Source organism: Nonomuraea ceibae, assembly GCF_019396325.1.
Lineage (GTDB): Bacteria > Actinomycetota > Actinomycetes > Streptosporangiales > Streptosporangiaceae > Nonomuraea > Nonomuraea ceibae.
The window spans coordinates 1-45,948 of record NZ_JAHKRO010000078.1 but is presented as its reverse complement, the minus strand read 5'-3'; the positions used below and the strand labels follow the sequence as shown (position 1 = coordinate 45,948).

Here is a 45,948-nt window from a genome sequence, read left to right as displayed (position 1 = left end):
GCGCTGACGTTGCGGCACAAGCGGTTCGATCACCGCCCACAGTTCGTCGCTGACCTCCCACGGCTTCAGCCTGGCCACCGTGCTCCTCTCGCTCGGCTACAGCGAGAGATCAAAGCACAACAACGATCATTCTGTTAGGCGCTCTAAGCCCTCAGCGGGAGGAGACGACCACCGAACTGTTGTGTCACCTTCTCGCAGCGAGTCCAGCCGGCGAGCCAACTCCGTCCGGGAGAATTCCTTTGCCCCTGCTGTACGGATATAGGGGCTGAGGCCGTTAAGTTCGCGGACGGCGATCAGGAGATTCAGGCCGGGCCAATCACGGATATCCCAGCCGTAGGCATCCGTGAACTCGTCGAGTTGATCTCTGGACACGCGGCTGAACCGCCTGTGCATGTAGTGGATCTGCATGAGATCCCATTCACGCGGCCCAACCGCGACATGATCCCAATCTCCCAAGACCACCCTGCCTGAGGACTCCCGCATCAGGTTGTTCGGATGCGCGTCGCCATGAATCAGGCCGAGCGGGTGCGGGAATGCCACCTCCTTCCATGCCAGGCGCAGCTCGGCAATCCGGTTCCTAAGCCAGTCACGGTGCATTGGGGACACCCCCTCGCGAACGGTCTCAATGGCCAGAGCGACACTGCCCAACGGATCCACGAACTGATCGACACCCACCGGAGCCGGCTGCAAATGAAGGCGGCACAAGATCTCACCCAGGTCCCCCATACTTGGAGCCGGTGTGGCCACTACGTCCACATAACGCCAGAAGGACACGACGCGTCCGCGAATCACGAACGGCTGGCCGTTGACCTCAGCCGGGACCACACACGGAAAGCCCAGTTCCGCAAGCCAACGCGTCACTCCCACGGATGACGCGATTTGGTTCAACGCATCTGGATTGGTCGCAATACGGACCAGAAGACCCTTACTAGGAAGCACGAAAAGAGCATTGCTATGCAGACGTAGTAGTTCAGCACGCACCATCGGCATACGAAGACGCTCGCCAACCTCATCGAGGATCGCCCTCATCTCCCCATACAGGTCGCCATCAGCCATGGCCACCATCCTGCGGCTGGAACCCAGCAGCCTCAAAAACATCCCGCACAGCGGATACCCTTCGATAGGGCGACAAAGCCGTCAGCGCTTCACCTAGCCGAATATTCACACGCCGAGAATCCAGTTGCGCAGCCGCACCGATCAGCTCATGACCAAGTGCGCAGGCCCGATCAATATCAACGCTTTTCGCCTGGGTGAGTCCGATGATTTGAACGCCGAGGGAGAACGCATGTGGGCGTATATCGCGGCGTAGCTGCAATGACTCTTCGACCGCTTGAACGGCTTGATCACCCATCCCCAGGTGGTAATAACACCGAGCCGCCTCATGCCGCAGGTGCCCCCAGTCGTACGCCTCCATCCACTCCGGCTCATCTCGGCCACCCGCCTGCTCAGAGGCAGCCGAGATCACACCCAGAGCATCCAGGGCTGCTGCACGATCCCCCTTGAGGGAGGAGCTCAATGCCTGCTTGGTGAGGATGAAGGCTCGCGCCATCGGCGGAGCGTTGACGGCCATGGCAGCTGCACCGCTGGTGTAGGCGATGGCCTGATCGAGATGCGCCCGAAAGGCGTGGTTGCCTCCACGATGACGGGCAAGCATCGCCTCGTAGATCTCCTGCTCGCCTCGGCGAGCCAAAACCCACGCTGCAAGCGTCACATCATCGCTCTCCTGCGCAATAGCGAAGGCCATGCCGAGCAAGTTCTTGGAGATGTCCGGGTGGCCGGCGTCCAGATGCATGGCAGCCACACGCAAGCCGAACTCGGTGGCGACGCTGAACAGCGCCCGCCGGACGGGAGAGGGCGTCGAGTTCTGCAGACGGGCCTGGATGACGTTGTGCAGATAGTCGGCCGCATAGGCGCGGGCATGACTACCGCCGAACTGGCGATCGCTCGCGATCAAGGCACGTAGCATATCCCTGATGACCGTGACATCAGTCTCCTGCACAGGCGGGATGCGCAGCTCCACCGAACCGGGTGCTCGAAACTCGTCATGGCGTCCAGCTGCCTCTGTGCGCGTACGACGCCGTGCGGCCGTACGATCCGGCACCAGATCAAGGAGCGCGCCGTCCGCGCCCAACGCCTTTTCCAGACACTCCGCCAGCGGCCGAGATGGGATCTTGAGGTCATTAGCCACCCGAGACAGATACCCCACGTCATAGTGAGTGAGCTTGGTTAGCCCTCGCAACGAAATGTCGCATTCAACCATAGACGCCAGCGTCTTCTCACCAAAGGTTGTCATCGCGCGCCCACGTCTCGAATGGCTGTTGACCGCTGCTTTTGTGGACCGCTGTTGCCTGTTACACGACGGACAACAGGTCAACATCTTCCACCGTAGCCAGATCTGGCGGTTGCATGGCTGCAGGCAGGCAGATGCCTACGGCCCGCAAGCTGATGGTGATCTACGTGCATGTTAAGGCGGCCCCGGCCCAGTGCGTGAACACCGGGGAGCTCCGGGGCCTTGATCAGGAATAGAGGTCCTGACCCATGCAGAAGCCCGGAGCCTTACGCGTGGCAACCCCGGGTACGGCCCGTCAGCGGGCGGATGGCATGATCACCGATCGCACGACCGGCACCACGCCTTCCAGAAGAGCTTCCTCGAGTACCTCCGCACCGGCCCCCGGCGCGCTCGAAGCCCCCGGCCAGAACCCACCGGCAAGGCGTCACGGGGGACACGCCCATCCCGGTAGGCCGCACCAGGCGGGAGACCGCCAGACCGAGGGCGGTGGTTCGGTCCGGGTCGATCCCACCCCTCTGGCCGGGGGCAGCTAGCACCCGGCCCAGCGGACGGGCACGCTAGGCCGGGGCGACTCACACGGCGTCTCTACACGCCGAAGCTCACTTCATGGCTGCCTTGGGCGGGCGCGGCGCCTGCCTCCGCAGCCGCCTGACGGGCCAGCCGCACGTCCAACGCCTCCACATCCCACGCCAGCAGCACGTTGACCAGCCCGCGCTCTACTCCCTCTATGTCCAGCGCTTGGTGTCGCCACGCCGCAGCACCCCACGCCAACTCCGTGGTGATCTCCCACTGGGGATAGCCGGCCCGCAATTCAGCCAGCCGCCGCGCCTGCCCGTCATTCATGACTGTCCCCCTCGCCCATCCGCCCCTCACCGGCTCCCGGTGTGTTGCCCGGTGTGCTGCCCGGTGTGTTGCCCGGTGTGTTGCCCGGTGTGTTGCCCGGTGTGTTGCCCGGTGTGCTGCCCGGTGTGCTGCCCGGTGTGCTGCCCGGTGTGTTGCCCGGTGTGTTGCCCGGTGCCGGATCGGCAAGCCGGAACTTCACCCGCCGAACCGGCCCCCGCGCATAGTCGCCCGCGAACGCCTTACGCTGCGTCGTGAGGTCGCTCAGCCGCACACGTGCTGACCGTGGTGGCCGAACTGCGCGGATCTGCATGGCCTGCCATCCGAGGCCAATCGCATCGAGGACGTATGCCACCGGCTGCGTGCCCTCGCCGCCGCCCGCGACATCCTGGACCTGGACGACCGCCATCCCCGCGTCCAGGGCGTCGTGCTCAACACCCCCGAAGCGCGCGAGCTCGAATGGGACGCTGGACAAATGGTCATAGCTGAGGTTGTCTGCAATCGGGTGATCACCAGGCAACGGCAGGGGGCTCATGATGGGGGCGATTCCAACCGCACCGGGCCGATTACCTCTCATCGGCCATCTGATGGGGCTCGCGCGCAACCCCTTGGCGTTCATTGCTTCACTGGGCCGCGCGGCGGATCGCGGACTGGTCCGCATCTATCTCGGTTCGGCTCCCATGTACGTCGTCACAGCGTATGAGCCGGCCGACACCCTCCTGGCGGCCCAGGCGCACACGCTCGGGGTGGGGCGCATGTTCAGACAACTCGACTCACTCATCGGCGACAGCCTTGCCACATTGGAAGGCTCCGCACATCTGCGGCGCCGGCGCCTGATGCAGCCCCCGTTTCGTCCCGGGCAGATCCCCGGGTATGGCCCCATTATCAGGCGGGGGGCACAGCGGCTGACCGAGTCGCTACGGCCGAACGTGCCAGTGTGCATCGACCGCGCGCTGTATCGGCTGACGGTGAGTGCAGCAGCCGAGGCACTGTTCTCGGTCGCTCTGGCTGGCCCCGTCGTGGCCGAGGTCGGCCGGTCGCTGCCTGTCGTCACACGTAGCGTGGCCCTACGAGCTTTCCTTCCTGAGGCGTTCGAACGCCTGCCATTGCCCCTGAACCGGCGCTATGACCTGGCAGTGCGACGGCTGCGCCACGTCATCGAGGCCGCCATTGACCAGCATCACGCCATGTCGCCGGCCGGGCGCAATCTCCTGGCTGCCCTGTGCGCCGGCCGGGACGCCGAGAGCGGGGAAGGTCTGACCGATGGTCAGGTACGCGACGAGATCATCACGATCATGTTAGCTGGCACTGACACTCCGGCCGCTGTGCTGGCCTGGAGCCTGTACGAGATCGCCCGCCGGCCTGAGGTCGAGCGGCGAGTGCACGCCGAGCTCGACACCGTGCTCGACGGACGGCCTGTCGAGGTGTCCGACGTGGCGCGCCTGCCCTACATCGGCCAAGTCCTCACCGAGGCTAACCGGCTGTACTCGGCGCTGTTGCTTATGCGCAGCACCGTCACCCCCGTGCCCGTCGGGGACGCGGTACTGCCGCCGGGCTCCGACGTGCTGCTGAGCCCGTATCTGATCCACCGCGACCACCGCTTTTTCGACGACCGCTTTGACCCGGACCGCTGGCTGCCCGATCGGGCCAGCAGGATCCCGCGCAAGGCGTTCCTGCCCTTCGGTGCCGGCCCGCACAAGTGCATCGGCGAAGCCTTCGCCTGGACCGAGATGATCGTCGTGCTAGCCACGCTCTGCTCGCGCTGGCGCCTGCGGACAGCCCCGGGGCGGACGGTGACCGCGCAGCCGAGCGTCGTCCCCAGACCGGACCAGCTCCTCATGATGCCCGAGCCCCGACGATGAGCACGGAGCCGAGCTCGGCGAGACTCGCGCGCCTGCGGTTTCCGGCAGCGCTGTCGAGGCAGGCGGGGGGATTTGCTGCCTCGGTCCTGGGTCCACGCGGCTTGTTGTTCACGTGCCAGAACAGCCGGGCGGTGACAGCTCTCGTGAGCGATCGTGATGGCTCTGGACGTTATGATCACCAGCTTCCCCGTCATCGGAGCAGGGTGTAGATCATCCCGCACATGATTGCCCCGACGAGGGTGCCGGCGACGGCCTGGGCGGCGGTGTGACCGTCGGCGCCTTCGGTGGCCGCGTACACGCCTACCCGGGCACCGGCCACGGCCACGGCCAGGACTGCCGCCACTGTTCCTATCGCGACGCCGAACTCAGCCATGCAGACGACCGCCGCGCCGGCGCTGCTCGAGGCGTGCACCGAGAGGTTCCACCCGCGACACCCGTCCGGGCGAGGCCAAACAGAGGCGATACCTACGGCGATCAGGATTGCGAAGAGGCCAGCTGCGCAGGCGACGACCGCGCGCGGTGCCGGGAAGGCGGCAACGATGATCAAACCGGTTATCAGGGAGGCGGCCGAACCTGCCACGACTACCAAAGGCTTGCCCGCATCCAGGGACGGCGCCGGATGGTGCCGAGCGGCCCAGCGGTTCAGCAGGTGCGGGATCAGCCCGGTGAAGGCTGCCGGAATGAGACCCCACAGCACGCCGGCCAAGCTCGCCGCGTGCCATCCCACCACGATGGGCAACGCGATGGCGATGAAGATGGGCAGGGGAATCGGTTCGAGTCTCCGGAAAAGGCTGTGCGGCTTCATCGTTGCCTTCCATCGCGGCGCAGCGCAGTCGGCCCCTGTGGGCGAGGGAGGATAGGGAACGGAACAGCGGGGGTGACCTGTGGCCATGCCCCCGGTTGGGTGGCCGGATCCTCGGCCGAAGGATCTACGAGTGGGCCGACGCGAGGCCGCGTACGTGGAGCTTGCCCTCGCGTACCTCGCACGCGTCGACGAAGGCCTTGACGAGAGGGTGGTGCTGGAACGCGGTCGAGACGTCGGCGAGCCGGTCGATGTCACGGTTGCCGCCTTCTGAGGCGACATGGGGGAAAGTCACCTCACTCTTCTTCAGCGGCGTTTGCGCTTCCAGGTGTCTGAGGGTCAAGACGATCCAGGCCGCTGTGGCGATCGCCTCACGGCGCCTCTTGCCGGATACGCGATGGGCCTGGACAAACTGCTGAGCCAGCTCGAGCGCTTCGACGGAACCGTAATCGCGCAAGTGACGCAATCCGTCCTCGATCTCGGTGTAGCGGGCGATGAGTGCCTGCACCGGGGCCAGGTCCGGAAGCTGAGCGCGCCGCCGGACAATCACCTGGTCCAGAGCTTCGTGCAACGGCTGGAGCGCGGCGAGGCGGCGCTGCGTGGCGCGCTGCTGGGCGACGCTGACCAGACCGAGGATCGTGACGGCGATGAAACCCAGCAGGTACCACGGCATCGGAAGCTGCAGCGCCAGATCGGTGTCCCACATCCAGGGCGGTTCAGGCAGGGCCATCGTGACCAGCGTGTAGACCGGCCGGCTCGCCACGCCGATCGAGGTCACCGTCACGGCGACCAGAGCCCAGCGCACCGCGATGTTGCTTTCCCGACGGGACAAGACGGCGAACAGCCAGACCATCACCGACAGATGCGCCAGCAGAGTGGCCTCGTAGATGACGACCATCAGCGTCTGCGCGAGACTCCCGCGATGCTCGCCCACGGCCGTGTAGGTGCCGTACAGGTCCAGGTGATTGCTGAAAGCAAGGACGATCAGGGCGAGTGAGGCGGGGATGGTGAGCATCCACGGGTACCATTGCCGGCGGCGCCACGTGGCGGTGCCAGATGGGGTGGCCGAGGCGAGAAAGAACGTGTTCACCCACGTGACCGCGCCATAGGCGAGCACAGTATCCAAGGTGAAGGCCACCGCGGGCGTGCCGGACCATTCCGTGAGCCGGTCGGCCAGTTGGGTCTGGTTGATGGTGATACTGGTGATTCCGGAGGTCAGGGCGAGCCACATCAGCAGGTGTCCCTGGGTGTGGCGCATCGCGATGCCGCGCACCAGCACGATGACCCACATCAGCGCGATGAAGACGATGTCGGCCGCGTCGCTTACCGAGCGGGTCACGCGGGTCGCCGGCGCCGGAGCGTGCCGAACGGATCGGTAAATGCACCGCGCATGTTGCGAAGTACCTCAGGAACGCCCGGGTCAATGCGGTTCACGCCGAGCAGGGGAAGTCCCGCCACCCGATAGGCGAAGCTCTCAGCTTCCTGCTCCACGTCATCGTCGAGGCCGGTCCGGCCCAGGATCTCCTGAATGGTCTCCCCAGCCAGCAGATGCAGTGTGGGTGCTGCCGCTTGGATGAGACGGGCACGGCTCATTGGCTGACCACGGTGATTGAGAGCCCAATGGCATAACTCGTGGAGGAAGACGACCTTGATGTACAGGTCTGGCGCGTCCACGGGATAGCCGATGTAGTCGCGCTCTTGCGTTCGCACGCAAAAACCGGTGACGCTGCAGGAAATCATCGGGTGCTGGCGTGAATCGAAGGGTGCGGGAATCACTTCCCGGTCGCGGATTGTGCTCAGCTTCTCGCACACCGCATCGATATCCCGTGATGGCACGAAACGACGTGGGAGCAGCCTGACGATGTCGTCGAGCCTCACCACCCGGTCTGACACCTGGCGCTCCTTCAGTTGAAGTAGCTCACTAACGGATAGGGACAAGCGCGGTAGATCCGCATCGGCGTCGTCGAAAGCAGCCATGGCTCACGTGCGACGCGGCTGTGGCCGCCTGCTTTCGGCGTGCCTGGCGTTGGCGTTCTCCAGCACGGTGACCAGCGATTCCACCGCTTTCAGATTCGCGGCCGCGAGGTTGTCTTGGTCGCCGTCGCTTTCCACTAGGCCCACCACGCGCTGCAAGAGAGCGGCCGTTGTGGGTGCGGTCCGGAAGTTCGCCGACACGACTCCCAACTCATCGAGTCGTTGTCCGACGTCGACGGCCCGGTGCAACTGCTGCAGTTCGTTGCGCAGCACAGTGCCTACATCCGGATCGGTGAAGTAGGTGATAGGCACGGCGAAGCTGTTGGCCAGCGCCAGCAGTGTCTGCGTTGTGGGCACGGCAACCTTGCCACGCACGATTTTGTTGAGATTACGACGATCGACCCCTGATTTCTCGGCCAGCTGAGGTTGCTTCAGCTGCTCCCCTGTCTGCGGATCGGGAACGAACACCATCAACAGGTTGAGCCGTTCAGATATCGGCAGAGGACCAGAGGCCGACAGGTCAGCCACCTCGTCCAGCAAGCTCTGGAGATGCGCGGCCCGCTCGTGCGGCGACGGCGGATGGTCGGGCGAGTCGGACACGGAAACGTCTCCCTCGACAAAAAGTAATGTCTGCGATCAAGCTTACAGAAGGTCGCTTCGATGCGACAAGTGCGCTCTGGGGCGACATTGACCGTTGACATTAACCGGGACATATGGTGATCGTAATAGCGCATCGAAGCGCTCTGCCATCGTCGAGAGCGCTTCGATGCGCCATTTGAGGTGGACGCCAGCATGACGACCTCGGGGCAGCCCTGGGGTCGCCATCGTTCCTGACCAGCACACGAAGGGGCCCGAGCTTGCCGAATCGTCCTCCATCACCAGGTGAGAACGCCGACGCCAGCAGCGACACCGGCTGGCGCTGCCTCAGCGACCCCCGCATCCCGGCCTGGCGCCCGGGGGATGCGGGCCGAGGTCCCGGAACCAAGGGGGGGCCGGGACCTCACGACTCCCTGTTCGCGCAGGGACGCCTGTATCAGGGCCGTGAACGGTACGGCCTCATCCCCTACGTTGCCACGATGGCCGACCAGCTCATCACCAGGTGGCAGGAGATACCCATGCCGGCCATCGGCATGTGCAGCCCCTGGAACCGGATCTTCGCCGAGCCTCCGGACTCCGACATCCACCAGAACCTGACCAGGGCTCTACCCTCCGGCATCCAGTGGCGCGCCTGGCCAATCCATGCCGTCATGCAGGGCTCGCTGGCCCACGCGGAAGCTGTGCTGACCTCCACTGATCTGGCGAGCCTGTGCAGGGGCCAGGCGTCGCCAGACCTTTCCGGCCTGCGCGAGCTGATCAAACGGTGCCACTTCCCGCTGGAGCTCGTGGAGGGACCGACCACGCTCAGCGAGCTCGGGCCGGCCGTCACCGTCCGATTGTCCCGCTGCGAACCCCTCAGCACCCTGTGGAACCTGCCAGCCCTGGCCGACGCCTACCGCCAGGTCCTGCCCGAGCCGCTAGCCGATCATCAGGCCAGCGGATTGGACTTCTACCGAAGCCACCCCGTCGCGCACTTCGCGCACCACCCCGAAGAACTCGCCATGGTCGAGTGGGCCGTCCTGGGACTGATCACCGGTGACACACCAGGCCACGTCGCACTGGAGATCGCCACGACAGCGACCGTCATCGACCGACACGCACTGCAGCATGCCGTCGTGTTCTAAGCCGACACATCTCATTCCCGGCGAAGAGGAAACCCATGGACCTTGGCCTGACCGGCAAGCGGGCCGTCGTCACCGGCGCCAGCAGGGGCATCGGACTGGCAGTCGTCCGCGAACTGCGCCAGGAGGGCGTCGACGTGGTCGCCGTGTCCCGCAACGGCAGCCACGAACTCGACGAAACCGGCGCCCATGCCGTGCGCATCGACCTGACCCTCGCAGGCGGCGCCACGCTGCTGACCAACCGCGTTGAGCGGCATTTGGGAGACGTCGACTTCTGGGTCAACTGCATCGGCGGCCCCTCCCTGCACGACGACCTCCTGCACGACGACCTCCTGCACGACGACCTCCTGCACGCCCTACAGGATTCACGGCCCACCCTGGACCTCAACGTCATCACCGCGTTGCGCCTCGCCGAACTACTCGTCCCCAGACTCATCGCACGCCGCGGCGCCATGGTGCACATCGCCGGGCTTGCTGCCCACATGCCCGGCGCCGGCCCGCTGATCTACAGCGCGGCCAAAGCGGCGCTCATCGCCATAAGCAAAGGATTAGCTGCCCGCTACGGCCCCTACGGCGTACGCAGCAACTCCATCTCCCCCGGCCCCACCGCCACCCACATGTGGGAAGGCGTGGCCGCCGCCAACGGCGTCAGCCTCGACGGCCTGCATGCGTCACTGCCCAGCCAGCTCGGCATGACCACCGGCCGCATGATCACCGCTGAAGAGATTGCCAGTCTCGCCGTTTATCTCCTCAGCACCCGCGCCGCGAGCATCACCGGCGCTGACTACGTCGTCAGCGGCGGCCTGCGTATCTAGCCAGCCAGTCGACTCCCACCCCCTGCACCCCCAGGAGGCCACCATGACTGCCGAGATCACCCGCGACACCCCGGTCCCCACGGACTTCACCCCAGGCCCGCACGGGACCATGCCCGCCAACCTCGCCCGTCGCCACCACGAGGCACCGGCGGCCCCCGTCCGCCTGCCCAGTGGCGACAAGGTGCCCATGCTGGTGACCTACGCCGACGTTCAGAATGTCCTGGCATGCCCCCACACCAGCCGTCAGGTCACCGGCCCCGGCCGCCCCCGCATGGTCGGAGCCGGCCCATCGGTCGACGACGTACCGGACGTACTCCTCAACCTGGACGGCGCGGAGCACCGCCGGCAGCGCGCCATCCTCGGCGGAGCCTTCACCGCCAAGCAGGCCGAACGCTGGCGCGAACCCTGCCGAGCCGTCGCCGACGAACTCCTCGCCGACTGCACCGAACCCGTCGTCGACCTCGTCAGCCAGTTCGCGGTGCCGCTGGCCTCCCAGGTGATCTGCCAGATCCTCGGCGTGCCACCCGGTGACCGCCAACACTTCCACACCTGGACCACAAGCTTCCTGGCCTCCTCGAACGCATCGGCCGAATCCCGCTTCGAGGCCTTCGTGTCGCTCACCCAGTACGCCGCCACCCTGATCGAGACGCATCGCGACCAGCCCGGCCAAGACCTGGTTGACCTGTTGATCCAGGCACGTGACGAAGACGACCAGCTCAACGAGAACGAGCTCGTGAACGTCTTGATCACACTCATCGTCGCCGGCCACGAAACCACCGCCATGATGATCTCGCGCGGCGTCTACCGGCTGCTGCTGCACCCCGAGCAATACCAGCAACTCGTCAACGACGGCGACCTGATCCCAGCCGCAGTGGAAGAGATCCTGAGAACAGAGGGACCCGGCAGCGACGGGCTCCTGCGTCTCGTCGCCGCCGACCTCACACTGCCTTCCGGCACGCACATCCCCGCAGGCACCGTCGTGCTGCCCAACTACCGCGCGGGCAACTTCGACCCGCACGCGTTCCCCGAGCCGTACCGCTTCGACATCCACCGCTACGCGCACGGCACCAAGGCCCTCCCCCATCTGGCCTTCGGCCACGGCCCGCATTACTGCCTGGGCGCCTCCATGGCACGGATGATGCTCCAAGAAGCCCTGTGCGCTCTCATCGCCTGGGCGCCGGCTCTACGCCCGGGCATCCCCTTGGAGTCGATCACCTGGACCAGCCAGGCGATGACCCATCAGCCGATGACTCTGCCCGTCCGCTCTGGCTAACCACGACATGCGGCCACAATCCAGGACAGCAATGGCGCCGATCGGCCCCGAGGGGCGCACTGGCTCAGGCTCCCGGAGCCCCGAACAGCACGACATCGCCATCTGCATGCCGTCGAGCTCGACCGCAGAAGGCATGATCACTCCGTACGCGGGGGAGAGAAGTTCGGCACGCCGACCGGAAGTGACTCCACTCGGGGACGCGCATAGGGCGAGATCTAGCCTCACGGCGACATCAGCCGTAGAAGCGTCCGGCAGCCGCAGACGTCATCGAGGCGGCAAGGCCACATGCCTCGAGCAGGCGGCCAACGACCCGGACCATGTTTTCAACACCTCCATCCCGCTGGCCGACCATGAGCTCATTTTCGCCCACGCGCCGGCGAAGAAGCGTGGCATCTCTTTCAACGTCCTGCTCGCCAGTCTCATCGATGAGCGCACTCGTCCAACGCCCCCTCTCATCCACCTGCGCGCAGGTCAGGGCTATAGGAAGCGACGTGATCCCAGACATGCTGCCCAACGTCGATTCGCTGCAGGCCCCAACCGAGACAGCTGCCTGATGTCGATCACTAGCTCGCCTCGGACGGAGGCGACAACGAAGACCCCATAAAAGCGAAACGCCCCGAAATCTCCGGGGCGGCCGCATTAACACCACACAACTGAACGAGGATCTCGCAATACGGGCGCCAACCACAAACGTGAGACCTCGCCGCTGACCCGCTGGTTCTACGGGCCGTACCAATTCGGGGTCCAAGGACACTTTGTTGGAGCCGACACACCAGCAGGTGCTGTCATGCCTGGAGCCACCATACAACCCCGCCCTGGACTGAGCCCAGCATTGCCTCATTTGGACGAGTGCCGCCCAAATGACAGCTCTGGACCCAGCTCGACTACCCTTCCGAGGACCTGCGCGTCCTCGGAACCCCACCGGACCGCCTATCAGGCAATGTCCGGACTCGTCGACGTGTCGCCAGTACCGCTGCGCCCAGCCACCGAAGCCGACTGGGCGACCGCGACCGCCCACGCGACCGAGACCTACGCCCGACTGGTACCCCTGCTGGCCCAGCAACTACGCATCCGCATCTCACCCGACGGTGGCAAAAGCTTCCCCGGCGGCAAGCACACCCGACCGCTCGCCCCCGTCCGGCCACAACTGCCCGACAAACCTTCCACCATCGACCTGTTCACCCCCGAAGCCACCAGCCAGGTCCTCTGGCTCGACTTCGACGTCGCCCGCACCCCTGGCCACCCAGACAGCTCTGCAACCGACCTCGTCGCCAAGCACGCCCAAGGCGTCCTCGACCTCATCACACGATGCGGCGGCCGAGCCATCCACACCCTGTCCCCCAGCGGCGGCCGCCACCTCATCATCCGCTGGTCGGCTCCTCTCCCCCACGACGAACTGCTCCGCCTCGCCCGAGCCCTGAAGCACCGCTTCCCGAGCCTGGACCTCAACCCGCTCAGCCGCGGCGGACAGATCCGCCCCCCAGGCGCCCGGCACAAGATCCACCGCGGGCGCCTCACCGGGTTCGTGCTGCTCACGATGCCGATCGAACAGGCCGAACACATCCTGCACCGGCCGTGCGGCGCAAACGTCTGGACTGCTCTCCAACAGGAGCTCACCACCGAGCTCGCCCTCCTCGACGCCCCGGCCACCAGGACCGGAGCAATGCCCTCCCTCACTGCTGGAGAGGCCGGTCGCACCTGCCCAGACTGCGACATCGTCATCGACATCCCACTCGACATCGACGGTCACCCCTGGCTCCAGCGCACCGGCGGCGCACGCCCACCACAGCCGCCCTACCAGCAGCTCGCCCTCGCCGGCGACTGGAAGGCGACAGGCGCCGCTTCTGCCTCCGAGCCGAGACTCGGCCTGCTCAACCACCTGGCCGCCGGCGGACACCGCCTCAGCGACATCCGCACCCGCATACGGTCCGGCGAATGGGCCGGACTGGCGCGCCTGCTCGACTCCCGAGCCCAGGGCACCCGAACTCCTGACCAGCAAGACGAGCTGCTGCGGAGGGACTGGCACAAGGCAGTCAGCGGAGTCGCCTGGACGAGGCATGTCCGCAAGCACCACACAAGCCAGAGCTACCTATCCACGGCGCCCCCTCTCGCTGCCGATTCTGTGTCGCCGTCTGACCGGCTGTTGGCGGGAGCTCAGGATCGACTTCAAACCGAGCGCCTTTACGATGTAGATTCGCCTAGCGTCCATGACCGAAACATCTGGGGAATCAAGACCGTCTCTCCCGCGGCAGCCGATACCCGAGTCCTGAACGCTTGGCAGCAGATCCTCCAGTGGAGGACGTGTATCTGGCTCGCTGAGCACGACCGTGAACAGCTCGAGAGCTGGGGCCGGGCCGCACCACTGGTCCGCCTCCTGCTGCGAGCGATGGCCGTGGCCGCCCGTATGGACGGCTCGGCCACCCCCGCCTTCGGCTGCCGGGCCTTGGCCCTGCTGGTCGGCGCGGACCACAGCGTCGTCGCCCGTCACCTCAAACGCCTGCGCGAAGCCCATGATCCGCTGATCGTGCTGGTGGAGGCAGGCCGGGGAAAGGCAGCTGACCGCTACCGCCTGCGCGTCCCGACCCGCTACCAGGAAGAGGCCCGATGGATCCGGTGGCGCGGCGGCTTCATCGACATCCTCCACCCCGCCCTGCACGAACTCGGAGCCATCGCAGCCCTCGTGCTCGGCGTGCTGACGACCGCACCCACCGGCGCGACCCAGGTCGCCCGCCTGGCTCGAGTCTCCCGGTCGGCCGGCGCTGAGGCGCTGCGCACGCTGGCGGCATACAACCTGGCCGTGCGCGAGCCCGGAGGCTGGGTCCGCGGCTCCGCCGACCTCGACCAGGTCGCCATCGAACTCGGAGCCAAGGCGGAATGGGACGAGCGACGTAAACGGTATGAAAAGGAGAGGGCAGACTGGCACGCGATCGTCGACATGTGGAACGACCCGGCTTACGAGCGCGAACGGCCCGTCGCTGTAGCGAAGACGGACGGCCCCGAACCGCCATGGCCTGTTGCGCCCAGTCTGGAAGGCGCGCCGGAAGAAGCATTCGAGGCGAACGAACCGACCGGTGCGAGCACCCCGGACGACATGGCCGTTCCCGGGCCTCACCGCTCCAGACGCGACACAGGCGTACCGCGCCGCGGCCGGCCGCTGGCGATTCCTGGCCGTGAAAGCCCGCCAACGGAAGCTCTCGCGCTGGTCGAGTCCGCTGGGGGAGCGCCGCCTACACGCCTTACAAGATCATCTTTTTCTGGCCTGCGAGAAGGGGCCAAAATCCCAAGATAACTATCGTGCCTGCGAGGACCGGGGGCACGCGACAACACGACCTTCCCCCTGTACGTGGTGGTGTTGCGATCCCTCCAGGGGTGATGAGCGACCCCAGCTCCAGGGCAAGGGCCACGCTGAGCAGGTCATCAGTTGCGATCCCTCCAGGGGTGATGAGCGACGAGGCCGTCCGCCACCACCTGCACCGGCTGCTGGAGTTGCGATCCCTCCAGGGGTGATGAGCGACACGGCGACCATGTTCAGCCAGCCGGACGCGGGATGGGGTTGCGATCCCTCCAGGGGTGATGAGCGACCCGGAGATGATGCCGTCCCTCGGCGCTGAACCCGCACGGTTGCGATCCCTCCAGGGGTGATGAGCGACCTGGCCGTCCTCGCCTACCAGCCGGGCGGAGTGACGTTGTTGCGATCCCTCCAGGGGTGATGAGCGACCAGCGACCGCCGGTCAGCACCGTCAGGGCCCAGACGGCTTTGCCGTGTTGCGATCCCTCCAGGGGTGATGAGCGACCCACCAGGTGCGCGTCCACGTCGTCACGGTCGCCTGTTGCGATCCCTCCAGGGGTGATGAGCGACATGCACACCCGGGCCGGCTCCCGCGCGCTGACGTTGCGATCCCTCCAGGGGTGATGAGCGACTGGACCCGGCCGCCCGGTCGGTGGCCGTGACCTGCATGTTGCGATCCCTCCAGGGGTGATGAGCGACGCCGGTCACGTGGGAGGCCGGGGCCATCGGCCAGTGCCGTTGCGATCCCTCCAGGGGTGATGAGCGACCCGAACAGGCCATCCCCCGCATCGCCACCGCCATCGGTTGCGATCCCTCCAGGGGTGATGAGCGACAAGTAGCTGATCGCGGTCTGGGCCGGGTCGCCGTGTTGCGATCCCTCCAGGGGTGATGAGCGACCCGGCTTCGTGATGCGCAACAACACACCGCGCGGGTTGCGATCCCTCCAGGGGTGATGAGCGACCGCCACCCCGAACAGGCTGGAGAGCGTCTGCGTGCCGTTGCGATCCCTCCAGGGGTGATGAGCGACCGCTGACCATGACTCCACCGTGGCGATGCGCCGCGGTTGCGATCCCTCCAGGGGTGATGAGCGACGCGTCGTCGAGGGTGATGGTCTGGCGGGTGGCGTCGCGTTGCGATCCCTCCAGGGGTGATGAGCGACCGGTGAGGGTGATGCGCTGGTCGGCGGGCAGTTCGGGTTGCGATCCCTCCAGGGGTGATGAGCGACCCAGGCGATCACCGCAAGGATGCTCGCCGAGGAGCGGAGTTGCGATCCCTCCAGGGGTGATGAGCGACCGAGCTCCGGATCGACGGAGGGGGCCTCCACCTCGGGTTGCGATCCCTCCAGGGGTGATGAGCGACCGCCGAGCTGGGCGTGCCACTGCCGGCCCCGGGGCGTGTTGCGATCCCTCCAGGGGTGATGAGCGACGGTCACCCATGTCTGAGACGTTCACACTGATCAGGTTGCGATCCCTCCAGGGGTGATGAGCGACGTGCACGCCCGCGTCCGCCGGCAGCTTCCCGTCGGGTTGCGATCCCTCCAGGGGTGATGAGCGACCCATCCGGGTCAGCCCGCCGGACACCGGTCGCTCGCGTTGCGATCCCTCCAGGGGTGATGAGCGACTCGCTGTAGGCGGCCGCCAGCATCAGCAGCTCGTGGTGGTTGCGATCCCTCCAGGGGTGATGAGCGACCGCGGCGTACATCGCCGTCTCACTGCACTGGTCGCCGGTTGCGATCCCTCCAGGGGTGATGAGCGACACCTGGTCGAGCGGGTGGACGGCCCCGACAACCCGGAGGTTGCGATCCCTCCAGGGGTGATGAGCGACTCGCGATCGGGCGGGGGAGTGATCCGGTGTCGCGGTTGCGATCCCTCCAGGGGTGATGAGCGACCCGAGGGTAAAGTTGCACGTCAGAGCCATCGTCTGCCGCCCTTCGGTGGTGTGTTTTGCAGCAGTCCGCCGGTAGTGCAGAAGCCCAGGTCAGAGGGGTGCACTCACAGGACCGGGTCGATGTTGCCAAGGGCCTGGCCGATGAGGTCGGTCTGGATGTTGTGAGGCGTTTGGGTTCGGTACACGAGGATACTGTCGTAGCTCGGATCAATCTGAGCCTTGATCGCACTCATCAGCTTCCGATGCTGCGCAGTAGAAAGTTCGCCTTGAAAGACGCTCCGCTGAACCCAGTGCAAGTACTGCCGGCAGGTCCTGAGAATTGCGGGATTGCGTTCGGCAAGAGTGTCGTAGACGAGTATGACGAACACGATCACCACCAGGGCCGGAACGGCTTGTAGGCGGCTCCTTCGAGGCATAGCCGTACCAGTTTGAGCGCCTCGAGGTGAATGAGCTCCTCGTACGCGACCTTCCGGCGCAGTGGCCTGTGGTGGACGGTGGTGGCCAGCTCGGCCCGGATAAGCTCAGAAACCTTCTTACGCCCTTCCTTGCTGAGTGACGCATTGCCGACGTCGCTTTCGAAATCGCTTGGTCGTAACGCCTTCTGGGCGGCAGCGCGTTTCAGCAGGCGCTCGGCGAACAACGGCTTGAAGGGCTCGGCGAGATCCAGCGCAAGCGTGTTGCGACGCCGATCGGTGTCGGCGTGAAGGAACCCAAGAGCCGGATGCAGCGGCGTACAGCGCAGTGCCGTCAGGACGCGGGCGTACGTGATGGAATTGGCGTAGCTGATGAAAGCGTTGCCCGCGTTCGCAGGCGGCCGCCGGCTGCGTCCTTCGAGGCGTAGCCATGGCGGCAGGATGGTGTCCAGGACGCCCCAGGCGGTACGGCGGAAGTTGCCCTCGGCCCCCATGAGCTGATCGCTGGTCCGGCAGGTGGAGAGCTGCTCGGTCAGCCGGTCCAGCGGGGCGTCGAGAAGGTCCGTGTCCAGCGCCCAGCGGACGTTGGCTGCCGTGGCCGCGATGAGCGATCGGCCGATCTCCAGACGCTTGTCGTCCGTGCTCGCGACTGCGACCTGGCTGCGGAGGACATGTGCCGAGCTGGTGTCCTCGGCGGGTGCGATGGCGCCGGCGTAGTTGCCGTAGTGGTCGAGGATGTGGACCATGACGCCGTGCCTGCTGAGCAGCGATACCGCCGAGGTGTTGATGTCCACGTGGTCGAAGGCGACCAGGTCGCGGATGTCGGTGATGGGAACGCGTACGGGCGTTTGATCTGGACGCTCGATGCGAACGCTGTTGTCCTCACGGCGGATGCGGCAGGGCTGGGTGAGCCAGTATGTGCGGGAGGCGGCGGTCATGAGTCTCCCCAGCAGTAGTCGATGTAGGAGCATCCCCGGCAGCGCTGACGCGCCAGCCGGGGCGGTGCGTCCGGCCGGCTGATCGTGGTCCGGGCCTGGTGCTCGGTGTCTTCGGCCAGCGCGCGGGCTGGGCCGTTCCACTCGACGGTGGTGGTACGGCGAATGAGCGGATAGTGGATGACGCCGTGCTGGACGGTCACGCCTCTCCGCTCCAGCAGCAGGCAGTAGTGGCGGACCTGCGCCTCGTGCTGCTCCGACGGTGCCCGGGACGACTTGGTCTCGTGGACCACAGCGCCTGTCGTGACCCAGTCGATCTTCGCCTCGCCCAGGTCGACGTCTCGTCGGCGCACGTAGGTCGTGTCGTCGACGGCTTCCCCGTACGCGACCGCGTCGCTGCGTTGTTCGGGCCGGTAGCCGCGCATGTAGAGCCAGAGCTGGCGAGGACAGTGGAGCAGGTACTTGATGTGGACACCGCCGATGTCGCTCACAGCACAGTCTCCGGGACGGCGACCGGCCGGCTGCTGAGGTCCAGCCCCAGGACGGGGTCGTAGTCGGCGTCGACGACCCAGAGGCGTAGGTCGCGTTTGACGAATTCCGCACGCCCGGCGGCTCGCAACGCCGCGAGCTGGGCGTATCGGATGGGGATGAGGAGCCCGGCCGCGAGCAGGGGGTCCCTTTCGGCCTCGATCTGATACGCCTTCATGTCTGCTCTAAGCAGCACCTCCACGGTGTCGAACGCCTCGTCGAGCTTGTCGGCGAACTCGCTGCGATCATGGAATGGGTCGGGGAACGTGAGGAATGCCTGCCGGAATTCGTCGCGGTTGCGCTCGGCCTCGACCGCCCAGTTGAGTCCCCACGGGGTGGCGTAGGCGATGTCGAGCCAGGCTTCGACGCTCTCTTCGGAGATTTCAGGCCCTGGCACGGCGGTCAAGGCGGTGAGCGAGGCGTTCAGCGCACCCTCTTGGTACGGCCTGCCAGGGATCACGTCGGTGTGGACGCGAAACTCGACGAGCCCATCAGGGTGCCGGCCGCGCCGGTTGATGCGGCCCGCGCGTTGGGCGATGGCCTCGATGGGCGCCAGCTCGGTGACGCCTCGATCGAAGTCCAGGCAGAGCGAGACCTCGACGGCTTGGGTGGCCACGACCAGGCCGCCGCGTGGCGCGGTCTCTCCCGGCTTGCGTTCCGGGTATCGATGGAGGATACGACGCTCTATCTCGGCGCGGTCCCGGGAGCGGAACCGCGAGTGCAACAGCATCGCGTCGTGGTGGTCCAGTCGTTGATACAGCTCCTGCGCCATGGCGACCGTGTTGGCGATCACCAGCACGCTCTGCCCCTCGTCCAGCCAGCCTTGGATGCGCTCCAGGCTCGCGTCGGAGCTGATCGGATCCGCGTCCAAGGTGAGCCGGTGCCGCGCAGGTGCTGTTCCCGCCGGGGCCCGGCGCACCTCGGCCCGGCCGAGGGTGTCCTCGATCAGCCGGATCATCGGCTTGGCGAGGGTGGCGGACAGGACTGCGACCCGGCTGCCCATCTGCTGCCACAGCTGCATACAGGCGCATATCCGCCCGAAGGTCGCCGGCTCGTACGCGTGCAGCTCGTCCAGCACCATCAGGGCGTTGGCCTGTTCGAGCAGGACACTGGAGTAGCGAGGCCCGGCGATGGCCCCTCGCAAGAGCTGGTGGGGCGTGGCGACCCTGACCCGCTGGCTGAACAGCCGCATCGCACGGGAGCGGGCTCGGGCTCGGCGGGCGTCGGCCGGGCCGGGCGTGCAGTCGTCGGCGACTGCCCTGCTCAGCAGCGTGCGCGCGGCGGTGGCGTGGAGTACGCCGATGTCCGGCTGCTCCTGGCCGGGACCGGCATCGAGGTGATCGATGAAGCGATCACGCGCGGCGTCGATGGACGCTCGGTACGGCAGAAGCCAGACCAGGCGGGGCTGGCCGGGCAGGTCGTCGAGCTGACGGGAGGCCCAGGCGAGTCCCGCCTCGGTCTTGCCGCTCCCTGTGGGCGACACCAGGATGAGGTGCTCAGTGGTGCTCGCGGCCTCCTGCTGGTGTGGGTACGGCGTCGGCAGCCGGTTCAGGAAGTCCCGCGGTAGCGGCATGTGCGTCTGCAGGGGTACGTGCGCGGAACCGGAGTGATCCGCCAGCGTCACCGCGCCCTGCAGCAGTACGGCCACCAGTCCGTCGTCCTCGCTGATGGGATCGATCCACTCGGCGGACAGCTGGGCGAAAGCGTCGCGGGCAAGCTCCCACAGCCGCCGATCGTTGGCAGGGACAGGAACGTCCAGCTGGCGCGCGAGCCACGCCAGCCAGGCGCGATGGCGGGCGGCGGGGACCTGGATGCGGGGGCGGCCGAGAACCGGTGCCGGATCCCGGCCGAACTTCCGCTCCCAGGCCGCCACCGGTGGATACATGGAGCGCAGGTCGCCGCTGCGATGTGAGGTGAGCGGCCGGTGATGGAACGCCACTCCGGCAGCGATCATCTTGCGCTCGTGCGGGTCCAGATGGCCGGTGAGCAGATCGACGTAGGCAAGGGACAGGACTTCGTGCCGTTCGCCCCAGCTCTCGGCGCCGGGGCGAAGCTGACGTTGAAAGCCCTCGGCTACCTTTCCCGCATCGTGCAGCAGTGCGGCCTTCTCCGCCCAGGACCAGAATTCCGGATGCGACGCCAGCACACCGGGAGAGCCGATCCGCTGGGCGATCGTACGGGTGGCATCCCTGACCGTGAGGCTGTGTTCCATCAGCAGCTCCGGGCGGCCCAAGCCCGAGCCGCTGGCGGACTTGGCCAACACCTGGGACAACTGCTGCTCGTGCTCGTCGTCCGCGGCAGGTGAACTCAACCAAACAGCCTGATCTCCGTCGCGGTAGGCACCCACGACCGCGTGCTCGCCCGCAGGCTCGGAGCACCACTGGTAGCTGCGGTATTCGGTACGGCCACGGTCGGCGCTGATCGATTCGGCTAGCTGCAACGTGCTGGCCAGCGGAGCTTCGTGGCCTCCGATCGGCGCCAGCGCGTGTCCCACCGTGGCCCGTTCAGCGGGATGCAGGGTGACCTCGCGGACGGAGACGACATGTACGAGATCTTGGGAACGCCCCAGCCGCAGCCCCCACACCGGCCGCCGCAACGCCTGCTCGATCCGCTTCCCGTCCGGAGCGGGAATCCAGATCGTTAACCGTACCCCGATGAGGAAGGGCCTGTCGCGGATGGTCATGCCGCCCTTGCCTGCCGCCACCCGGCCTGCGACGGCTGGGTTGGAGCCGTCGGCGGCGATGGGGTGGTAGGTCTCGGCGTCCACACCCCGCCCGTCAGCGGATGCCGCCAGGCCGAGCGTGATCGGCTCGCTGGCGCGGCCCGTGGCCGCGGCCAGCATGCCGCGTACGGTGGAGGGCGGCGGAACCGGCAGGCAACGGCTGACGCCGGGGAACATCGGGTCGCGGAAGGAAGCGACCGGGGCGTAGAGATCCACCCGGACCGCCTGGATCGGGCCGGGCACGCTGCTCACCGGGCTCACCGGGCCGGGTCGTCGAACCAGGCGTCGTGCAGGCCGGAACGGATCTCCTCCGCCAGGCCACGCAGCATCGACCGCGGGTGGCCGATGACGACCTGCCCTGCGTCGATCAGATCGGCGAGGTCGTGCTCGAATTCCTTACGGTTGCGGTCCTGGAAGCCGGGCCGCCACCCGAACCGTACGGGCGTCTCCCACTGGCCCTGCCAAGCCTCCAATTCCTGCCGCAGCACCTTGCCGCTCACCGCCAGGCCGCCGCCGTCGGAGCTGCCGTCGATTGCAAACGTCAGCGGATTCACACCGCCCGCCATCGGCAGTGCGGCCACCAGCGCCGGGGTGCGGTCACCGTAATGCAGGGCCTTCTTAGCCCCGCCGGTCAGCTCGGCCAGCGCGTCCAGCAGCATCGCGACCCGATCCCGGCGCACCTCCAAGGGCAGCCGGACCGCGGCATGGCCGCGGAAGGTGATCGCCTCGGCACCCATGCTCACCGCCTGGGCGATGTTCATCGCCGCATCCGCGGAGAGATAGTTCGGGCGCCCACCACCCCTGGAGGTCGGCAGGGTGAAGGTGCCTACTCGGGGAAGATCCAGGAGGAACGGGGCGGCCAGGTCGGCGGTGTAGAACTCGTGCCCATGCAGGACCGGCTCCTCGACGCCGCGCGACATCACGCCGAAATCCTCCGTCGGGCGGGCCGGCTCGACCGACATAAACGTGCCCACCATGAACGGCGTGTCCCGCAGGGTGGTGGCCTCATCGGCGCTTTTGGCGCCCGCCTTCATGTAGCCGAACAGGTCGTCATCGGCGTAGCGGATGGGGTCGGCCGCGGTGTTGGCCTTCTGCGCCTTGCCTTGCGCCTTGCCGACCCGTTCGGTGGGGGAGGCGACCATGCCCATGTCGGTCATCGTGTCGCGCAACCACCGACGGAAAGCCTGGGCGGACACGTACGGATACCACTGGCCGCGAATGCGAGCCTTCTTGACCGGCGTGGTCGTGGTGTTCTCGCCGCGTCCGTTGTTCGGCGCGCCCGCGCTGACGGCCAGCGCTATCTTCCCAGCCAGATAAGCCATCAGGCGTACTCCTCGCCCTCGTCGTCGCTCGGCCTGCCGAACCCGATCTCGCCCTCAGCCTCCGACTCGTCTTCGTTGTCGTCCTTTTTGGCGCCGATAGGCACCTTCTTCGCGTCCAACTTCGCGCTGACCTCGAAGAACAGCAGCGCGCGATCAAGCCACCCCCTCGAGCCGTTCGCCAGCAGGTCGCTCAGAGTGGCGGCATCCAACGCCTTCTGCGGCACGCCGCGCAGACGCAGGCTGGCGCTCGTCGTCATCAGCAGCCGGTGCAGCTGATATCCGTTGCCGGCGGCCCGGCAGTAGTCGTTGAACCGGCCGCGATGTGATTCTTGGGCGATCCAGCTCGCCAGCAGTTCCGCGACAGGCTCAAGCCGATCGGAGTCCATGTCGTACATCACCTCCGCATACAGGCGGCACAAGGCCCGCCACCTCACTCGCGTGAGCCGTGAAACCTTCTCCCAATCCCCGCACTGCGTTCGCAACTCCCTCGGCAGCCGATCTGACCGCTCTCCCTCACGGTCGAACAGCAACCGAGCGGCTGCTGTCGCTCCGTCCACCGCTGCTCTGCCCTGCCGGTCCCGACGCGCCAGATTGCTGCACAACTCGTTCCAGCCCTGTGCGCAGTCAGGATCGGCCTGCATCCGATGCACGAACCGGGCCACGCCCGTCCGCGTCCCCGACACCCGAAGCCACGGTTCCTGGTTGTCGTTCTTGAACATCCACAAGCTGGTCGCCGCCGGTGCGTCCGCGGCGTGCTCACGCAGCACCCTCAGCGTCACCGACTCAGGCCCGGCCATCGCCGGCAGGCTGGTGAAGCCCGCCCCGCGGATCTGCTCTGATCGTCGTACGTTCCGGGCCGCGAACTGCCGCTCGACGAATGGGTTGTCGCACATCAGCACCGTTGCCGAGCCTGCCGTGAGCCATGCGCCGTACGGCAGCGCCCATAGGGCGACCCGGCACCCACGGCACACGGGCCACCCTGCCGTGCCGGGCGGCAACGTGTTCAGCGAACGGATCGAATCGAACATCGGGAGCGTCGACTTCGCCCACAACACCGTGCACTGTCGTCCGCAGAACGTACAGGCCCTTGCGGTCCCCTCGCCGTCATCCGACAGGAACAGCTGGGCCACCTCGTGGCTCAGGACCGTGCGATCCTTCTCGCGCTTGGCGTGCGTGGGCTTGGAGTTCGGATAGAGGGCGAACAGGACCTTCCACCAGTCGTAGGCACCTGTGTCCGGACGGGCGATCGCAGCCTCGACCACGTCGGCCATGATTCGCCGGACCACCCCGTCGAGCAGCTCGGCCGTGACATCCTCAACCCGGTCGCAGCCCGCGAGCACCGCCACCGCCCACGCCCCACTTCGCTGCAACGGGTGCTCGGTGAGCCGCAACGGTGACACATCAGCCGGGGTAACGCTTACCTGATCCACCCGAATCCCTCCACGGTGGACAGGCCGAGTCCCCATTCATGCAGAGCGTCCAGCAATTGTGGCGCCGCCGCGACTTTGATCCGGGCGGTGGCTCCAATACGAAAACCTTTCGCAACATCGAAGCGGCGACGAGGGCCAGAATCCAGCACCTCTACATCGACTTCATTCGGCAGGCCGAGAAGGTCCGCCTTGTGCCGAATGTTATGTATCAACCGTTCCTGAAAATTTCTGTCTTCGGGAAGGATGTACAGGTCCTCATGTTTCATCAGCACAGGCGAAACGGTGTCGAATACGGCGACACCTCCCGTGTGATCGGCTACGCCATCCAGTTGTACGCCCTTGACCGACAGAGTCACCGATCCCCAATGGAGCTCACTCTGTCCGGCCAGCGCTGCCAGCAGGCACGCAGCGATCCGTGGCACCGGCGACCCCATCGAGATGACGCCGTCCGGCGAGGTCGAATACGCACCGGAACGCGGTCGTGTCCCGGAAAACAACGGGGGAGAGACACCGACAGGCCGAAGTGAGCTGCTCTGCCAGCCGGCATCATGAAGCTCATCAGCCACCGCTGGGTCCTGGCCTTTGATCAGGTCGTAGACTACTCCTCTGGCAGGGCCATGAACGTCGCGCCAAGGTATGATTGGGACGTTCGCCGCGACATCAACACGAAAACGCATTCCGCCGCTCCTCGTAGTCCGTGCTGAACGTGGACTAGTAGTAGCAGCAGGCTCCGACCCTTTTCTGAGTTACTGCCAAATCGATACCGATGTGGCCGAAAGCGGCCAAGATCCGTTATCGCAGGTCGATCCCAGAGGGTGGCGGGCGACACACCTATGGCACGACCCTCAATGACGTCCTACTCACGAGTCCCCACATGGGTGATGCGAGCTGACGTCCGGATCTGCTTCGTGTGATCGCCCACGTTGCGATCCCTCCAGGGTGATTAGTGACCCACGGGCGTTTGATGTGCTTAGAGTGCTGGGAACCATGTTGCGATCCCTCCAGGGGGATGAGCGACCCCTGTCCGGCCTAGCGCGCGACGAGTGGCCCAACGCCGTTCGTTGCGATCCCTCCAGGGTGATGAGCGACCCCTTGCCGTACTCGATCACCACGCTGCGCCCGGGCCCGTTGCGATCCCTCCAGGGTGATGAGCGACCCCACAGCCCTTTATGAGGTCCTGTCGCACCGAGACCGTTGCGATCCCTCCAGGGTGATGAGCGACCCCCCCACGGTAAACCCGCAGGTCAGAGGAGTGATCCGGCAGGCTTACAGCGTGGATTCTGCAGCAGTCCGCCGGTAGTGCAGAAGGGCAGGTCAGATGGGGTGTTGTCACTGGGATTTTCCAGGGATGAGCAGCACTTCAATCTGTTTGGAATTCAACGAAGGCGCAAGCGGCATGCATCTCCAAAGCTCCGGTCGACGACCATGCTCGCACATCGGCTGTAGAAGGCGTTTAACAGAACATTAGATTCTCGGCGGCAGCCACCCGCCCGCGGCAGCACCGCACGGCACTCACACCAGATCTGGCGGCGACAACCCAGGGAGCGGTACGTATGACAGCAGAGGAAATGCAGCAGCCGGCCGCTCCGCGCATGACCGTAATCGGCGCCAGGCTCCTGGCGTTGCCCGTCGCTCATCACCCCTGAAGGGATCGCAACAGCTGGCCGAACCCAGCGTGTTCTATCTCAGGGGCCGTCGTTCAGTGGCATCGACTGCGGACGATCGATTCCGGGCGTACGGCGGGGCACGGAACGTTGGGTTGGTGCAGATTGAACACCTGCACGGCGACCTCCTCCCGTTGATCCGGTCCTCACTGCTAACAACGGCTTCCAACCGGCGGCCGAGGCCCTCTCGGCAACGTCTTCAGCCCTCATGGACACCGCGACGGGCCGCTGGAGCAGGGGCCGCTGCTCACCATTCAGCAAACCCCAAGAAGACGGCCCGCGGACGCCTCCACACACGAAGGAGGAACCGGGCGCATTTCTCTGCGCGGCTCCTCGCAAACTGTTTGGTTGTGCGCTACGGTCTCGATCATCAGTGATGGGAGGGGATAGCGATGGCACAGCTCCACAAGGGGAATCGGGACGCATCAACGGTTGCGGTGCCGCTGGAGCTGAAGGAGCGCATCGAGGCTGCCGCAGCACGCCACGGCTTCAAAAGACCCGGTGTCTACCTGACGGACCTCATCAGTGCCCTGCATCCGGATGATCCGCAGCAGTCGGAACTCGCCGCGTCGATCCATGCGGTGATCCCCGCGCTGCTGCAAAGCGCGCCGGTCTTGAGGTCGGGAGGCAAGCACGTTTTCGCCATCCGCACTCCCGAGGGAGTCAAGCCCCGCATCAAGTCCGCGCACCAGGCCTTCGGCTACCCCCGCATGACGGGCTACCTGGTGGCCCTGATGAGCGCCTTGCACCCTGCGCCCCCGAAGGAGCCACAGGTCGGCCCCCTGCGAAGCACTTCTGCGCTGACGCCCGAGGCGGCCTTCCTCGTGGTGAACAACCTCTTGGCGGGGCGCGTCGATGCACTGCTGAACGCCGGCAATCGATCGGGCTACCAGCAGCAGACGCTGCTGGCCCTGTACGACCTTCCACAACCCCAACAAGCTGCAGGAGCCCAGCGGACCGCGGCCTGAGCCCCGTCGGCTGAGCCCGTCGCCCGCCCTGCAAGAGGAGGCATTCGAACGCTGATGTAACGCCGCGCCCCTGCTGGCGCACTTGCACAAATGCAGAGAGCCCCCGCGCTAATTGGCCTGAGAAACCGTGCGCGAGAGCTCTCTCTACAACAAGGAACCTCCGGCCCGGCCCGTGTCGGCCTCGGCTTTCGCGTGCCTGGCCGGAGATCCGGAAGCTCTGGGGTCCACGATAGACGATGACTCGCAGGGTCGGCCAGTCGTGCGCGCAATCGGCGTGATCGGCGTGTCGCCGCCCAACATGATCTTTACCGCGCCCGTACGCCATAAACCGGACACCGTCTGGAATCTGCGAGGCGCCGGGCCGTTGTGCCGCCACGACGGGGGCGTTTCGCCGCCCGCCCGCGCCTGCTCCGCTGCTCCACTTTCGTGGATCTCGAGCATGCGCATCGCACGCCCGGTCCCGCAGCCATCGGCAGCGCGGCGCGATGGCTGCCCTCACGTGAACCTCGCCGACCGGCCGTGCCGGCTCCGGACACGAGGCCGTACTCCGCCTGGCCGGGCGATTTCGAGCTCGCCGACGCGTCCCCGCGACCGGCGCACCTACGACGGCCCAGCCGGGAGGCGCCCCTGATCTAGGTCACGCCCAGCCCGGAGGCGCTAGACCCGGGCCTTCCTAACCCCATAACGCACACGGTGCACGGACCTGCCGCACAGCGCAGACGCCAGCACCTCTTCTAAGTGCACCCCAAAACACCGCTGGAGCACACTGTGAGCCGAGCGCTCTATTTGTCATGCCCGAAAACAGTCAGAACCGCGACAGACGGCCCTGCGTCGCGCACCGTCGCCGAGGCGGCGCGCGATCGATCGCGAATCGACGGCCGGCACGTCGGCACTGATCGGAGGGAGGCATGAGCAGCCCGCGACATACGGCCGGCACGTCGCTGGCTGAACTGCCCGACGGCACCGTGAAGATCCCGCTCGGCCTGCCCCACGGCGCTGCCTGGCCGGTCGTGGCGCAGGTGGCCGCCCTGTCACAGCGAAAGGCAGGCTGTACCGCGAGCATCGCGTATCTGGCTGAGCGACTCGGCATACACGCCTCGACCGTCTACGACGCGCTGAACGTCGCGAGCGCATGGATCATCACTGACACCATCACCCGCGTCACCCGCCGCTATCTGGCTCCGCTGCCTGAGGATGCGGCCTGGACGCGCATCTCCTATCGCGCCGCCGCGGGAGTCGGCTGCCACAGTGTCCACGGCGTGTGGACACCCCGCAGGAACCGTTCGGCCCTGCTGGAGCTGTATTGCCGGCTGCGCCGTGACGAGGCAGTCGGGATAGTCCGCAGCCAGGACGAGCTGGCTGCGGACCTGGGTGTGACCAGCCGCACAGTCCGTTCCCTGCTGGGCCTGCTCGAAGCCGATGGGTGGATCACCAGCCGCCGGGCCGGCCGCATGATCGCATATTGCACGCATGACACTCCCCTGCGGGCGGTCGCCCCAGGTGCACGCGCCGGAGAGGAGCCCCCCGCGAAGCCCGCCCGCGCCGCAGAGCTGACCCCTGCAGCCAGTCGATCTCGGAAGCCGGCGCGAAATGATCTCGGGCGTACAGGCGAGACGATCTCGGAAACCGAGACTGCACAGAAGGGAGATCCAGAAGCAGGACTGGAGAAGCGTGATCATTCACCTCTCGCCGTAGGCGAAGTACAGCACCGTAGCGACACCGGTGCGCAGGACGCGCTGACGCGCGAGAGGCAGGTCGGCAACATGGCTGCGATGCGATCGCGGCCGCGCCGGCCGGGCGGCGCGCTGAGTGTGATGGCGGTGCTCCCGCTCTCGTGGCAGCTGCGTATGAGCGAACGAGAACGCGAGCGCGTCCTGGAAGCCGTCGAGAGGGAGATGGGACAAGGGCGGACCGCCGCACAAATGACTGCCCGCGTTCGGCGCCGCCTGGCGGTGTGGTCCGGCAGAATGCCTCGCCGGGCAGTTGCTGCGGCGCTGACGGTGATCTCTCGCGGATACGACTGCCCACGTCCGGATTGCGAAGACCATATGCTGCCGTCGGGATATCCCTGCCTGGCGTGCGAGGAGATCGGCGTCCAGGTCAATCACCAGCGCCGTCAGCGCCGTCATCCGAGTGCCCCTCACGCGGCCAGCCCTGCACCCTGCCCCGCCCAGCCTCCCAGCCGGGAGCCTGCCGATCCTGCGAGGAGCGCCGTCGAGGCGACGCGAGAACATGTGCAGCACCTGCCGGTCGCAGCCAGAGAGCCGCACGGTTTGGCCGAACATGCGCGAGCGCTGCTGCTGGCGACCTGTCCACGCACAGCCGCTGCGATGAGAGCCGCGGCTGTGCGCACGGGCCGGCAACTGCCCGAGCCAACGTTCGCGATCGCCTCTCACCTTCGCGGTAGCGCATGCACGGCGGACGCCAGTTGACGTGGAGGCGGGGCTTGCCTGGGCCTGACGTTGCCGGTCGTTCATGGCCCTGCCGCGCAGCAGCAGCGACCGCAGCTCACGAGTCGTGTCAGAAATCGATGTCGTCAACGGGGCAGCGTCGACCGTCCGGGGGTGAGCACCGTGGCGGGATGCCGGCGGTCTCGGGTTCGGGTGATGTTTGCTGCCCGTTCGCTCTGACTGGCGGGGCCTGTGCGTGTCTCCCTGCCGCTTCGGCCTGCTCGGTGTCCCCGGGCAGCGCGCCGTGCGGGGGGTTGCTGTGCTCCCAACCCTTGCTTGTCGTGTACACGTCAACTTTCGTGGATGGCAAGCGGTTGCCGCCGGTGGAGGACCACCGTCGCGAGAAGGGGCGGTCTACTCGCCCCGCCGTGCGTGTGGGCCTCCTTGGCGGCCTCTTGTAGCGGCCGCCGCTTGATCAGGGCTTACCCCGGCGTCGGCGCCCTCGCTGTCGCCACGCTGCGGGTCAACACCGGTGTGGGCGGCGGTTCAGATCCAGGTGTAGTTGTCATCTGTGACGGCAGGCAACGCGGCGTCGGTGACTATGGCTCTGGGAGAGGACAGTGCGGCGAGCGCGGGCCCGATCGGAGGGAAGATGGGCAGCTCGGCGGCCTTGCGGTAGTCGATCCATTCGACAACGCCGATCTCCCGACCCCCATCGGGCAGTTCGTCGTACTCCTCGATCGCCATCCGGGAACGAACCTCTGGTGAGACGTGGAGCCGGTAGATCAGATGCAGTTTGCGCGGTGGAGCGGTAGGGCCCGGGCGGGTCACCATCTGGTCGACTACCCACAGCAACTGCGGCGGGGTGGCCTGGGCGATATCGAGGGCGAGTTCCTCGGCCAACTCGCGACCGAGGGCGGCGAGAAGGTCCTCCCCCACCTCGACGTTGCCGCCTGGCGGGGTGTAGTGGACGGAGTCGTCGCGATCGCGGCGGATGAGAGCGACGTCGTCGCCGCAGAACACGAGCGCGCCAGTACGGATCTTGATACGGCTGAATGCGTTGGCGTCGCTGGGCGTGAGTGTCATGGCCGTCAGTATTCCCGGCCGCGCGGTCGGCACCGGGGCAGTTCCGCTTGACGCCTGCCTGTCGTCGGCCGACCGCTGTTTCGTGGGCAGGTCAGGCGACTGCCGCCAGGCCGGTCAGGGCATAGCTCTGGCGTCCTGCGGCCAGGTCCACGTGCTCGATGAAGCCGGGCGGGAGTGCGAGCAGATGCCTGCGCAGGCGGCATCCGGTGAAGCGTTCGACGGAGCGAGGTGGCACGGGTCCATCTCCTCTACCAGCAGGCTGAGTGTGGCGGTGGCGGGGTTCTTACCGTCTGTCAGGGCGACGGGGAGATGCCCGGTGGCGGTGAACGGCAGCGGGGTCAGGCGCCAGATCGCGCCGCGCACGGTGGACAGGCTCACTTGGCCGAAACCGCGTTCCTCGCGCGGTGTCATGGGCTCGCCGTTGGTGGCGGCCAACCCTCGGAACAGGCCTTGAGCGCGGCCCTGGTTGACGATCTGGCCGGTGTCGATCGAAAAGCGGCGGGAGAAGAACAGGCTCGGCGGGTAACCGGCCAAGTCGAGGGCTCGCCCGTTGGCGCTCACCTGAGGGTGGACCTGCTCGCGCAGGTGGCGGGCGGCGCCGGCGTCGACCGGATCGGCCGTGTCGGCGGCCGCGGCTAGCGCGTCGAGGACGGCGTTGACGTCGTCGCGGGTGGCGGTGGCGAAGTCGTCGCGGCGGCCCAGACCGCGGCGGCGCTGGTGGGCGAGCAGGGCCTTGAGGAACCAGCGGGTGGCGTCGGTGTAGCCGGACACCTTGCGCGTCTCGGTGCGCGGGTACAGGTGCAGGGCGGTGAAGCTGCCGTCAGGGTGGAAGTCCGGGTCAGCGGCGTAATAGGGGCCATCGGCGTTGCTGAAGCGGTGCAGCCGCACCGTCCGGGGCGCGGTGCGGGAGCACCAGCGTCCCGGTGAGCGCGGCGCGCACCGTGGCGGCGTCGAGCGGAGCGGTGTCGGAGATGAGGTGCAGGTACGGGGCTCTTGGCCGGGACAAGACGGGCTGCGTGCGCTCGTCAAGACCGTCGATGATCGTCTCGGGCAACGGCTCGTGACCAGGCTGGAGGGCGATCAGCAGATGCGGGCCGCAGGACAGGACGTGGCGGCCGTCGATGTGCGTGTCGATGAGCTCGCCCAGGCCGAGCAACGGCGCGAACCGCAGCTCGCAGGCGGCGGTCGCCGCGCCATGGCCGAGCCGATCGAGCAGCGGCCGGTAGGTGGCCAGCGCGGCGGCCAGGTCCTCGCTGTATGCCTGGCGGGACATGCCGACCCCGCGGCCCGCGTACCCGATGGTGTAGGGGGAGATGGAGAAGCGGATGCCATCCAAGACGTCGCCCAACTCGTTGACCAGCCGCTGGTGCACGGCCTGCAGCGGCTCGGAGCGGGCCGAGTAGCCGACCGTGGAGACGCGGAATCTGACGCCGAGCACGTCGCGGGCCAGAGCCGCGTAGGTGTCCAGGTGCGGGTATGAGGCGATGTCGTTGTCGAGGTAGGGAAACAGGACGCGGGGACGGTGGATCCGGCCTGAGGCGATCTGCAGGTCACGTTCGGCGGCGACGTCGGCCAGCGTCGTCACGAACGCGGTCAGGCCGTGCTCGGTGAACGGCCACACGTCGCGGCCTGCGGCCTGGGAGCAGAAGGCGCACCGGTTGAAGCAGCCGACCGCCGGGGCGAGGTACTGCAGGCGGGTGAAAGCCTCCTCGGGCAGGTCCCGCAGCTGGTCGCGCAGGCCAGGGACAGCAGTTGTCGTCATGGCGAGTCACCTCACGAGAGTCGGAGCGGGAACGGGGTGGAGCTGGAGGCCGAGCGCGTCCAGGGCGGCGCGGCCGAAGGGAGACAGGGTGTCGGGCCCGTCGAAGGGGCGGCCGGCGCCGGTGGTGATGGCTTCGGCGGTGCCGAGCTCGGCGCCGGGCAGACAGGTCACGTTCTCGGCGGGCAGGTTGGCCAGCAGCAGCTCACCGCGATCAGCATTGGCCTGCGCGGGGTGCGCGCCGGGGGCCTGGCCCAGCTGAGGCGGCCGTCTGGCAGCTGGTAGATGCCTGGCCCGTTGAGACCGGACACCCGCACCGGCTCGGGTCCGCGGTGGCGGAGCTTGAGATAAACGGCGTGGGCCTGGCCTCGCCGTTGTCAACGTAGCGCAGCTTCGCAGCCGGTGTGGGGGTCGGGCCTGCTTGGGCGCTGGGCTGCTCGTCCGGCCAGGCTGCCCAGATCGCCAGGCCCACGGCGGCCTCCACAACTCCCGCCACGGGGGCGACTGCTCGCCAGTCGACGCGCGAGGTATCCGCCCGTACCAGGCGCCGTCCTCCTCTTCGTACTCGTCGCCGGGGGGCTGCGGCGTGGAGTACGGCCGCGGGTTCATGGGGGCGTACTGCTCGCCGTGGGGGTCAGTGGGTCCCTCGTTGGGTTCCTCGTCGGGCGGCTCGGCGTACGGGCTCGGTGGCGGGGCGGCGTTGCCGGGCCCGGGCGGCTCGCCCATGCCGTACGGCGCGGGGCGCCACGGCCGGTTCGCCGGGGCCGAGGGGTGGGGTCGTCGTGCTCACCGTGCATGGCGTCTCCCTCGATCACTCCTGACGTGCCTCAGCGTGGCCGAACCGTTCCGCGTTCGGAGCGATACGCGCGGCGGCGAGGTAGAGCTGTTACCAGGGAAAACACCTAAATCGGAGGGAATGCGGACGGTTCGCCGCGCCCCGGAGAGCGGCCTCGTCGATCACCACGGCGGGCACTACGGCGAGCGGCTAGCCTGCCTTCGGCCGAGGCGGTGCGGCCGCTGGCGGGCGGCTCGTTCGGAGGGGGACGAGGATGGATCGCGGGACGCTCCTGACAACGCCGGCCGCCACGCCTGCGCCTGCGGGCGGTCTCGACACGGCGGGCCTGGCCGACTTCCTGCGTTCCTACTTTGCCCCGCTGTTTCTCGTGGTCGTCTCGGTCGTGGCGCTGGTCTTCTTGTTCACGCGAGAGCTGACACGCTTTGTGCAATTCATGCTGGTGTCGGTCGCTATAGGCGTGATCTTCTACGTCCCCGACATCATCGAGGTGCTGGCGAAGGGGGTAGGGGCGGCACTGGGCGTTCGCTGACTCCGGTCGCTCTGGGCCCCTGGTGGCGTGGTGTGGGCGGCAGGGCTTGCGGAACAATGCGGCGCATGTGGATCTTCCGGCGTGTTGAGCTGCTTTGGCGGTCCTATCGGTTTCCTGCGACTCCGCGCGGCTGGATCGCTCGCCGTCAGCCCTACGGGCCAAGCACAGAGGTGGAGTACTTGCACGGCGAGTTGCGGCTTGTCCGACTTGAGAACTCACTTGATGTGACCCCCGGCCCGATCTGGAGGCGCGGGGCGAGCGGCTGGAAGCCAGGATGCGAGAGATCGAGGCGGTCACCGCTTCGAGCTGATGAAGAGCTCGGCCGCCGCCGTGTTCGCTGACGGGCGGGCGAGGACCCTCGGGCCATTCCGAGGCCCCTCCTCCTCCGGCGGCCGCCTGGCCCTCGCCTTCCCCGCGTCGGCGAGCGGTGATCACGCCGTTACGGCGGAGCATATAGTAATCATTTGAGCACTGTTGGTGATTTGCGGGAGCCGAGGGCCATCGTCTCCAAACCATGACAAACACGACATTTGGACATGCCCGGCGAGACCACTAGATCATCCCTGCGCATTATCGCAGATCAGCAGCGTTGCTTAAATCATTTCGTACCAGACAGAATCCGGCACTGTCTGGTACGACTCGCCCTCACTCCGCCTCCAGTCCATAGCGCCGCAACCGCTCCGCCTCTTCCACCTGTCCCCGCTTGACGAGCGCCGCGATCAACCAATTTGCGGCGTACGGTTCACCGGCGTCGACGCGCGCCCGCAACTCCTCAACCTCCCCACGCTCCACCAGCAACCCAGCCAGCCGGTCGGCGGCGTACCGGTCGCCAGTGTCGGCGCGCGCCCGCAACTCCTCAACCTCCCCCCGCTGGGCCAACAGATCGATCAACCGACCAGCGGCGTACCGGTCGCCGGTGTCGGCGCGCGCCCGCAACTCCTCAACCTCCCCCCGCTCCGCCAGCAACCTGGCCAGGCGGAAGGCGGCGTGCTGGTCACCGGTGTCGGCGCGCGCCCGCAACTCCTCAACCTCCCCCCGTTCTCTCCACTCCATCGACAGACGGGCCAGTCGGTCGGCGGCGTGCGGGTCGCCGGTGTCGGCGCGCGCCCGCAACTCCTCAACCTCCCCCCGCTCCGCCAGCAACCTGGCCAGGCGGAAGGCGGCGTGCTGGTCACCGGCGTCGGCGCGCGCCCGCAACCTCTCAACCTCCCCCCGCTCCGCCAACAACCCAGCCAGCCCGTCGGCGGCGTACCGGTCGCCGGCGTCGGCGCGCGCCCGCAACTCCTCAACCTCCCCCCGCTCCGCCAACAACCTGGCCAGGCGGAAGGCGGCGTGCTGGTCACCGGCGTCGGCGCGCGCCCGCAACTCCTCAACCTCCCCCCGCTCCGCCAACAACCCAGCCAACCGACCAGCGGCGTTCCAGTCTCCGGCGGCGTCGGCGCGCGCCCGCAACTCCTCAACCTCCCCCCGCTCCGCCAACAACCTGGCCAACCGCTCGGCGGCGTACCAGTCTCCGGCGTCGGCGTGCAGCCTCAACTCCTCAACGTTCTCCCGCCTGGCCAACAGATCGATCCATTGAAGGCCCGCGGGCGGGGCTCCGGTTTGGGTGGCGTTGCAGTAAAGGCGGTCGGCGTAGCGATACAGCAGCCGGTCGCAGGCGGCGCCGGCGACTTGGGTTTGTTCACTGGGGTCGGTGAGATGGTCGGTCAGGGCTTGCCAGCAGGTAGCCGGGATCTTGGCGTGGCGCCGTTCGGCCTGGGCGTGCTGTTGCAGGTAATCAGCCACGCGGTAGCCGGTGGTCTGGCCCATGCCCCCGCGCGGGCTGGCGATCGGTGTGAGCGCGCTGGCCGCGCCGTGCAGTTCCTCGGTCAGGTAGGCCAGCGCGTTTTCGAACCAGTTGGAGGGGGCCTTGGCGCTCTGGCGGGGATCGCAGTAGCCGGGTGCGGCCTGAAGCAGCAGCGCGGCCGGTAACGGTGAGTCCACGCCCAAGCGGGTGGCGTCGACGGCGGCGGTGAGAACCGCCGCAGCGTAGGCGTCTGCCTGCCGCCAGCGGCGCATCAGTTGAGGGGCAGCGGCGATGGTCTGCGTCAGCCCGTAGTCGTCGGAGTGGAGGGCGACGGCGAGCCGGACATCCCCGTCCGCAGCGATCTGCTCGGCGCGGACGCGCTCGTCCGGGGTGAAGCGTTCGGCGATGTCGACGACGTCGGCCAGCGAAAGCAGTTCCCGCTCGTGCGCATGCGTGTCCTGCTGGCCAGGCTGCGGTAGGGCGGTATAGATGTCGTAGCGGTCGGGCCACAAGGTGGCCACCAGCACCGCCCCCTGTGCCAGCAGGGCCCGGACCGTACCTGCCTGCAGCCCATCAACGCCGTCAAGGTAGCGCTGCAGTTCATCTAGCCACACCACCAGGCGAGCGGGAGGATCAGCAGCAATAGCGCGGATCTGAGCGGTATCGGAAGGGTGCAGCAGCCACCAGTCCGGCACCCGCGCCCGTATCGCCTCGAAGGCGCACCGCGTCTTGCCCACCGATGAACTGCCAACAAGCACCACCAGGCCGCCCCGCCCGCCTTCGGCAGCATTGCCGATCAACGTGCGCACACCCCGGGGGGCGGTGTCGGTGTCGCGTTCGACGTAGGCAGGCAGCTCACCGTCTGCGCCGGGAACATCGATCGCGGCGTGCACCCCCAGCCGGCGGGGCTCGGCCTTGGCCACCCTGATCAACCCGGCGGTACGCGGGTCACCTCCGCCGAGAACGCGTTTGCGGGCCTTCAACCAGGCCGACTCTTGGTGAGGCGGCACCCCGCACGCACGAAGAAGCGCCTCCAGCGTCGTCTCATCGGGGAGCCCTTTATCGGGGTTGAGCAGGTCCGACACGGTCGACTTCGGCAACCTCCCCTCGGCCGCCTTATCGAGGGCGGCGTACGAGCGCCCCGCGCGCAGCCGTTCAAGTGCGCCCTTAAACTCGGCACGTGTGTGGATCTGACCAAGGTCAGGCTGCTCACCACTCACCGGCAGACTCCCTTCGGGCACTGCACCGAGGCTGTTCGCCGCAACCGCCGGACACTGCCGAACACTCGGGCTGCCACACACGGCTGACAGTGTCCAGCCTGCCCGAACCTGCTCCGCCCAGCGGTGGTTTTCTCCGGGTTGGTCCGCTGGCGCGGCCGAACGCCCGCGCCCGGAGCTGTACTCAGGTGCGCCGGCAGCAAACCGCGCCGGAGTAATCCGCAGGAGAGACCGTGAAAGATCTGATCCCCGCCCTGGTTCCTCTGGCCGTGGCCGCACTCAACCTGACCACCGCCATTATCTCCCGCCGCACGGCCCCTAGCGACCGACCAACGAACAACCACCCGGACAAGACGAATCCAGACAACTCATGAAGGCACTCATGCATAGGCAGGATGGGAGTCAGGAACCAACCAGACTCAGAGCACTGTGGCGTTATTGGAGTTGCCCTCATAGCTGGTTGAGACAGGGCGCGGTACACCCACCTTCGCTCACCGTCTGCTACCGCGATTACGAGCAGCCCGATCAGCCTCGGTGGTCAGCTCGTTCTTGGCAGCAGGACGGCTGCCAAGATGGACGTGTGGTGCAAGAGCCTGCAGACGAGCCGGTCAAGTATGGCCGCGAATGATTCCGCAAACTGGGACGCCCCCAGGGACCATGTGAGGTGTGCGGGGGCATCGAACATCCGCGCGTGAGTGACCACTGCCACGCTCACAGCTGGGTTCGCGGCCCGTTGACCGAACTAACTCATGTGTTCTGCAGGTCAACGCGTTTCTCCGCTAGCTTCTCGGGATGCTTCAAGGTCATGTCCCCGAGCGGGACTTGGCGACGTTCGTCCTGCCCGAGTTGGGCCGGCTACAAAAGGCCGGCGATCAGTGGGCGCCGTACCAGATAGTCGACCAGGGTGGCATTGTCGTCGGCCCCGTCCGGGCCTTCTTCGCCGAGCTGCAGGCAGAGGGCAAATCCGCCTCCACGGTCCGGTCATACGGCATGGACCTGCTGCGTTGGTGGCGGTTCCTGTGGGCGCTCGACATCGAGTGGAACCGGGCTACTCGTGCGGATGCACGAGACTGCGAACGACTGCCCGCGCTGTCCACCGTTGTCCGTGCCGCCAGGGCGAATTGGACGGAGGCCCAGGAGGGGATGGACGCCCTCCGAGTCGCCCCACTCGGCGGCCAGTTCATGTTCAGAGGCAGGACCTACACGCGCCAGAAGAAGGACTCGTCGACTCCGTTCCGGGCCTACGACGAGTCCGGCCGACGCATTCATCTGGGACTGCTCGAGGAGCGGGCATTCTGGGCCTGGGCCACGATCGAATTCCTGCAGCACGCCGGTGTCCGGATCGAGGAGATGCTGGAGGCCAGCCATCACGCCTTGATCCAATACAAGCTGCCCACCAGCGGTGACATAGTGCCTCTGCTTCAGGTCGCTCCCTCGAAAACAGACGAGGAACGGCTTCTCCTTGTCAGCCCAGAGCTGGCCGACGTCCTGAGCACGGTCATCGCCCGCGGCCGTGACCCTCGAACAGGCGCGATCCCGATGCTGCCCATCTACGACGTTGCGGAGAAGATCTGGAACCCGCCGATGCCGCTGCTGTTCCAGTGGACATACGGAGGCCAGCGCACGCCGGTGTCCCGCCAAATGATCCGCGATGGTCTTAACGAGGTCCTGAAACGAACCGGGCTCACCGACTCCGCAGGCAAGCCCCTCGACTTCGCTCCTCACGACTTCCGAAGAATCTTCATCACCGACGCAATCCGCAGCGGCCTGCCGCCCCATATCGCACAGGTCCTGGCCGGTCACTCCGACATCAACACCACGATGGGCTACAACGCCATCTATCCGGCAGACGCCATCGAAGCGCACCGCGCATTCATCGCCCGTCAACGATCGCTTCGTCCCAGCGAGGAATACCGGACCCCGACGAACGAGGAGTGGGACGCCTTCCTCGCCCACTTCGAGAAGCGCAAGCTCTCTGGGAACCTGCGCTCGGGCCTTCGGAACGTCGTGCATCCACGAGCACGCTTGCGTCCGATGTTCGCTCCTCCGGCCTGAACCGTCCCAGCGTGACCGCCTGATCGAGATCCGCGACAACCTGTTTGATCGGATCGCCGAAGCTCAGCGTGAAGGCTGGCTCGGCGAGGTCGAGGGCTTGGAGATCAGCCTGGCGGGCGCCGAGGAGAAGCTGACTCAGCTCGATGCCGCACTCAAGCCTTCTGTGATCCACCTGGGCCTGCCCACCTTCAACCAGATCGCCGGGCGGTCCAGCACCCTCTGACCGCCCCTCTCTCAGAACCCGGCAGACGGACGACCCCCGTGCATCTCGACCTCAACGAGGAAGATCGCACTGGTAGTTCGGAGAAGGTGTGCTGTGTAACTACTGCAATGGCCTGATGATGGCGGTCGATCGGGGCGCCACTCCCGCCCCGACCCACCTACGAGCCGAGCTCTCCGCCTACATCGAGCACTGGAACAAGTGCCCGGTCTGCCGGGTTTCCGGATGGGCAGAGACGGCCACCTGCGTGCGCTGTTGGAGAAGAACCTCCGCCATAGCTTCTCCAAGGCAGGGAGACTGCTACGTGAAAGCCCTGAACGTGGCACCAGAGGTCGCCGCCCTGGTGAATCAGGAAGACCGCGCGATTCTCACCCGCGAGGCCGCGACCGCGTACGAGTGCGTCACCTCCGGCGAGAGCAGCGTCTGGTGGCGGGAAGGCGATCGGGCAGCGGCCTCGTGTGGAGCCGCTGCACACGGCGGCCCTGCTTCATGTGGCCAGATGCGCGCGTTCTGGCCTCGGCGCACGTGGGGGTGAGGGTGGATGGCCTTTCGGTGTCCTGCGCTAGGGGTTGCCATCGCCGTTGACGACGGCAAGGGGCCCGTTGTGCTCATCTGCCTGAATTGGATCACAAAACGGAAACAATGTTTGCGTGACGCCGACAATGCGTCGCCTGCGACAATGCATCCTCATTAGATTCTGGCCATTGCCATCAACTGATAGTTGAGGTTCTTGTCAGGATTCAGGAAAAGGGGTGACACGCATGAAGGAGCGTCCACTTGCGTTCCTCTGCCCCTCCCGCCCCGCACCCGTCGACGACTGCCGGCAACAGCCATCCCGAGGCCCGCACAAGCCGTCAGCGCACGAAGGTCCAGGACGGCATCGCCGAAACCCCTACCTACCAAGCGACCCGGAGCCCGCCTCGATCGCCGCCGATACCAGGCTCTTACGCCGCGCCGGCCTACCCACAGGAGTGGCAGTCGTCGGACTGATCTGTCTCACCATGCTGTTCAACCCCTTCGAACCGCCCGCGCCCCCCGCCACCGGCATGGCCGAGCAGGACACACAGATCGACCTCGGGCCACTGCCGTTCGACACCTACGCCCCTCCCGCGCCAACCCACGACCCGCACCTCACACCCGAACCCGCCCTCACGATGCCGGCCAAGCCCTCCACCACCCGGCGACCCACCACCCGGCCCACAACACGAAAGAGCACCAAACATCCCGACGGACGACCCACCCCCCGAGACCCAACCTCGCAACAGCGCCTCGAGCCCACCCGCAGCCCCCACAACGAACCCCGCACACCACCCTCGAACTCCACTACCACCTCCGCTCCCTCCACCCCCAGACCCTCCCTGCAGCGGCCACCCGCTCCCCGCGCAGATCTGCCCAGCACCACCCTTTCGCTGGGAAGCGGCCGCAGCGGTTCCATCAGCGTCAACATCTCCCCCGGCACAGGCACCTGGTCCGCCACCGGCACCGACCGCATCAACGTCGACGCCGACGGCTCCTTCACCATCAACGCCCCACGTGCAGAACCCGGCTGCCCAGGCTCCGCACGCACCGAATCCGGCACCATCACCATCACCTGGCGCGGCACCAACGCCGGCGACGGCATCACCACCAAGGGCACCAGCACGGCCAGCGGCACTCTCCCCCTGACCGTGTCCTGGGACATCGCCAAGGACAAAGGCACCTGGGTGGTCTCCCCCTCGACCACCGGCGGCGGCTACTGGAGCAACTGCAGCCCTCACTGACGCACCTCAAGCCCGGCGTCAACCACACTGCCGCCGGTTCTGCTCAAGTCACTGCCGATCCAGGTCCGCTCCGCTGCTGAGCATGGCCGTGCGCAGCCAACGCCCCGGATCGGCACCAGCGCGGCACCCCGCCCCCGTCCCCATCTCCGTCCCTTCGACAGGAGCTCACATGAAGAGTTTCCGGCCCACACGGCATCTGATCATCCTGTCCGCGATCATCCTGGCGGCCGTCACAGGCTCCGTCGGATTAGCCATCGCCAACCCCAACCGCAGCGCCGGCAACGAGGCCGCCTGCGCCGTCTGGGAAACCCCCGGGACGCCTGCCTACCAGCAGTGCCTGGACAACCTCAACGCCAGCGATCACATCAGTCTGATCCCAGGCGAGATGCCGGCCCCCAGCACAACAGCCACCATGTCCTCCGCCTCCGAGCAGACCGGCTCCCATCCCCCCACCTACTTCTGCCTCGACTCCGGCAAGAGCCACCACGCCACCATCAACCCCCTCAAAAACTGCAACAAGCAGCTCGTGTGCCTCTGGCAGGCGCCAGACGGCAAATACCACTGCGTCGACAACACCGGCAAACCCGTTGACCCCCCCGGCGGCATCTGCCGACCTGGCCGCAATCCCCACTACGCCTGCGCAGACGAGCCTGCCGTCATGGTGGTCTCTCCCGACAAACGCCTACCGACCGCACCGGACACCCCCACGGCCGCGCTGCCCGATCAGCCGGCTGACAGCGACCCGGCCCACCAGCCGGGCCCGACCTCACACAGCACGCCCCCGTCGGCATCACCCACAACAAGCGCGCCAACCCAGGCCCACGACCCCGCTGACCCCGCTGACCCTGTCACCCAAGCGCTCGCGCAGGCCCGCGCCCACGGGCTCCGCATCTGGCTGGAAACCGACCTCGTCAACGCCTGGAAGCAAGGGCCCGAACACCTCAAGGCGTCAGCCGAGCAGCTCAGCCAGTTCGCCGACCGGCCCGGTGTCGTCGGCGTGAAACTCGCCTACGACCTCGGGCTGAGAGGATTCACCGACGAAGATCAGATCAGCCAATTCGTCACCGAAACCTCACGCACCCTGCGCGCTACTCTGCCGGCCGGCCGCAAAATCGCTGTGGACGTCGTCATCCCCGAACTCGGCTGCGGCTCCAACCAGCGCTGCGCACAGGCCATGCGGCAGGCCTACCCCCTGCTGACTCTGGCACGCGTCGAAAGCTACGTGCTGAGCGGGGCCGTCGACGCCGTCAACATCACCGGCGGCCTCTTCGCGGACAAGTACGCCGAATTCAAGATCACGACGAAGGCCGCCGCTGCCAACCTCTGGCAACGCCTGCGACTGCTCAGCTGGAAGACCCGGGTGCCCGGGCTGTACATCGGCAGCCGCGAAATCGGTCTGGCCCACACGGGCGCAACCAGCGCGATCACGGCCACCAGCGCCAACCGCCTCATCCAGGACCGCATCGACGCCCCGCTCCGCACAGGGGCCGATCACATCGTGCTGTGGACCTTGCGGCAAACCTTCAACGGTCAGACATGGCGACTGACTGACGCCGGCCTCCAGCGCAACCCCATCTGGAACGCCCTGCGAACCCGCAACGCCACCCGCGCCTTGTCGATCACATACAACCCGCGAGAACCCGAGTCGAACGTCGGGGACGACATCAAGGTGATCGCCGACATCGCCTCGGCGATCTTCATCTATGTCCCGTAGACCCACCATTCGAGTGGTCGAGGAGCTCCTGCAAGGGAAGAACTGCTCGACCACTCCCTTCATGATCATGCCTGTAAAGCAGGAAGCCACGACAGGGAGTACTCGTCAGTGACGGCGCCAAGGGGAGGCGCGCCGAACTCTGGCCGCCGGATTCGTCGCCGATGGAGGCACCCCAGGGCGGCACAGACAGGCCGGCAGCTCACCGAGGAACCACAGGGCAGCCGCCTCGCGCCGATCACATGAGGACCATCCGCTCCCGCGGGTGTCCATGCTCCGCCATTGGCGGCACTCGCTGCGACACGCACCGACAAGCGTGGTCAGCCCGTCACTGTTCGCGTAGGATCGGTTCCAGAAGAACGCCGCCAGGGGCGGATCGCCCGGGGGGCGTAGCGGGCGACGTGCCATGCAGGGCAACGTGACCAACCACACTGACGGCGGCGGCGAGGTCCGGACGCACGCAGGGGGCCACTCCGGTTCTCCGCGGCCACCCTGCGCTCGCGGCATTGGGGTGACCAGGGCATGAGGAAAGCCGGGCGCGATGAACTCCGCTGAAGTCCTCACCGAGCTGTTCCGCGTCACCGGAGCGCTGGATCCGGTGTCGCCGGCGACCTACGAGGACCTGGACGACCTGCGGTGGCGGCTGGCGCACAGCCTCTTCGACCAGCCGAGCAGCGGCGTGCCGCCGTGGGTGCCCAGCTCCGAGGAGTTCCGCGACACGGTGGGCCTTCTGCAGCAAGTCGTGGCGCAGGCCGTCGCCGAGCGTTCCAGCGGTACCGGGCCGCCGCGCTCACGGCTGTTTCGGCGGGAGCTGCCGGGACGCGGCGCCCACCAGGGTGCGTCGTTCCCCGCGAGGACCGGAGGCCACCACACCGCGCGCACCTTCGGCCCGATGCTCGAAGCCAAGGAACGCCTCGTGTATTACGACCTCATCGAGGCCATCGACTTCGTACGAGTGGAGCGCCGCCCGCGAACCGTGCCTTTCCTGCACCTGCCGGCCGATGCGGTCAGCGACGGCGACCGCAGGTACACCTTCGGCCGCGGAAGCGTCTGGATCGAGGCGGCCACGCTGGCGGCCGGCGCGCACGGCTTCACCGGGCTCCGGGTGTCATCGGGCACGCTCACCTTCGAAGACCCTCCCCAACGGCTCGGCGACCGGCTGGTCACCCACGCCCACGCCCACTGCCTGTTGACGCTCACCCTGGATGCGCCTGCCGTCCCCTCCCCCACCACCGGCCCCGGACAGGACGCCGGACAGGCCACCGCCATCCGGCCCACGGTGGCCGAGTTCCACTTCTCCCACGCGGGCGCGTACCTGATCAACGCCGACGGCGGCGGCCTGGAGGTGTTCGGCGCCGCAGTCACCCTCACACCCGGCCAGGAGGAGGCCGTCTGGGAAGACCTGACCGATGGGGTACTGGTGCCGTACCGGCCGGATCAGAGCGAGGTGACGCCGAGCGGCGTACGGTCGAACCTGCTGCGGCCCGAGGGCACATGGCGGGTCCACGCGGGCGGATGGCTGCTGCCGACCAGCCTGGTCACCGACTCGAACGAGCTGGGCGAAGCGGCTGACATCGGCGCCATGGCCCTCGTGGTCGACAAGGGCATGCATGCCACCTGGCCGGGCCTTGAGGCGGGGGGATACACTGCCTCAAGGGCCGTCGTCGCGGTCGACTCCCGGGAGCTGGCGATCGCCTGCGACGGCGCGACGCCACCGATCGCGCGCCAGGAGCTGACGCTCTGGCGGGGCGCGTCGATCGAACTGCGTTACCGAGGCCGCTTCCGGCTGCAGTTCGTGTCGTCGCGGGCAGGTGTCGACGTGCTGGCGGTGCGGGCGAGGCTCGACGCCCACCTGGATCCACCCCGGCAAGCTGACGGGACACCGACACATGTGGAGATACCCCAGGCATGTGTCTGCATCTCGGACACCGACACCCGCACCTGGATCCACCTGGTCGGCGAACGCGAGCCGGAGCAGGAACGGCTTGCACCGCTTGCCCTGCAGAACGCGTTGCTGATGACGACCCCGCCCCTCGACCTCGACGCCGTGGGGCTGCTGATCGACGCGGCGCGGATCGAGGGAGCGGGGCTTCGGCTGACGTACGGGCTGCGCGGCATCATCCCCTTCCTGCCCGACCCCTACGCGGCGGGCTTCGACCCGATGCGCCGCCCCGACCTGCAGCCGGGAGGCCGGGTGACCGCCGTGTTCACCTGGTCGGGGGCCACGTTCCCCGCGGCTGCGAGGCTCTTGGTGAGCGGTGCCACCCCCGACGAGGACGCCCTGCTCGGCCTGCTCCCGATCGGCCGCCCGCTGTTCGACGACGAGGTGGACGGCGAGCTCGGACGGCGGTTGGAGCAGACGCTGCGCGTCGAGCGGACGCACCCGCCTCTCGTCATGCTGGACCTGTCAGGCAACGCCGACCAGTGGGGGCTGGGCACGGCATTCGGCGTCGATCGGCGTACCCGGCCGCCGGTGTCGGTCAGCGAGACATCCCTGGTCGCCGACGCGTCCGAATTGCGGGCGGTCGCGTTGCCTCAGGTCAGCTGGGAGCCGGTACGCACCCATCCGGACGACCTGGAGCCAGGCTTTCCTGACCCGCTGGCCTCCAGGGACGACGGCGGGCCGCTGGTGCTGGGGGTGAGCGACGACTCGGTGCACCTGACACCACTCGCCCCCGAACCGCTGCTGCGCAACCTGGTCTCGCTCGCCGGCCGCGACACCGCCAGGGCGGCGATCCGGTTCACACTGCCGTTCGGCATCAAGGCCGTCGCGTCGGTCCCTGCGACGGACGGCCAGCACGCACCCGGCGAACGTCCGCAGCTGAACCTCACCGCACCCCTGTTCGGGCCGTACACGGGCGGGCTCCAGGTCAGCCTCGACGCGGCAACATCGCGTGGGCTGCCCGGAGTGGCGATTCAGACGCAGCACAGCGTCGACGGCTCCCACAACGTCCTGGGAAGCGTCGTCGACGGGTTCTTCAACGCGGCGTTCGGCGCGGGCGGCCACGTCGGGCGCGTCCCGGTGACCCGCGTCGACTTCTCCGGCTACGGCGCCAGCACGTTCAGCACCTGGACCAACGACGACGCCGGCCCGGTCGACGTCACCAAGGTCGAGTTCGGCGTGATGACCGGACGCGCCCACTACGAGGTCGTGGAGATCCAGAGCATCCTCTGGCCCTGCATGGCGAAGGTGGTGCGCCGGATCACGATCCGGCGCGAAGGCCACGGGACGGTCGTCCGCCGTGACAGCGGCTGGGTCGCCGCGACGCCCGGCCTGTTCCATCGCCCTGACAGCGACTGCGTCTTCCACCCGGGCGTCGTGCGGGGAATGTTCCAGATCCGCGAGATCCGGGAGACCTCCCGGCGGGTCACCATCGGCTCCGGCGTCGAACTGCAGGCCGTGTACTTCGACACCGACATCGGGTTCGAGAACCTCGACCGAGGCCAGGCCTGCGAGATGACCGGGCCGCACGGCCGGCCCATCGGCTTGGTCCCCGCCCAGCGTCAGCTCGGCTTCGTTCAACTGATCAGCCCGAACGCCGCGCAGCAGACGCCACTGAACTCCTCACAGCTCGCCGCGCTCCTGAACAGGTACGGCCCCGTCGGAGGCCCGGTCGACTGCGAGCTGCACATCGGCGACTCCCTGCAGCGGATGCGGGTAGCGAACGTGCGGGCCGAGGTGGCCGGCTCCACCGGGGGCCCCGTAGAGTTCGCGCTCGCCGCGTACGGGACGCCAGCGCTGCCGCGAGAGGGCCAATGGAGCGTCGTGCGGATGCGCAAGGTCGCGTCCTCGGAGCGGTGTAAAAGGCTCGACGAGGTAGGTGCCGTGAGTGGATCTTAGGCGGCCTCGGTGACGGGTGCCAAGGCCGGGTCGCCGGTCGGATACAGCTGGGCGGGCGGGTGGAGC

General features: G+C 67.2%; 35 protein-coding genes and 2 CRISPR repeat arrays. Of the genes, 14 read left to right on the top strand and 21 right to left on the bottom strand.

Features of this window, described 5'->3' with window-relative positions:
• Positions 1–126: 126 nt before the first annotated feature.
• The 4 genes from KME80_RS34660 to KME80_RS34645 all read right to left on the bottom strand — a co-directional run bounded on the left by KME80_RS34660 (position 127) and on the right by KME80_RS34645 (position 3,665).
• The gene (locus KME80_RS34660) at positions 127–1,056 is read right to left on the bottom strand and encodes an aminoglycoside phosphotransferase family protein (RefSeq protein ID WP_219510943.1); all 930 of its coding nucleotides are present in this window, start codon (positions 1,054–1,056) and stop codon (positions 127–129) included.
• On the bottom strand, positions 1,049–2,293 hold the full coding sequence (locus tag KME80_RS34655) for an NsdA family TPR-like regulatory protein (protein WP_219510942.1): 1,245 nt from the start codon (positions 2,291–2,293) through the stop codon (positions 1,049–1,051). Before KME80_RS34655 ends, KME80_RS34660 begins: the two co-directional genes overlap by 8 nt.
• A gap of 582 nt (positions 2,294–2,875) precedes the next feature.
• Entirely contained in the window at positions 2,876–3,133 is a 258-nt protein-coding gene (locus tag KME80_RS34650; RefSeq protein ID WP_219510940.1) for a hypothetical protein, read from the bottom strand.
• Positions 3,126–3,665 carry a hypothetical protein gene (locus KME80_RS34645; RefSeq protein WP_219510938.1) on the bottom strand — a complete coding sequence of 180 codons (540 nt, stop codon included), beginning with the start codon at positions 3,663–3,665 and terminating at the stop codon, positions 3,126–3,128. Before KME80_RS34645 ends, KME80_RS34650 begins: the two co-directional genes overlap by 8 nt.
• On the opposite strand from KME80_RS34645, the gene KME80_RS34640 reads away from it, so the two are divergent.
• Positions 3,664–4,992: a cytochrome P450 gene (locus tag KME80_RS34640; RefSeq protein ID WP_308126046.1), complete on the top strand. Its 1,329-nt coding sequence runs from the start codon at positions 3,664–3,666 to the stop codon at positions 4,990–4,992. The two genes, KME80_RS34645 and KME80_RS34640, sit on opposite strands and share 2 nt — an antisense overlap.
• Positions 4,993–5,182: 190 nt before the next feature.
• On the opposite strand, the gene KME80_RS34635 is transcribed toward KME80_RS34640, so the two are convergent.
• From KME80_RS34635 to KME80_RS34620, 4 genes are all read right to left on the bottom strand, one after another.
• The gene (locus KME80_RS34635; protein ID WP_219510935.1) at positions 5,183–5,797 is read right to left on the bottom strand and encodes a hypothetical protein; all 615 of its coding nucleotides are present in this window, start codon (positions 5,795–5,797) and stop codon (positions 5,183–5,185) included.
• Between the two features lie 124 nt (positions 5,798–5,921).
• The gene (locus KME80_RS34630) at positions 5,922–7,133 is read right to left on the bottom strand and encodes a DUF6545 domain-containing protein (RefSeq protein ID WP_219510933.1); all 1,212 of its coding nucleotides are present in this window, start codon (positions 7,131–7,133) and stop codon (positions 5,922–5,924) included.
• Positions 7,130–7,687: a hypothetical protein gene (locus KME80_RS34625; protein ID WP_219510932.1), complete on the bottom strand. Its 558-nt coding sequence runs from the start codon at positions 7,685–7,687 to the stop codon at positions 7,130–7,132. Before KME80_RS34625 ends, KME80_RS34630 begins: the two co-directional genes overlap by 4 nt.
• An 87-nt stretch (positions 7,688–7,774) precedes the next feature.
• Positions 7,775–8,368, bottom strand: coding sequence for a helix-turn-helix transcriptional regulator (locus tag KME80_RS34620; RefSeq protein WP_219510930.1), 594 nt, complete (start codon positions 8,366–8,368; stop codon positions 7,775–7,777).
• Between the two features lie 476 nt (positions 8,369–8,844).
• On the opposite strand from KME80_RS34620, the gene KME80_RS34615 reads away from it, so the two are divergent.
• Genes KME80_RS34615 through KME80_RS34605 form a run of 3 tightly spaced genes read left to right on the top strand, consistent with a single transcriptional unit; the run spans position 8,845 to position 11,574 of the window.
• Positions 8,845–9,489 (top strand): hypothetical protein, encoded by a 645-nt coding sequence (locus KME80_RS34615; RefSeq protein ID WP_219510928.1) that lies wholly within the window; start codon positions 8,845–8,847, stop codon positions 9,487–9,489.
• 35 nt (positions 9,490–9,524) lie between these two features.
• On the top strand, positions 9,525–10,301 hold the full coding sequence (locus KME80_RS34610; RefSeq protein WP_219510926.1) for an SDR family NAD(P)-dependent oxidoreductase: 777 nt from the start codon (positions 9,525–9,527) through the stop codon (positions 10,299–10,301).
• A 43-nt stretch (positions 10,302–10,344) separates the two neighbouring features.
• On the top strand, positions 10,345–11,574 hold the full coding sequence (locus KME80_RS34605) for a cytochrome P450 (protein ID WP_219510924.1): 1,230 nt from the start codon (positions 10,345–10,347) through the stop codon (positions 11,572–11,574).
• 232 nt (positions 11,575–11,806) lie between these two features.
• On the opposite strand, the gene KME80_RS34600 is transcribed toward KME80_RS34605, so the two are convergent.
• Positions 11,807–12,079, bottom strand: a complete 273-nt coding sequence (locus KME80_RS34600; RefSeq protein WP_219510923.1) for a hypothetical protein — start codon at positions 12,077–12,079, stop codon at positions 11,807–11,809.
• A gap of 435 nt (positions 12,080–12,514) precedes the next feature.
• Between KME80_RS34600 and KME80_RS34595 the strand changes: the two genes are divergently transcribed.
• The gene (locus KME80_RS34595) at positions 12,515–14,863 is read left to right on the top strand and encodes a hypothetical protein (protein ID WP_219510921.1); all 2,349 of its coding nucleotides are present in this window, start codon (positions 12,515–12,517) and stop codon (positions 14,861–14,863) included.
• Between the two features lie 62 nt (positions 14,864–14,925).
• Positions 14,926–16,751: a CRISPR direct-repeat array (repeat unit 30 nt; unit sequence GTTGCGATCCCTCCAGGGGTGATGAGCGAC).
• A 103-nt stretch (positions 16,752–16,854) separates the two neighbouring features.
• Here KME80_RS34595 and cas2 read toward each other — a convergent pair.
• The 7 genes from cas2 to cas6 are packed head-to-tail and all read right to left on the bottom strand — an operon-like array spanning position 16,855 to position 24,777.
• Positions 16,855–17,118, bottom strand: coding sequence for a CRISPR-associated endonuclease Cas2 (cas2, locus tag KME80_RS34590; RefSeq protein ID WP_219510920.1), 264 nt, complete (start codon positions 17,116–17,118; stop codon positions 16,855–16,857).
• A 2-nt stretch (positions 17,119–17,120) separates the two neighbouring features.
• Positions 17,121–18,101 carry a type I-B CRISPR-associated endonuclease Cas1b gene (gene cas1b / locus KME80_RS34585; RefSeq protein WP_219510918.1) on the bottom strand — a complete coding sequence of 327 codons (981 nt, stop codon included), beginning with the start codon at positions 18,099–18,101 and terminating at the stop codon, positions 17,121–17,123.
• The gene (locus KME80_RS34580) at positions 18,098–18,589 is read right to left on the bottom strand and encodes a CRISPR-associated protein Cas4 (RefSeq protein ID WP_219510916.1); all 492 of its coding nucleotides are present in this window, start codon (positions 18,587–18,589) and stop codon (positions 18,098–18,100) included. The genes cas1b and KME80_RS34580 overlap by 4 nt, the downstream gene beginning before the upstream one ends.
• On the bottom strand, positions 18,586–21,600 hold the full coding sequence (gene cas3 / locus KME80_RS34575) for a CRISPR-associated helicase Cas3' (RefSeq protein ID WP_308126045.1): 3,015 nt from the start codon (positions 21,598–21,600) through the stop codon (positions 18,586–18,588). Before cas3 ends, KME80_RS34580 begins: the two co-directional genes overlap by 4 nt.
• A 5-nt stretch (positions 21,601–21,605) precedes the next feature.
• Entirely contained in the window at positions 21,606–22,670 is a 1,065-nt protein-coding gene (gene cas7i / locus KME80_RS34570) for a type I-B CRISPR-associated protein Cas7/Cst2/DevR (RefSeq protein WP_219510915.1), read from the bottom strand.
• Complete coding sequence (locus tag KME80_RS34565; RefSeq protein WP_219510913.1) at positions 22,670–24,061, bottom strand: hypothetical protein; 1,392 nt, start codon at positions 24,059–24,061, stop codon at positions 22,670–22,672. Before KME80_RS34565 ends, cas7i begins: the two co-directional genes overlap by 1 nt.
• 26 nt (positions 24,062–24,087) lie before the next feature.
• The gene (cas6, locus tag KME80_RS34560; protein WP_219510911.1) at positions 24,088–24,777 is read right to left on the bottom strand and encodes a CRISPR-associated endoribonuclease Cas6; all 690 of its coding nucleotides are present in this window, start codon (positions 24,775–24,777) and stop codon (positions 24,088–24,090) included.
• Between the two features lie 244 nt (positions 24,778–25,021).
• Positions 25,022–25,325: direct repeats of the CRISPR family, unit length 33 nt; unit sequence CGTTGCGATCCCTCCAGGGTGATGAGCGACCCC.
• Between the two features lie 831 nt (positions 25,326–26,156).
• Between cas6 and KME80_RS34555 the strand changes: the two genes are divergently transcribed.
• Positions 26,157–26,732, top strand: a complete 576-nt coding sequence (locus tag KME80_RS34555) for a hypothetical protein (protein WP_219510909.1) — start codon at positions 26,157–26,159, stop codon at positions 26,730–26,732.
• Positions 26,733–27,640: 908 nt separating this feature from the next.
• Positions 27,641–29,164 (top strand): winged helix-turn-helix domain-containing protein, encoded by a 1,524-nt coding sequence (locus KME80_RS34550; RefSeq protein ID WP_219510907.1) that lies wholly within the window; start codon positions 27,641–27,643, stop codon positions 29,162–29,164.
• A 504-nt stretch (positions 29,165–29,668) separates the two neighbouring features.
• Here KME80_RS34550 and KME80_RS34545 read toward each other — a convergent pair.
• The 4 genes from KME80_RS34545 to KME80_RS34530 form a co-directional block, all read right to left on the bottom strand.
• A complete protein-coding gene (locus tag KME80_RS34545) occupies positions 29,669–30,208 on the bottom strand; it encodes an NUDIX domain-containing protein (protein WP_219510905.1) in 540 nt (179 codons plus the stop codon).
• 114 nt (positions 30,209–30,322) lie between these two features.
• On the bottom strand, positions 30,323–31,096 hold the full coding sequence (locus KME80_RS34540) for a hypothetical protein (RefSeq protein WP_219510903.1): 774 nt from the start codon (positions 31,094–31,096) through the stop codon (positions 30,323–30,325).
• Entirely contained in the window at positions 31,047–31,970 is a 924-nt protein-coding gene (locus tag KME80_RS34535) for a hypothetical protein (protein WP_219510901.1), read from the bottom strand. The genes KME80_RS34540 and KME80_RS34535 overlap by 50 nt, the downstream gene beginning before the upstream one ends.
• Positions 31,971–31,976: 6 nt before the next feature.
• Positions 31,977–32,141, bottom strand: a complete 165-nt coding sequence (locus KME80_RS34530; RefSeq protein WP_219510899.1) for a hypothetical protein — start codon at positions 32,139–32,141, stop codon at positions 31,977–31,979.
• Between the two features lie 875 nt (positions 32,142–33,016).
• Between KME80_RS34530 and KME80_RS34525 the strand changes: the two genes are divergently transcribed.
• Positions 33,017–33,292: a hypothetical protein gene (locus KME80_RS34525; protein ID WP_219510896.1), complete on the top strand. Its 276-nt coding sequence runs from the start codon at positions 33,017–33,019 to the stop codon at positions 33,290–33,292.
• A 645-nt stretch (positions 33,293–33,937) separates the two neighbouring features.
• On the opposite strand, the gene KME80_RS34520 is transcribed toward KME80_RS34525, so the two are convergent.
• Positions 33,938–36,298: a coiled-coil domain-containing protein gene (locus KME80_RS34520; protein WP_219510894.1), complete on the bottom strand. Its 2,361-nt coding sequence runs from the start codon at positions 36,296–36,298 to the stop codon at positions 33,938–33,940.
• Between the two features lie 230 nt (positions 36,299–36,528).
• Between KME80_RS34520 and KME80_RS34515 the strand changes: the two genes are divergently transcribed.
• The 6 genes from KME80_RS34515 to KME80_RS34495 all read left to right on the top strand — a co-directional run bounded on the left by KME80_RS34515 (position 36,529) and on the right by KME80_RS34495 (position 45,882).
• Positions 36,529–36,669 carry a hypothetical protein gene (locus KME80_RS34515; RefSeq protein WP_219510891.1) on the top strand — a complete coding sequence of 47 codons (141 nt, stop codon included), beginning with the start codon at positions 36,529–36,531 and terminating at the stop codon, positions 36,667–36,669.
• Positions 36,670–37,117: 448 nt separating this feature from the next.
• Positions 37,118–38,350, top strand: coding sequence for a tyrosine-type recombinase/integrase (locus KME80_RS34510; protein WP_219510888.1), 1,233 nt, complete (start codon positions 37,118–37,120; stop codon positions 38,348–38,350).
• Positions 38,351–38,447: 97 nt separating this feature from the next.
• On the top strand, positions 38,448–38,573 hold the full coding sequence (locus tag KME80_RS52200) for a hypothetical protein (protein ID WP_269433553.1): 126 nt from the start codon (positions 38,448–38,450) through the stop codon (positions 38,571–38,573).
• Between the two features lie 998 nt (positions 38,574–39,571).
• The gene (locus tag KME80_RS52195; protein WP_219510885.1) at positions 39,572–40,330 is read left to right on the top strand and encodes a hypothetical protein; all 759 of its coding nucleotides are present in this window, start codon (positions 39,572–39,574) and stop codon (positions 40,328–40,330) included.
• A 169-nt stretch (positions 40,331–40,499) separates the two neighbouring features.
• A complete protein-coding gene (locus KME80_RS34500) occupies positions 40,500–42,044 on the top strand; it encodes a hypothetical protein (protein ID WP_219510883.1) in 1,545 nt (514 codons plus the stop codon).
• A gap of 538 nt (positions 42,045–42,582) precedes the next feature.
• Positions 42,583–45,882: a hypothetical protein gene (locus KME80_RS34495; RefSeq protein ID WP_219510879.1), complete on the top strand. Its 3,300-nt coding sequence runs from the start codon at positions 42,583–42,585 to the stop codon at positions 45,880–45,882.
• The last annotated feature ends 66 nt before the right edge of the window (positions 45,883–45,948 follow it).

Excerpts from the sequence above, each read along its gene's own strand:
- KME80_RS34660 (WP_219510943.1), bottom strand. The coding sequence starts at position 1,056 with ATGGCTGATGGCGACCTGTATGGGGAGATGAGGGCGATCCTCGATGAG.
- KME80_RS34655 (WP_219510942.1), bottom strand. The coding sequence starts at position 2,293 with ATGACAACCTTTGGTGAGAAGACGCTGGCGTCTATGGTTGAATGCGAC.
- KME80_RS34650 (WP_219510940.1), bottom strand. The coding sequence starts at position 3,133 with ATGAATGACGGGCAGGCGCGGCGGCTGGCTGAATTGCGGGCCGGCTAT.
- KME80_RS34640 (WP_308126046.1), top strand. The coding sequence starts at position 3,664 with ATGATGGGGGCGATTCCAACCGCACCGGGCCGATTACCTCTCATCGGC.
- KME80_RS34645 (WP_219510938.1), bottom strand. The coding sequence starts at position 3,665 with ATGAGCCCCCTGCCGTTGCCTGGTGATCACCCGATTGCAGACAACCTC.
- KME80_RS34635 (WP_219510935.1), bottom strand. The coding sequence starts at position 5,797 with ATGAAGCCGCACAGCCTTTTCCGGAGACTCGAACCGATTCCCCTGCCC.
- KME80_RS34615 (WP_219510928.1), top strand. The coding sequence starts at position 8,845 with ATGGCCGACCAGCTCATCACCAGGTGGCAGGAGATACCCATGCCGGCC.
- KME80_RS34610 (WP_219510926.1), top strand. The coding sequence starts at position 9,525 with ATGGACCTTGGCCTGACCGGCAAGCGGGCCGTCGTCACCGGCGCCAGC.
- KME80_RS34605 (WP_219510924.1), top strand. The coding sequence starts at position 10,345 with ATGACTGCCGAGATCACCCGCGACACCCCGGTCCCCACGGACTTCACC.
- KME80_RS34600 (WP_219510923.1), bottom strand. The coding sequence starts at position 12,079 with ATGTCTGGGATCACGTCGCTTCCTATAGCCCTGACCTGCGCGCAGGTG.
- KME80_RS34595 (WP_219510921.1), top strand. The coding sequence starts at position 12,515 with ATGTCCGGACTCGTCGACGTGTCGCCAGTACCGCTGCGCCCAGCCACC.
- cas1b (WP_219510918.1), bottom strand. The coding sequence starts at position 18,101 with ATGACCGCCGCCTCCCGCACATACTGGCTCACCCAGCCCTGCCGCATC.
- cas7i (WP_219510915.1), bottom strand. The coding sequence starts at position 22,670 with ATGGCTTATCTGGCTGGGAAGATAGCGCTGGCCGTCAGCGCGGGCGCG.
- cas6 (WP_219510911.1), bottom strand. The coding sequence starts at position 24,777 with ATGCGTTTTCGTGTTGATGTCGCGGCGAACGTCCCAATCATACCTTGG.
- KME80_RS34555 (WP_219510909.1), top strand. The coding sequence starts at position 26,157 with ATGGCACAGCTCCACAAGGGGAATCGGGACGCATCAACGGTTGCGGTG.
- KME80_RS34550 (WP_219510907.1), top strand. The coding sequence starts at position 27,641 with ATGAGCAGCCCGCGACATACGGCCGGCACGTCGCTGGCTGAACTGCCC.
- KME80_RS34545 (WP_219510905.1), bottom strand. The coding sequence starts at position 30,208 with ATGACACTCACGCCCAGCGACGCCAACGCATTCAGCCGTATCAAGATC.
- KME80_RS34535 (WP_219510901.1), bottom strand. The coding sequence starts at position 31,970 with ATGACGACAACTGCTGTCCCTGGCCTGCGCGACCAGCTGCGGGACCTG.
- KME80_RS34525 (WP_219510896.1), top strand. The coding sequence starts at position 33,017 with ATGGATCGCGGGACGCTCCTGACAACGCCGGCCGCCACGCCTGCGCCT.
- KME80_RS52195 (WP_219510885.1), top strand. The coding sequence starts at position 39,572 with ATGCTGTTCAACCCCTTCGAACCGCCCGCGCCCCCCGCCACCGGCATG.
- KME80_RS34500 (WP_219510883.1), top strand. The coding sequence starts at position 40,500 with ATGAAGAGTTTCCGGCCCACACGGCATCTGATCATCCTGTCCGCGATC.
- KME80_RS34495 (WP_219510879.1), top strand. The coding sequence starts at position 42,583 with ATGAACTCCGCTGAAGTCCTCACCGAGCTGTTCCGCGTCACCGGAGCG.